We start from the raw sequence: 55,011 nt of genomic DNA, 5'->3' as shown, positions 1-55,011 counted from the left end.
AGTCAATCGTGCGCGGAACGGCTAAAGTTCCGTTCGATTCGATAGCGATAAAAAAACCTTCAGCGTGCAGCGCGTCGATCAGCGCCTGATCGACCTGCAACATCGGTTCGCCACCGGTCAGGACAACGAAGCGTGATTCACTATCGCCTGCCCATGTTTCCGCCGCTGCCTTGGCGAGATTTTCAGCCGTATCAAACCGACCGCCGCCTTCGCCATCCAGCCCGACAAAATCGGTGTCGCAAAACTGGCAGATTGCCGTGGCCCGATCCCGTTCCAGTCCGGACCAGAGATTACAGCCGGCGAAACGGACAAAGACCGCCCGGCGTCCGGCATGGACACCTTCGCCCTGAAGGGTCAGAAACCGCTCTTTTACCGCATAGCTCATGATGAGGCATATTCGGTCGGGTCGACGATTCCGGCTTCTTCGAAACCCTTTTGCCGCAAACGACAGCTGTCACAGAGACCACAAGGCAGGTTTTCCGCTGTGGGGTCATAACAGGACCAGCTCCAGGAGGGATCAAGATTGAGCCGGATTGCTTCCCGGGCGATGTCCGCCTTTGTCATATGCTGCAGCGGTGTCCGGATGTTGAAGCCGCTCCCCTGATCGCCAGCCTTGGTCGCCAGATCGGCCAGTCTCTCGAAACCCTGGATAAATTCTGGTCGGCAGTCGGGATAGCCGGAATAATCCAGCGCGTTGACGCCGATGAAAATATCCCGAGCGTTTCTCGCCTCGGCCAGTCCAAGGGTTAGCGACAGAAAAATGAGATTGCGGGCGGGGACGTAAGTCACCGGGATATCATCGGCGACGCCTGTCTTCGGGACATCGATATCGGCGGTCAGCGCCGATCCGCCAAAGCGGCTCAGATCCAGCGGCAATATGATATGTTCATCGACACCAAGCCTGGCCGCAATTTTTTCTGCGGATTGCAATTCGATTTTATGGCGCTGGTTATAGTCGACCGTCAGGGCAATAAGCCGGTACCCCTGCTCTGCAGCAATTGCTGCAGAAACCATCGAGTCCAGCCCGCCGGACAATAATATAATCGCTGTCTTTGATTCGGATGTCATGGTGCGCTCCGCTAATCGCCTTGCCGGCGCGGCGCAAGTTTTGAACGCGAATTGCGTTTAGCAACGGCCCGTGCGGCGACCCTCGACAGCGACGGAAAAGGGCGCATTATTGCGAATGCCCTGTGTGTTTATCTGCACCAACGTACTGGATTCCTGCTTGATTTCAGTAACGCCATGACCGGCAGCACCACATTTGTAGCTCACGCGCAGTTTCTTCGGGCTATTTTCGATGACGTAGCGCGTACAGGGCATATAGCTATGCTGGATTTGCAGCAGCAATTCGGGATTTCCGAGGCAGACTTTTTGTCCGGCTTCGCTCGCACCACGTTCCTTCAGTGTCCATTCGCCCTGCATCAGCCCCTCAAGCAAAACCAATTTGGGTGTTTGCGCCGGCGCAGCCATCGCAAAGCCGGACAGAATAGCGGCTGTTACGCTGATGATCTTGATCAGTTTCATGCCTTTCATTGATATTCTCCTGTCCTGCTGGTTGCGTGAATGATTGCGGTGAATCGTCTATTAAACTGTAAATACGGCGAATATTGTCACGAATTATGTCATTCGATAGGAAATTTTCGACATATCGGGCGCGATGCCACATTTGCCGTCGCGTTCAGTTATTCAGGCTAGCGCCCGTAATGATGAATTTTTTGCTGCAAAATGCGCAATCAATTGCGATATTTCCCTCGTCGTCGACCATATCTGCCTTATCTTCTTTCGGGAAGCGTGCGATCACGTCCCGGATATGATCCTCATTACAACGGCATCCCTTAACGCACGGTTTACCGCTCAAAAGCCTCACTTCATCGCTCTCGCTGAACAGGCGCCACAAAATCTCCTGCAGGGCAAGCGCGGGATCGGTCAGTTCAACAGCCTTCACGCTGCTGCCCATGATCTCGACATGTTCCCATTCCGGATGGTCAAGCTGTGCATGAAGCCGTTCGCGGCCCTCCTCGCCCTCGGGCAGGTGCTGCACCAGCAATCCGCCGGCCACAATCTTGCCATCGGTCTCGTCAATCGCGACCCGTATCAGGGTCGGGATCTGTTCGGACTGGAAGAAATAATTCTGCACCGCTTCGGCAAGGCTGCCGCCTTCGAGCGGCACGATGCCCTGGTTGCGCCCGCGGGGTTCCGGCTGGTCAAAGGTGATTGCAAGATAGCCTTTGCCGAACAGAGCCATCAAGCTCGGCTCTACCGGTTGGGAGGCAAGCCGTTCCCGGTCAAATTCGACATAGCCGCGCAAAGCACCGTCTCTATAATCGCAGGCCAGCAAGCTGATAACACCCGCTTCTGTCTGCGCCTGCAGCGTCAATTGGGAATTCTCGTCTTTTAACAACGCGCCCAGCATGGCGGTCAGACAAACGGCTTCCGCCAATATATCACGGATCACCGGCGGATAATCATGGGCCGCGAGAATATCATCCAGCGCCGGGCCAAGCCGGACAACCCGCCCGCGACAATTTTTTGCCGGGATCGCAAAGGACAAGATGCTGTCAATGAGAGCGATTTCGATCATCAAATCTGGCCGAAACACCAGCGCAACACGGATTTTTGCGCATGGATCCGGTTTTCCGCTTCGTCCCAGATGACCGACTGCGGGCCGTCGATGACCGAAGGCATGACTTCCTCGCCGCGGTGTGCGGGCAGACAGTGCAGGAACAGGGCATCAGGCTTGGCCTGCTCCATCAGCACGTCGTTGACCTGATAGGGCATCATCGCGGCCAGCTTGTCCTCCGCATGTTCCTGTCCCATCGATATCCATGTATCGGCGACAACGACATCCGCGCCGGCCACCGCTTCGTTCTCGTTCCGGTGAATCGAAATGTTGGCGCCTGCTGCCCGGGCATTTTTGATAAATTCCGGGTCTGAATCATAGCCTTCGGGGCAACCGATCCGGACATTGAACTTCATCAGGCCGGCGGCCTCGACGATGCTGTTGAGGACATTATTGCCATCACCCAGCCACGCAACTTCCAGACCGGGCAAGGATTTTCCGTGTTCCACCAGAGTCAGAAGATCAGCAACGATCTGGCAGGGATGCGAAAGGTCGGTCAGGCCGTTTATAACCGGTACCGTGGCATTGGCGGCCATTTCCTCGATTTTGCCATGATCGTCGGTGCGGATCATGATCGCGTCGCACATGCGGGACAGGACCTTGGCGGTATCCGCCACGCTCTCCCCGCGTCCGAGCTGCATCGAGCCGCTGTCCATGACGATACTGCTGCCACCAAGCTGACGAATGCCGATGTCGAAAGACACCCGGGTCCGGGTGCTGCTCTTTTCAAAGATCATCGCCAGCGCATGATCGGCCAGCGGCTTGTCCGCATCCGGCTTGCCTTTGGGAAAGCCTGCGCGCGCCGCTTTGCGATCGATCGCATCGCTGATCATGACTGCAATCGCGTCTCCGCCTGCATCGGAGAGATTGAGAAAATGCCGGCTCATGATTCAGGTGCCTGATAATCGGCCGCGCCGGCAGACAGTTTCTCGATGAAGGTCGCGATATGGCTGTCTTCAATATTCAGTGGCGGCAATATGCGGAGCGTATTGTCTCCTGCAGCCACAGTCAGCAGACCATGATTGTCGCGGAGATGGGCGACGAAGCTGCGCGCTTCCTGCGTCATCATGATACCGAGCATCAGGCCCTTGCCCCGGACGCCGAGAAACAGATCGGGATAATTCCCGATAAATTGCTCGATTGCCGCGCGTAGTTTTTCGCCGGTCGACCGGACATTCTCCAGAAATTCGTCATTGGCAACGACGTCCCAGACGGCATTGCCTGCGGCCATCGCCAATGGATTGCCGCCATAGGTAGAGCCGTGAGTGCCCGGGACCATACCGCGTGCGGCGTCTTCGGTCGCCAGGCAGGCGCCCAGCGGGAAACCACCGCCGATTCCCTTGGCGCTTGCAACGATGTCCGGCTTGATGCCGTAGAGTTCGTAAGCATAAAGCGCGCCGGTCCGCGCGACACCGCATTGCACCTCGTCCAGTGCCAGCAGGATGCCGTGCTTGTCAGCAAGATCGCGCAGGCCCTTCATGAACGCGTCCGAAGCAGGACGGACACCGCCCTCGCCCTGGATGGGTTCGACCAGAAAAGCAGCGGTCTTGTCGGTTATGGCAGCTTCAGCGCCAGCCAGATCGTCAAAATCGACATATTTGAATCCGGCGAGCAGCGGCGAGAAACCGTGATGCATCTTTTCCTGATTGGAAGCCGAGATGGTCGCCATCGTCCGGCCATGAAAGGCATTTTTGAATGTGATGATCTCGAACCGGTCGCTGCCCGCCGACTGATGGTAGGCGCGTGCGGTCTTGATCGCGCATTCCACCGCTTCCGCACCGCTGTTGGTGAAGAATACCGTGTCGGCAAAAGTGGTGTCGACCAACCGCTGCGCGAATTTTTCACCTTGCGGACTGCCGTAAAGATTCGAGACGTGCATCAGCGTTGCTGCCTGATCCTGGATCGCTTTGGTCAGATGCGGATGGCCGTGGCCAAGCAGATTGACCGCAATACCGCTGGCAAAGTCCAGAGCCCGCGAACCATCTTCGGAAATAAGCCAGGCACCCTCGCCTCGGACAGGACGAAAACCACACCGGGGATATACGGGCATGAGCGGGGTAATCGTCATCTTACTTTCCTTCCAGCAATTGGACGCAAACAAAATAGAAAAGGCGACCCGATTGGCCGCCTCTCGAATATAGTTTGCTCCTATATGCCGCTTCGCGAAGGCGGTCAATCGTGGTACAAGATAGCAGCTGCCGTGCGCCGGATGACCGGTCTAAGTGACAATTGTGATCACTCAGATAGGGACAATTCGTTTAACGAGCCGAGCGCCATAATATAAGCAATGGCATCGGCGAAATGCGCCAGAGAAGCAGCACCACAGAAGCAGCAGCAACAAAGGAGATGTTCAAATGGATATGAAAACAACCGGTTCCCCCGAAGGTTGTCCGATGAGTTTCGAAGGCGGAGTGCGCAGCCTGCTCGGACGAACCAACCGCGACTGGTGGCCAGATTCCCTGCAACTCGAAATCCTCACCCAAAGCGGAACGTCCCCCGATCCGATGGGTCCCGATTTTGACTATATCAAGGCGTTCAATTCGCTGGATTATTTCGCACTGAAAGAGGATCTTAAAGCCTTGATGACCGATAGCCAGCCCTGGTGGCCGGCGGACTACGGTCATTATGGTCCCTTCTTCATCCGCATGGCCTGGCACGCAGCCGGCACCTATCGCACAGGCGACGGCCGCGGCGGCGCATCCAGCGGGCAGCAACGCTTCGCTCCGCTCAACAGCTGGCCGGACAACGGCAATCTCGACAAGGCGCGGCGCCTGCTCTGGCCGATCAAGAAGAAATATGGCGAGCATATCAGCTGGGCCGACCTGTTCGTCCTGACCGGCAATGTCGCGATCGAATCCATGGGCGGCCCCGTGTTCGGCTTTGGCGGCGGTCGCAAGGATGTCTACGAACCCGAGAAAGATGTCTATTGGGGTTCGGAAGAGCAATGGGTCAACGAAGGCGTACCGACCCGGATCAATCCCGACGAGGGCAAGGCGATGGAAAACCCGCTCGCCGCGATCCAGATGGGCCTGATCTACGTCAATCCTGAAGGTCCGGGCGGTAATCCGCACGATGCCGAGGGCATGGCGCGCGACATGAAGGAAACCTTCGCCCGCATGGCGATGAACGACGAGGAAACCGTTGCCCTGACCGCCGGTGGCCACGCATTCGGCAAATGCCACGGCGCGGTTGCGCCTGACCAACTCAGCGGTGATCCGGAGTCGGGCGACTTGCAACTGATGGGATTTGGCTGGGCCACCGACCCCGAACAGATCGGAGAGGGACATATTACCACTTCCGGCCTCGAGGGCGCGTGGACACCCAATCCGACGCAATGGGGCGGCGACTATTTCAGGCTGTTGTTCAAATATGACTATGAACTGGTCGAGAGCCCTGCAGGTGCCAAGCAATGGCAGCCGGTCAATCCTGACCCCGAGGACATGGCTCCCGATGCCCGCGATCCTTCCAAAAAAGTCCCGACGATGATGACCACTGCCGACATGGCGCTGAAGCGCGATCCGGACTATCGCAAGATTTCCGAGCGTTTCCGCGACGATCAGGCTGCGCTGGACGATGCCTTCGCCCGCGCATGGTTCAAACTGACCCATCGCGACATGGGACCCAAGGTCCGCTATCTCGGCCCCGAAGTGCCCGCCGAAGACCTGATCTGGCAGGACCCCGTTCCTGCTGGAAAACAGGCATCGGAAAGCGAGGTTTCCACTTTCAAGGCCAAGATACTCGATAGTGGCCTGTCGGTTTCCGAGCTGGTCAAGGCGGCCTGGGCGTCGGCCTCCACCTATCGCAAGAGCGATCATCGCGGCGGAGCCAATGGCGCCCGGGTTCGGCTGGCCCCGCAAAAGGACTGGAAAGCCAATGATCCCGACGAACTGGCGAAAACATTGTCGAAGATCGACGAACTGCGCGGCTCGCTCTCGATGGCCGATGCGATCGTGATTGCCGGTAGCGCTGCTGTTGAAAAGGCCGCGCAGGACGCCGGTTTCGATATCAACGTTCCGGTTACCACCGGTCGCGGCGATGCGATGGACGAGCAGACCGATGCCGAAAGCTTCGAACCGCTCGAGCCTTTTGCCGATGGTTTCCGCAATTATCTCAAGACCAAGGCGAGCGTGAAGACCGAGGAAATGCTGGTCGATCGTGCCAATCTGCTCGATCTTTCCATCCCCGAAATGACGGTTCTGATCGGTGGATTGCGCGTACTCGGGGCCAATCACTCGAGCGCGCCGACCGAAGGCGTTCTCACCGATCGCCCCGGCCAGCTGACCAACGACTTTTTCGTCAATCTGCTCGAAATGGGTACGGTCTGGGAAGTCGTGGACGAGTCGGGCGACGAGCTGTTTATCGGAAAATGCCGCCTGAAGGGCGACGAGAAATGGCGGGCGACGCGAACCGATCTGGTATTCGGATCGAATTCGCAACTGCGGTCCGTTGCCGAAGTCTATGCCGAGGACGGCCATGAACGGAAATTCGTGGATGATTTCGTAGCCGCATGGGCGAAGGTGATGGACGCCGGTCGCTTCGACCTCGCGTAGATTGGCCTAAATCAACGAACAGAGGGCCCGCTGGAACATACCAGTGGGCCCTTTTCGTTCCGGCTATATTGCTACAACCCTGCCCTGGATCTTTCCCAGTTGCGGCCATCAAATTTTCGGACCGTCGGCTGCAGAGCATGACCATCATCAACACAGTGGTAATTCACGCTCCAGCCATCGGGATGCGAGCGCGGCTGATAGAAGCTTTTGACGCCGCAATGCTTGCAAAACAAATGTTCCGCCTGCCCGCTGCCAAACCTGTAGCTGGACAGATCGTCCTCGCCTTTCAGCAGGGTAAAATCCTGGTGCCGCACGATCAGATGGAGGAAGCCGGTGCGGGCGCAAATCGAGCAATTGCAGTCGAGAAGCTCCGGCGCATTTTCGACCGTTCCTTCGAAACGCACAGCGCCGCAATGACAACCGCCGCGAATGTTTGGCACCGTCACGGCGTTTCTCCCAATCGGCAAATATAGCGAGTTCCATATTCGCCCGATTCTGAATCCAGTTCACCCTTGGCCATCTGGGCAAAAGCGCTTAAAAACTGGGTACCCTGTGCGCCATCCCGAATGATATCCGGCAGACCGACGCCGTCGTCGCTCACCTCCAGCACTGCGCCATCTGATAAGACACGTAACTCCACTTTGATGGTCCCCTTGTCGCGGTCAACAAATGCGTGTTTTACGGCGTTTGTGACCAGTTCGTTGACCAACAGCCCGACCGCACCGGCACGATCACGGGAGAGCTGGCACGGTTCGGCTGCAACGATCAGCTCAATTCGGCCGTCAAGCGTGAGAGCCTCCCTGAGCGAACCACAGAGCCTGTTCAAAAAGTCCCGCATGTCGACGATCGCAATATTATCGAGATTGTCATATCGCAAGCTTTCATAGGCTTTCGAAAGGCTGTGAACGCGGCCAGCTGCCCTGCCAAGCGCAGCTATCACTTCAGCGTTTTCGCTTTTTCGCTGTTGCAATGCGAGCAGGCTCGACAGGATCGCCAGATTGTTTTTCACGCGATGGTCGACCTCGGCCAGCAGCATGTCCCGTTCCGCAATATGCTGTTCTTTTTCGAGAAGAAGCCAACGACCCGTCGTCCGCGCCGCATCACCAAGACATACGATTATCAGACCGATTGCTGCATTTACCAGCGTTCTGGCCTGGTCGCCGGGGTCTTCGAATGAAAAACTGCCGGTAACGGGCAACACATAATACCATGAATAAACAGTCGTCAAAAGCAGCGCCAGAAACCCCGCACGGAACCTGCCGAAAAGCGTTGCGAGCAAAATAAACGGAACATTGACGGCAAAGGGCCCCGCACCATGGGCCCAGTTATCGATGATTTCTCGCGCGGCTATGGCGACGCCGGTAAACGTAACAGCAACGATGATCTGCACAATTAACGGAGGAAAACGCGGCGTAAGATCGACCAGATCGAGCCGGTTAATGCGCGCCAGAGAATCGGTATTGATATAGCCAAACATTTGCGTCGCCTTCGTAAGGAGAGAAACGTTTACATTCGCTTGCAACGCCTGAATATAACATAGATCAACATTAGTTTGTTATCCCGATGCAAGAACCCGGGCCACGCGCAGGCAGAAAGCGCCGCGAACATTGGGCGTGACGTCTTAATACGGCCTGCAGCGGAAAGCGCTACAATTGCAGCCCCCCCATGGTACCGATCATTCGCGGACTTCCAGCGTGTGAATGTCGATCCGGTTTTCGAGCGTGCGGTGAACCGGGCATTTTTCAGCGATTTCAAGCAGCTTGACCCGTTGCTCGTCGGTCAGATCGCCGCGAAGGACGATCGAACGGTCGATCACATCAATCCGGTTGTCATCATTGTTGCAACTTTCGCAATCTTCGACATGTTCGCGGCTATGCTCAAGCACGATATGCACGCCTTCGAGCGGGATGCCCTTGCGATCGGCGTACATCTTCATCGTCATCGATGTGCAGCTTCCGAGCGCCGCTAGCAGCAGGTCATAAGGCGACGGCCCGCTGTCGGTGCCGCCGAATGACTCAGGCTCATCGGCTAGGAACACATGTTTTCCGACCGTTACCGTCTGCTGGAACTTGCCGCTGGCGGTCTCGACCGAGACGAGGGAGGGATTGGTTGCCATGATTATTCCACCGTTACCGATTTTGCGAGATTGCGCGGTTGATCGACATCGGTGCCCTTGGCGACTGCAACATGATAGGCGAGCAACTGCACCGGCACGGCATATACCAGCGGCGCGATTAGCGGATGGACTTTCGGCATTTCAATGGTTGCCATGCAGCCATCCCCGGCTTCCGTTATGCCTTCGGCATCGGAGATCAGTACGACCTTTCCGCCCCGAGCCATGACTTCCTGCATGTTGGACACGGTTTTTTCAAACAAAGGCCCGGATGGCGCCAGCACGATGACCGGCACAGCTTCGTCAATCAGTGCAATCGGGCCGTGCTTCATCTCGCCGGACGCATAGCCCTCGGCATGGATATAGCTGATTTCCTTGAGCTTGAGCGCCCCTTCCAGAGCCAGCGGGTAATCCGGACCACGACCCAGATAGAGGACGTCGCGCGCCGGAGCGATGAGATGCGCCATTTCGGCAATATCATCATCATGAGCGAGCGCGGCGTTGAGTGCCGCCGGGGCCTCGGTCAGATGCTTGACCACTTCGCGCTCTTCGTCGCGGGTCATTTTTCCTTTTACGACAGCGAGATGAGCGGCGAGCGCTGCCAGAACAGCGAGTTGGCAGGAGAATGCCTTGGTCGAGGCGACACCGATTTCCGGTCCCGCATGGGTTGGAAGCAGAAGATCCGCCTCGCGCGCCATGCTGCTGGTCGGAACGTTGACTACAACTGCAATTTTCTGGCCCTCTGCCTTGGCGTGGCGCAGTGCCGCCAATGTATCGGCCGTTTCGCCAGACTGGCTGATAAACAGCGCCAATCCGCCCGCCTCCAGAACCGGATCGCGATAGCGGAATTCCGACGCGAAATCGAGATCGACAGGTACGCGGGCAAAAGTCTCGAACCAATATTTTGCCACCATCCCGGCATAAAAACTGGTCCCGCAGGCGACGATGGTAACCCGCTTGATATCGCGCAAATCAAAATTCATTTGCGGCAATGCCACTTGCTGTTCCAGCGGACGGATATAGCTTTGCAGCGTCTGGGCCACCACGGTCGGTTGCTCGAAAATCTCCTTCTGCATGAAATGGCGGTAATTGCCTTTTTCAATCGCGGCAGCGGAGACCCCCGATGTCGTGATTTCACGCTCGACCGGCTTATCATCTTTATCGTAAATAGCCGCTCCTTCACGGGTGATGACGACCCAGTCGCCTTCTTCGAGATAAGCAATTTTCTGGGTCAGGGGAGCCAGAGCCAAAGCATCGGAGCCCAGATAGGTCTCGCCTTCGCCGTAGCCGACCACCAAGGGCGAGCCCAGACGCGCGCCGATCAACAGGTCGGGATGAGAACGGAACGCAATCGCCAGCGCAAAGGCCCCGCGCAACTGCGGCAAGACGGCTTTAACAGCCTCTTCGGGTGACTTGCCGGATTCTACCTGCTCGCTGACCAGATGGGCGACCACCTCGGTATCGGTCTCGCTTTCGAACGAACGACCACGCGCGGTCAGTTGTTCGCGCAAGCTTTTGAAATTCTCGATAATGCCATTGTGAACCAGGGCCAGTTCGTCCGTCGCGTGAGGATGAGCATTGCTGGTGGTCGGCGCGCCGTGCGTCGCCCAGCGGGTGTGCGCGATGCCGATATTGCCGGCGGCGTCATCGGTTTTAAGGACGTTTACCAGATTGGCGAGCTTGCCCTCCGCGCGGCGGCGGATAAGCTGGCCATCATGCACCGTGCAGATGCCGGCGCTGTCATAGCCGCGATATTCCATACGCTTCAGGCCGTCGACGAGACGGTCCGAGACGGCTTCTTTGCCAACGATTCCAATGATTCCGCACATGGCTTTTCGGACTTTCTTGTTAGAGTGTGTAAGGTATCCGGATGCCCGGCATTGCCGCCGGAAAATCCTTTGTATTACGTGTGATGAGAATGCGACCAGATAATTGCGCGGACGCGAGAATTATCGCATCAACCGTCTTCAAGCGCTTTCGATCGGATCTCAACAACGCTGCCCGCCGCCCGATTTCCTCATTCACCTCGATTATGGTAAAATAGGACAGAAACCCTTCGGCGCGATCGCCATCACCTGGCAGCGCGCCGGTTACGACCTCGACCCAGGTCAGGCGACTGATATAACGGCGATCGTAACGCTTCAGTTCAGCATGAGCCGAGCCGACGTCATTCAGCGCGTCGATCAATATATTGGAATCAAAGACTGCTTCGCTCACTTAAGATATCGCTTTGCTTCGCGATCATCATCTTCATCGAACAGGTCGGGAAATTCTTTCCGTACTTCCCAATAGTCGGAATCCCACGGCCGCGTCCAGGACGCCCGCTCCCTGCGCTGCCAATCAACGGCGTCCCCAATATCCGTGCGGTCTTTCCAGATACCGAAATATTTTTCGATACCTTGCTTGGATTCCTCCGCCCGATAACCCGCTACCGCCTCCCGCAGCAACTGCGCGCGCGATTTACCCTGCTCCGCCGCTTGCGCGTCGAGCCATTTCACATCGTCTTCGGGTAGGTCAGCGAGGATTCGGGTCATGATGATATACTGATATCATATCGTGATATCATGTCAAGTCGCCGGTCGTCACTTCAATCAGAATCACAATAGCGTGCTCCAAAAAGAAGGTCTTATCAGTCCAATTACTTGGATACGGACTATTTGCCTGCCTTCTTCTTCAGCATGGCATTCCGAAATTTCGTCGCCCATCCTGCTTTCGCCGTCTGTTCCGCCCGAACCAATGCCAGATCGCCTGCTGCCACATCCTTGGTAATCGTCGCCCCTGCCCCGACAATTGCACCATCGCCAATGGTCACCGGCGCCACCAGCGCGCTGTTCGATCCGATAAACGCGCCCTTGCCGATGATCGTCTTATATTTGAAATAGCCGTCATAATTGCAGGTAATCGTGCCGGCCCCGATATTGGCGCCCTCGCCCACTTCGGCGTCTCCGAGATAGGTCAGGTGGTTGGCTTTGGCACCTTTGCCCAGCGTGGCCTTCTTCATTTCGACAAAGTTGCCGACCTTGGAGCCTTCCTCCATCACCGCGCCGGGGCGCAGACGGGCGAAGGGGCCGACATTGGTGTTCGGCCCGATGCTCGCGCCTTCTATATGGCTGTGGCCATATATTTTCGCGCCACTGGCAATAGAAACACCGGGACCAAATATGACGTTAGGTTCTATCACTACATCTGAAGAAACTTCCGTATCATGCGAGAACCAGACGGTTTCCGGTGCGATCAGGCTGACACCATCCGCCATCGCCTGTTCGCGGCGACGGGCCTGCCACTCACCTTCGACCGCCGCTAGTTCGGCGCGGCTGTTCACACCGGCGACCTCGGCCGGATCATCGACCTCGATCACCGCGCTTTTCTGGCCCGGCAGCATGACAATATCAGGCAGATAATATTCGCCCGCGGCGTTGTCGTTGCTGATCTGGTCGAGCAGGATGAACAAGTCGGTCGAGCGCGCCGCCATCAGGCCGCTGTTGCACAGGCTTACCCCGCGCTCGGCATCACTGGCGTCCTTATACTCGATCATCTTCTCGATTTCGCCCTGATCATCGGCGATGATCCGGCCATAAGCGCCTGCTTCATCGGGACGAAAGCCGAGCACGACCGCGCGTGGTTCAGAGCCGTTGTTCAGTCGGTAGATCATGTCGCGCATGGTATCGGCGCTGACCATCGGGACGTCCCCGTAGAGGATCAGCACATCGCCCGCGAAGCCTTTGAGCGCGTCATGGGCTTGCGCCACCGCATGGCCGGTACCGAGCTGGTCTTCCTGCACCGCAATCGCGACATTGCGGCCCTCGACGCTGGCTTCAATCTGCTCACGCCGCGCGCCGATGACGATCACCGTGCGCTCGACGCCAATGGAATCGACGGTATCGAGCAGATGGTGGAGCATCGGCTTGCCGGCAATCGGGTGCAGCACCTTGTGCTTTTCCGATTTCATGCGCGTGCCTTGTCCGGCGGCCAGAATGATTGCGGCTAGCGGGCGATCGGTCATCACGTTACTCCGGAGAAGATTTGTTGGTGGCGGCCTTATCCGGCCCATTTGCAGCGGCTAATGCCATGCAAGGCGCGCATAATCCAGCATGTTTATAGCTATTCGGGCGGGGTCATTTCGGTTGCTGTCCGCCTTTGCGCCATTTGGTCCACAAATGGCGGGCGAGCATCAGCGGCGGCATCCGCAGCCAGTGCGAGCGGACGTAGAAAGCGAAACGGGTGAGCTTGCGGGTTTTGCGGCCATATCCGTCGCGAGCGAGCAGACGCCGAACGTATAGATTATCGGAAAGTGCCGTTTCGCCTGAGCGCATATTATCGAGCGATGCTCCATATATCCGGGCTGCCAAACGTAACGCCCTTGCCAGCTCAACGCGCAGTCCGTGCGTTTGCGCACGACTTTCCAATTCGGCCCAGAAATTCTCATCCGCTTCAGAAAAATGCCGCAGCAACAGGTTGATATCCCACAGGTTCCTTAGCCCGCCCGCAAGATCACCGTCGGCAAATAAATGGGTAATGGAATGCAGCACCATGTCGACGGGCGCCATGACATAGAGCCCATTGTCCAGACGGACCGCATTGTCGAGAATCGCTTTTGCATCCGGCTTCGGCGTCGCGGTCAGCGGCAATATCGTGTGGTGGACATCGATCATCCGGTCGCGCTCGCGGTGGATCAGCGGCGGCAGTTCGTGCATATGCTCGCGGTAATATTGATCGTCATAGGGATCGGGTTTGACCCATTCCCATCCCGCATCGAGCAGGGCAGTCTCGACCACCGGAAGATCTTCGCCGGCCACCATGATGTCGAGGTCACCGATACTGCGGCCTATCCCAGCAGCCAGATTGGCCGCGACATAGGCGGTGCCTTTCATCAGCACGATCTTGCCGGGATATCCAGCCAGCGCTCTTCGCGCGCAATCGGCTTCCCACAAAGCCTGCTGGCGCGCGAGATCATGCGCCTCAATGGCGTCTTGCAGAACAGCGCGCACCCGATCCGGCACGGCAACATCCTTCACCCGGTGGGCAAGCGAACCAATCAGCGATTCCGCCCGGGCGATGCTGATCAATTCGGTCCACTGGCTGCTGTCGAGCGTCTGGACACTGGCCGGATCGCGCAGGGCATTTATCAAGGTCCGGGCATCGCGCATCATGGCAATAGGCTCCACAGCGTCTCGATCATCTCTTCTGCCTGATCGGTCGATTGATAGTCCATTGCCTTGACCGGGACCTGATCGACAAAACGGGTGAGCGCATTAAATCCCCCCTCGCCCAAAGCGACATAATTGGTCGAAGCCTGGGTCAGCCGAACGAAAACTTCCGATTTACCCATTTCCCGCAATTCCGGCGCATGGCCAAAGCGGGGAAAGAGCAGCAGCGCCGGCTTGGCCGGCTCGTCCATCCGTTCAATCGCCGCCTCGGGCGGGACCAGATGGCGAATATCGCCTTTCGGCGTGGCCTTCATTTCCGGACCGAAACGGGTGTCGGCGACAACCTTCTGCATCGCGGCAATAGCCTCGTTTTTGAGACTGATCAGGCGCGGAAACGGGAAGATTTGTCCAGAATCGAGCGACAACAGAGCAAATTCATCACCCATGAAACGCCAGCCTCTTTCGGCCAGCATCGCCGATAATGTCGATTTGCCCGATCCCGACAGACCGGTCATGATCAGCGCCTTGCCGTCCTTTTCGACGCTGCTGGCATGCAGCAGCAAATGCCGCCGCCAGCCCAGCGCCATTTGCAGGTTCATCCCCATTTCGGCGGCCAGCAATCCCTGCGCGAGCGGTAAAGGCGCGGCGTCGGGCAACCAGAAGTCTCCGCCAATATGGACCGATGGCCGGATGAAGCGTCGCCACGGCTTTTCAGGTTCAAGACGGACGGTGAAATCAGCGCTTTGGCCGGTCGGAGTGGGATAGTCGCTATATAAAGCAGCCAATTGATCCAGCGGTTGCTTCCATGCCGAAGCGATCCGGAACGCGGCCGGTCCGATTTTGAGCAAGATCTGATGCATCTCGCCCATCAGCCCGCAACCCGCGCGACCAGGCCCAGTCCGGACAGTTCTTCCAGTCGGGCAATAACAATATTCTCCGCATCAATGTCGGATTCAACATCGAATCTGGCGATCAATTGCGCCGCTATTTCAGCAGCGGTCAGCGAAAGTCCTTCCATGACTTCCAGTATCGCCGGAGCGGGATCGGCCAGCATATGGGTAATGCCGGACGTTCGATGATAGAGCAAAGTCATGCTGTCCAGCTCATGCCAGATCAGATCATCTTGCGCCGCAGCCCGATATTTCTGGGTCATGATGATTTACCTGCGGTTCCGGGACGACATGTCGGCCCCATAGCAGGCAAATGTTAAAATTGGGAATATCAGCGCGGCATTTGCAGAGAAGCATAGCAGGTAAATCCGCTTTGGCCGGATTGCAGCCTGCGGATGTAATTTACATAAGCTTCCGATTGGTCGCGCGACGTGCCGGGAAGCGCCCGTCCGTTCATCGCCCGGCGCACTTCTTCACCGGTAAAATTGCGGCCTGCTGGCGGAAAAGCACCCGGTGTATCAGCCGTAACAATCTTGCCGTCTGCTGCGATATAGCCACCTGCGGCGTGATTCCCGGGGACAGGGATTTCACAATTGAGCACGGAGCCAGCGGTTTGTGCCAATGCAGGCTTGATGCTGACGACGGCGGAAGCCGTCACCGCACCCATCATCAAGGCGCGACGGCGGGTTACGATACCCTTGTTCAGATCGCTATTTTCTGACGGTCCAGATGGAAAGTCTTCATTCATCGAATTTCTGTCCATGGTTGCTCTTGCTCCAGATTTCCGCCCAATATCAGAAATAGCGTAAAAAGCGAGTAAACAGTCCCCCGCCGCGATCCGCGTCCATAATCGGGACATAGGCGCGGAAATCGTTAATGTGATCGATAGGTGGTCGCAACCCGACCATCACTTTCGAAACATTGTCGTTGCCGTGCAGGCGATGCACGGCTTAAATGGGCGACATGACCATGCCAGGACACGTCCGATGACCTCTATTACCCCCGCCAGACTGCTGGTTGCATTGCTGTTCATTTTCGGCGGCGCGATATTGGCGAGCCAGTTGTCGCAATCCGGGCCTCAGATCATTGTGGTCATCTGTTCGAGCGTGATTGCCCTGTTCACGGTTTTGCAAAACCCGCCGCCACCACCTCCACCGGACCTCGCCGCGCAGGAACGCCAGCGCAAGCGCATCCTCTATCAAGGCCGCTCGGAAGCCTATCAGGATATAATCGACCCGATCACCGATCCGATTTTGCTGGTGCGCAACGCGAGGGTCGCAGCGGCGAATCCGGCGGCGGCCAAGGTTCTCGGAAACCATATTGTCGGCGAAGACGTGCGCATCGCCATTCGCCATCCCGCGGCTGCCGACCGGCTCGCCAACCCGGAGGCAAAACACACGGGAGAGCCGATTCTCCTGGTCGGAGTCGGCAGCACCGACCAGAGATGGGAATTGCGGATTCACACGCTGGAAGACGGTCTGAAGCTGGTCCAGCTTTCGGATCAAAGCAGTCGTTATGCGGCGGAGAGGATGCGCACCGACTTTGTCGCCAACGCCAGCCACGAACTGCGTACGCCGCTCGCCGCGATCAAAGGGTTTCTGGAAACTCTCGAAGACCCGAAAGCGGGCAAGGATGACGCGACACGCGCTCGATTCCTGAAGATCATGTATGACGAAGCCGACCGGATGCAGCGCCTGATCGAAGATCTGATGTCGCTTTCACGGATCGAGGCGGAAAAGTTCCAGCTACCGTCCGACGTGATTGACCTGAGCGATCTGGTCGAAGAAGCGCGCGATTTCTACGTCAACAGTCGCGGCAAGAATGAAAAGGAAATCCAGGTCAATCTTCCTGCCGACATCCCCCTGATCCACGGCGACCGGGCGCAATTGTCCCAGGTCATCTACAATCTGCTTAGCAACGCGTTCAAATATGGGAAAAAAGGGGCGCCGGTCCGAATAGATGTGACACCCAATAAAAGCGGGACGATGTTGTCGCTGGCGATAAGCGATCAGGGAGACGGCATTGCGCCAGAACATATCCCGAGGCTTACCGAGCGTTTTTATCGCGTGGACAAGGGACGCAGCAAATCGATCGGGGGAACTGGTCTGGGACTTGCGATTGTCAAGCATATTTCGGAACGGCACGGCGGGCGAATGGAAATCACCAGCAAACTGGGCATCGGCACGACGGTATCCGTTTTGCTGCCCATCGCCAAAAATGGCACTGCTCCCGGCGATGCAGAGACTCGGTCAACATAGAATGACCGTTGCAAGATCCTGCGGTTGCATGGTTTTTGAAGACGCCGATTATGGGCTGTTGTCACATTTCTGTAACATAATTGTAATGCTCCAGACTTTGCGTCTCCCTAAAAGCCAGCCCAACAACTCTGTGGTTCTGGTTATCGGCGGTTTTTCCGAAGATTATGGACGAATGAATTGAGGAATATTCCATGTTAAGAAAACTCGCTTTCCTGACCATCGCTTCTCTTGCTGCCGCTGGCTGTCAGGATCAGGCTTCGGGCGGCCAAAGCGGGACCCGGACCGAAATCCGGATTGTCGGTTCTTCCACGGTTTTTCCCTTTGCCAAGGCGGTAGCCGAGCAATTCAGCATCAGCGGAGAAAATCCGTCTCCTATTCTTGAATCGACCGGTACCGGTGGTGGTATGAACCTGTTCTGCGCCGGCGTCGGTGCGGGCACTCCGGATATCGAGAATGCGTCGCGGCGGATCAAAGCGTCCGAGCTGGAACTTTGCCATAGCAACGGCGTCAACGATGTCGTCGAAGTGCAAATCGGTATCGATGGCATTGCAATCGCTCAGGCGAATAACGGCGCTGCCTTTTCTCTGACCCCGGTGCAGATTTACAAGGCCATTGCGGAACGTCCGTTCGGCAAGGAAAATACCGCAAAAAATTGGTCGGACATCGACCCTTCCCTGCCAAAATTTGCGATCAGCGTTTATGGTCCGCCATCAACCTCCGGTACGAGAGATGCGCTCACCGAACTGATCATGGAAGTGGGCTGTGTCACCGATCCGGCGACCAAGGCGCTCAAGGATAGTAACAAGGCTGAATTTGAAGCTATCTGTCACGAAGTCAGAGCCGATGGCGCCTATGTCGATGCGGGCGAGAATGACAATCTCATCGTCCAGAAGTTGAAAGCCAATCCGAATAGCGTCGGCATTTTTGGTTATAGTTTTCTCGAAGAAAATCTGGACAGCGTGCGCGGCATTGCGGTGTCAGGGGTCAACCCGACCTATGATGCCATTGCTTCGGGAGAATATCCCGGTGCCAGACCGCTGTATGTTTACGTAAAGAAGCAGCATGTCGGTGTGATACCGGGACTGAAAGATTATATGCTGGAATTTATCAACGCCGGTGGCCGGGACGGCTATCTGGTGAAAGCCGGACTGATTGCTTCGCCTGATGATACCAGAGCCAAGATGATCGAAGTCGTCCGCGACATGACGCCACTTGACCTTAGCGAACTTAAATAGACGCTCGGTAACGAGCGTTCCTTTCCAGATGTTTTTGAACCAGGGGCGGAACCAGATATTGTGACTAGCACTACGCTCCTTTTTCTCGTGATCGGCCTGGGCCTCGTCGCGTGGTTTTTCGGCCGCTTGAAAGCGACCGGCCTGCAGGCCAATGGCAAAAGCTCCCGTTCTGCTCTGCATTCCCTGCCCAGCTATCACGGTTGGTATGTTGCCTTGTGGGCCATTGTTCCGGCAACAATCTTCATGATGGTGTGGAGCTTTGTCAGCCCCGCTCTGATAACCGATGCCGCGCTGAACAGCCCCGCTGCGGCGCAATTGCCGGAAGGTGGCTTTGCCCGCGCCGCTATTCTGTCCGAAGCCCGCTCCATTGCTTACGGATATCAGGTCAACGCATTCAATCCGCTATCCCAGTCGATGGTAAATCCCTATCGCGATGCGATCTCCTATTACCAGATGATCGGGGCTGTCTCGGCGTTGCTCATGGTCTTCGCTTTCGGTGCTTATGCCTGGCTGAAGATCAAGCCGGATCTGAGAGCGCGTACGAAAATCGAACGGGTGACGATGCTGGTGCTGCTGCTTGCATCGCTGATCGCAATCATCACCACCGTCGGCATCTTTCTCTCGCTGGTTTTTGAATCCGCCCGCTTCTTCTCCATGGTATCGCCAATCGATTTTCTGTTTGGAACCGAATGGAACCCGAAGGCGGTGGCAGGCCCCAGAGGCGAGACCGGGTTCGGCGCTATTCCGCTGTTCTGGGGCACGGTGTTTATCGGCGCGATTATCGCGATGATCGTCGCCATTCCGCTCGGACTGATGAGCGCCATCTATCTCACCCAATATGCGCCGGCAAAATTCCGGGCCTGGATGAAGCCCATTCTGGAGGTGCTCGCCGGCGTACCGACAGTTGTCTACGGCTATTTTGCCGCTCTGACAGTGGCTCCCGCGCTGCGCGATTTTGCGGTCTCGATCGGCATCACCAGCGCCTCTTCGGAATCCGCCCTGGCCGCTGGTGTGGTCATGGGCATCATGATCATTCCCTTCGTTTCCTCCATGGCCGATGACAGTATTGCCGCCGTGCCCAGCGCGATGCGCGACGGTTCGCTGGCAATGGGCGCAACCCAGAGCGAAACCATCAAGAAGGTCCTTATCCCCGCTGCCCTCCCCGGTGTCGTCGGCGGCGTCCTGCTGGCCGTCAGCCGCGCGATCGGCGAGACAATGATCGTCGTCATGGCTGCCGGTCTTGCTGCCAATATGACGGCCAATCCATTTTCCAGCGTCACCACCGTCACTACGCAGATCGTGCAGTTGCTGACCGGCGATCAGGAATTTGACAGTCCCAAGACCCTGGCGGCCTTCGCCCTCGGACTGGTTCTCTTCATCGTAACTTTGCTGCTCAACCTCATCGCCTTGCGCGTGGTCAAAAAATACCGGGAAGCTTATGAATAGTCTCACCGAAATGAAGCGTCGGCCAACCGACTGGCAGGGTGCCGCGATGCAAAAGCGGATTGCCGGGCGCTATGCCGCCGAACGCCGGTTCAAGGCAATCGGCATGGGCGCAATAATGCTGTCTGCAGGTTTCCTTGCATTCCTGCTGATTGTCATGGTGGGCAACGGATTCCGTGGCTTCACCCAGACGGAACTGCCGCTCGAGATCGATTTTCCGGCAGCCACCGGCGGTGTTTCTTCGAGCCAGTTTGAAGGTCCCGACGCGAACAGCAATTTGCAGTCCATGGGACTAAGGGAGATTGTCGATAGCAGTATCGATCTCCAATATGGAGAGGCCGGCAACGATCTGTTCTCGCCCGGCGGATGGACGACGGTCAGCGCGATGATCCTCGCCGACCCGAAAATCGTCGAACAGAAAACGACGATATATCTGCCGGTTATCTCGGAAATAGATGTTGCTTATAAAGACGACGGCAACCCCGAAGCAGAAAAGAAGGTCAGCGAATTTTCCGGCCAGTTCTCGACCGGGTTCAACTGGAATTTCCTCAGCAATTCGGATGCAACGGACCCGATGCAAGTGGGCATCTGGGGCGCGTTCAAGGGTTCGCTGATCACCATGATCGTGACGCTGCTGCTCGCCTTTCCGGTTGGTGTATTCGCCGCGCTATATCTTGAGGAATATGCGCCGAAAAACCGTCTGACCGATCTCATCGAGGTTTCGATCAACAATCTGGCAGCCGTGCCGTCGATTATCTTCGGCTTGCTCGGTCTCGCCGTGTTCCTAAACTTTTTCGGCATGCCGCGTTCCGGCGCATTGGTCGGCGGTCTGACACTGGCCCTGATGACCATGCCGGTGATTGTCATTTCCGGACGCAACGCGGTCAAGGCAGTCCCCCCGTCAATCCGCGAAGCCGCGCTGGGTATCGGCGCAAGCCCGCTGCAAGTGGTGTTCCACCATGTCCTGCCGCTCGCTCTGCCCGGCATATTGACCGGCACGATCATCGGAATGGCACGGGCCTTGGGCGAAACCGCTCCATTGCTGATGATCGGCATGCGCGCCTTCATCGCGACCCCGCCAAGCGGCATTACCGATCCGGCGACCGTATTACCGGTGCAGATATTCCTCTGGTCGGACGAAGTCGACCGCGGCTTTGTCGAGAAAACATCGGCAGCGATCATTGTGCTATTATTGTTCCTGCTGACGATGAACGCGCTGGCCATCTATTTGCGCAACCGCTTTGAAACGCGCTGGTAGGTACCGACCATGAAACATGACGAAAAAATGCAAGAATCGAGCGAAAGCGTAAATATGACAGACTCGACCACAACAGAGACGACCGGCGAAACCAGCACGCCGAAAATGACGGCTCGCAATGTCGACGTTTTCTATGGCGACAAACAAGCCATCAAGGACGTGTCGATCGACGTGAACATGGATAGTGTTACCGCGTTTATCGGACCGTCCGGCTGCGGCAAGTCCACCTTTCTGCGCTGCATGAACCGGATGAACGACACCATTCCAATTGCCCGCGTCACCGGCGATATCATGCTGGAAGGCGAAGATATTTATGCGGCGAACATGGACGTTGTGCAATTGCGCGCGCGGGTCGGCATGGTTTTCCAGAAACCCAATCCCTTCCCCAAGTCCATTTATGACAATATTGCTTACGGCCCGCGCATTCACGGGTTGGCGACCGGCAAGGAAGAACTGGACAATATTGTCGAATCCTCGTTGCACCGCGCCGGTCTGTGGGGCGAGGTCAAAGACCGGCTGCAGGATAGCGGCACCGCCTTATCGGGCGGGCAGCAACAGCGCCTGTGTATCGCCCGCGCGATTGCGGTTGATCCCGAAGTCATCCTGATGGACGAGCCTTGCTCGGCGCTCGATCCCATTGCCACGGCGAAGATCGAAGAACTGATCCACGAATTGCGCGGCAAATATGCAATTGTCATTGTCACCCACAATATGCAGCAAGCGGCGCGTGTCTCGCAGAAAACCGCCTTTTTCCACCTCGGAACCCTGGTAGAATATGGCGAGACGACAGATATTTTCACCAACCCGCGCGAAGAAAAAACCCGGGATTATATTACCGGTCGTTACGGTTGACCGACAGAAGATTAGGAAAAAGACATGGCAAATAGTGGTACAGAACATACCGTCAAAGCGTTTGATTCCGATATCAACCAGTTGCGGGGCATGGTTGCGGAGATCGGCGGCCGCAGCGAACAGGCAATTGACAAGGCTATGCGGGCGCTGGAAAACAGCGATCTGGAACTGGCGGCGGAAGTCGTCAGGGAAGACAAACTGATCGACGATCTCGAAAAGCGGATCGACGAACTGACCTTTCAGACGATCGCGCTGCGCGCGCCGATGGCCGATGATCTGAGAGAATTGATCGCCACGTTCAAAATATCCGGCGTCGTAGAGCGCATCGGGGACTATGCAAAAAATATCGCCAAACGGGTCCCGTTGGTAACAAAAACCCGGCGATTAACACCGATTTCCCTGCTTCCGTCGATGTCAAAAATCGCCAGTGAGCTGGTTCGCGATTCGCTCGACGCCTTTGCCCGTCGCGATGCGGAACTGGCGATGGAAGTGAACCGGCGCGATCAAATCGTCGATGATTTCTACAATAGTATTTTTCGTGCCGTGATCACCCATATGATCGAAAACCCCAAGGATATCAGCGAGGCTGCCCATTTGCTGTTCATCGCCAAAAATCTGGAACGGATCGGCGACCACGCAACCAATGTCGCCGAGATGGTCTATTTTGCCGCGACCGGCGAGCCGATGCCGGAACGCACCCGTGGTGAAGACCCGACGGATTTGCTGGACGATGCGCTGAGTGACGAGGCAGACTGATGGTGAACGCAAAATTATTGCTCGTCGAAGATGACGCTGCCCTGGCGGAACTTCTTTCGTGGAATTTCAAGAAAGAAGAATATGACGTCATCCACACCAGTGACGGCGAGGAAGCGCTGTTGCTGGTGCAGGAACATCGTCCGGACGTAATTTTGCTCGACTGGATGCTGGAAAGCCTGTCCGGCATCGAGGTCTGCAGAAGACTTCGCCGATCCTCGGAAACCGCCAATATTCCGATCATCATGCTGACCGCCCGCGGCGAGGAAGAAGACAAGATCCGTGGACTGGAAACCGGTGCCGACGACTATATCACCAAACCGTTCAGCCCGCGGGAACTGGTCGCGCGGGTCAAAGCCGTGTTGCGCCGTGTCCGCCCCGCTCTGGCGGGCGAAAAGCTGACCTTTGGCGACCTGGAAATGGATACGGTCGGTCACAGGGTCAAACGCGGCGGTGATACGGTCGCGCTTGGTCCAACCGAATTCCGGCTGTTGCGCCATTTTCTGGAACATCCCAACTGGGTTTTTTCCCGCGAGCGGCTGCTCGACAGCGTCTGGGGTCAGGATAGCGATATCGAACTGCGCACCGTCGATGTGCATATCCGGCGGCTCCGCAAGGCGCTCAACGCCAATGGCAGAGCCGACATCATCCGCACGGTCCGGTCGGCCGGCTATGCTCTCGATACCGATGCCGTACAGGCATAATTGCCCGCGCGGTCTATCGTAAAGTGGTGCCTATTTTCTAGTCGGTGACAAGCTTCACAAGCTTGCGCTCGACCGGTGCCAATATGCCCGCAAGATCATGGCCACGTTTCAGGATCTGGCCCTGCTCTCCATGTAATGACCACATGCCCTGACGGTTACGGTCTGCAGGCCGTTTCTCGATCCGTATTTGCGGACGCTCCGATGCCCGGCGAAAGGCCGCGAAAATCGCGACATCGGGCCCCATGTCCATGGCATAATCTTTCCAGTGGCCGGCGGCGACCATCCGGCCATATAGGCCGAGGATCCGTTCCATTTCCGTGCGTTCAAATCCGACCTGAGAAGGGCCGCCACGCTGCGGAAATGCCGAGATATTGGACCCGGAAAAACGCATCAAGCGCGATCACGTCCCTTGGTCTCTACACTTTTGCCGCTTTTGTTCCGCTCCTCCGCGAAGGCCGCGATACGCTTTTGCAATTGCTCCATTTCGCACTGCAGGATTTCCAGCTTTTGCGTCGATGGGTCGAATGTCTCGCTGCAAGGTGTTCCGTAGGGAACAAAATCTTTCTGATATTCTTTTGCCTCGACCAAGGTCGGGCGGGCGCGAACACCGACCATAGTCGCGCCTTCGGGTACATCCTGCGTCACAACCGCATTGGCGCCGACGCGTGCCCGCTTGCCGACCGTTATCGGGCCCAGCACCTGGGCTCCCGAACCCAAGATCACATCATCTTCAATCGAGGGGTGGCGCTTGCCGCCAACACCATTGGTCGGGTTGGTTCCACCCAATGTCACACATTGATAGATCGTCACATTGTCACCAATGTCAGCGGTCTCGCCAATCACGGTAAAGCCGTGATCGATAAACAGATGTCTGCCGATTTTTGCGCCCGGATGGATATCGATTGCAGTGAAGAAGCGCGAGATATGATTGATCAGCCGGGCAAAGAAATAGAGCTCGCCCTTGAACAGCCAGTGCGCCAGCCGGTGCAGGCCGATAGCCAGCACGCCAGGGTATAACAGCACTTCCCAGCGCGACCGCGGGGCCGGGTCGCGAGCCTTGATGGAATCCAGATAAGCGCCCAGTTCCCGAAACATATTCATATTCTCCGGATGTTGCGAAGATTTTCAAAATAGGCACGACAATCCACTATTTCCAGTCTTTTCTTGAAACGCATATCTGACGGCACTTTTCAAAGTCGCAATGATCACTATATTAGATCAAAGAATAAGCACTGATCGAAAGTCTCGATGATGTCGACCTACCTACCGACGCTCAAGCAATTGCAATATCTGGTTGCACTGAAGGAACATGGCCATTTCGGCAAAGCGGCGGAATCCTGCTTCGTCACCCAGTCGACCTTGTCGGCGGGCATAAAGGAACTGGAAGCCCTGCTCGACATCGTGCTGGTCGAGCGCACCCGCCGGGTTGTCCGTTTTACCGAGCTGGGCAACCAGATGGTGGAGAAATCCTACCGCATCTTGCGCGAAGCAGAAGAATTGTCCGAAATGGCGCGATCCGCGGGCAAGCCGTTATCTGGCGATGTCCGGATGAGTGTCATTCCGACAATCGCGCCCTTTCTGTTGCCCCGCTTGTTGCCGCAACTGCGCAAGGAACGGCCGGAGCTCAAACTCTATCTGAAAGAGGAAACCAGCCAGGCCGCCTGCGATTCACTGCATCACGGCCATGCCGATTGCGTTTTGCTGGCACTGCCCTTCCCCTGCGGCGACGTGGAATCCGAAGTCCTGTTCAGCGACGAGATATTTGTCGCTTTTCCGAAAGACGATCCGCGCGATCCGCCAGCACAGGTTGATCCGGCGACGCTGGACGAAACCCGGCTGTTGCTGCTCGAGGACGGGCATTGTCTCAAAGACCACGCGTTGGCCGCATGCAACCGTCCGGAGCTGAGAGCCTCTGCGCGGATGATGGGGACTTCGCTGCACACGCTGGTCCAGATGGTAGACAATGGCCTCGGCCTTACCCTGCTTCCGAAAATGGCGATAGACAGCGGGATATTGAATCACACGAACATAGTCGCCCGCCCGCTACAGTCGGAAAACGCCACGCGGGACATTGCGCTGGTATGGCGCACCAACAGCCCGCGGCGCAGCGAATTCCAGCTATTGGCGGAGATCATGAAAGGGGCACAGAACTGGGTTTCCAAAGCCGGTTCATAGGTAAGCCCACAAATAGGCCGGCCTAGCCTATACTATTTTTGCCATTTTTCCGATGCTTTGAGATCCGATTCACGCTCTTCGATCCATTTGGTGGATCCGTCAGAGCCGGTTTCCTTCTTCCAGAACGGCGCCACCGTCTTCAACCGGTCCATGATGAAGGAGCAGGATTCGATAGCCGCCTCGCGATGGTCGGATCCGGTCACCACCAGGACGATATTCTCGCCAACCGACAGTTTGCCGACCCGGTGAATAATCGTGATCGCATGGAGCGGCCAGTCGGCTTGCGCTGTTTCGGCAATCTTGCGAAGCGCCTTGTCGGTCATCGCCGGATAATGTTCGAGCTCGAGTGTATCCAAATTCCCGTCATCGCGGACCTGCCCGACGAAACTGGCAATCGCGCCGCCACCCTGCTCGGCAACCTTCGCTGTCTCCGCGCCAATATCAAAATCAGCGGTACCGACTTCAACCCTGATCATCCGCCGGTTACCGGTGGAAAAATGGCCAGTTCCCGAGCCGAGCCTATCGGAGAATCAAGCGTTCCATAATCCTGATCGAGAGCGAAGCGCAATTTTGCAACGTCGGAGAAAACGTCCGGATATGCCCCGCCGCGCTCGACCAGCATATTCACGACATCATCGATTGTCTCGGTCTCTGCTCCGAGAGAAATTTCTTCTCCGTCAATACCAAGCCGTTCCCGGACCCAGGCGAAATATAGCAGGTTGATCGAACGGCCCATCAGTCCATGTGCTTCAGACCGACGCGGAGATAGTCCCAACCGGTAATCAGGGTCAGAATCGCGGCAGCCCAGAGCGTCCAAAGGCCGACCGTTTGAACGATCGGAAATTGCGGCAGGCCGCCGGCGAGGATGAGAGCGCCCAGGGAGATCATCTGGAATCCGGTCTTCCACTTGGCCAGTTGGGAAACAGGAACGCTGACCTGCAAGCCGGCCAGAAATTCGCGCAGACCGGACACCGTGATTTCCCGCAACAATATGACGATGGCAGCTATGGCATGCCAGCCTTGGATATCCCGCGTGAATATCAGCATCATGACCACCGCGGCGACCATGATTTTATCGGCGATGGGATCCAGGAATATCCCGAGCTTGGAGACGGTGCCTTGCGAACGCGCAAGATAGCCGTCGAAATAATCGGTGATTGCCATCAGACAATATAGTCCGAAGGTCAGCAAATAATCGATCGGCAGCGGCTGCGGTCTGACCACAGCAAAATTCGGCCAGAGCAGAAAAACCAAAATCGGCACGGCGAATATTCGCGAGAGTGTTAATATGTTTGGCAAATTCAGCATCGCGGCTCTCGCATAAACAGATTCTGCCGAAATGAAAATTGATTCAATCAACTCATCTGCAAATTGACGGGCTTCGCCGCTGTCATTCGATTTGACGCGGGGGCTCAGAGGGTTAAAGATGGACTGACATTCAAAACATCCCTCGAAAAGAGATTTTCCCTTGATGCAAAATACTGCGCATTTGCTGCGGACAAAAAGATTTTTGCCGCTGTTCCTCACGCAGCTGCTCGGGGCGTTTAACGACAATCTGTTCAAATTTTCGATGGTCATTTTGGTGACTTACGGAATTTACGACAGTGAATCCGAGGATTTTGCGTTTAACGCCCTCGCCTCCGGTCTCTTCATTCTGCCATTTTTTCTGTTTTCGTCTCTGGCTGGACAGTTGGCAGACAATTACGACAAGGCGCGGATCACGCGACTGGTCAAAACTCTGGAGATATTCATCGCCGTTATCGGAGGGATCGGGCTTTGGCTGCATTCGATTCCCATCATGCTGACCGCATTATTCCTCCTGGGACTGCAATCGACATTTTTTGGTCCGATCAAATATGCCGTGCTCCCGCAACATTTACAGAAAGACGAAGTTCTGGGCGGCACCGGTCTGGTTGAAGCGGGCACCTATATTGCCATTCTTGCCGGCACGATACTTGGCGGCATCATAATCGACCGCGACGGCAACGGGGTCGAAATTGCCATCGTTACGGTTTTTCTGGTGGCGCTTCTGGGCCGGGTTGCAGCCCAGTTCATGCCGCCCGCTCCTGCGCAAAAGGAAGTGGAAAAAATCGATTATAACTTCATTCGCTCTTCCATCCAGCTGATTTCGGCGACGTTGCATGTCCGCAAACTATATCTGGCGATTATCGCGATCAGCTTTTTCTGGACGATCGGATCGGTTCTTATCATCCAGTTTCCACCGCTTGTGGAGAATGTCCTGACCGCGACACCGCAGGTAGCAAGCCTCTTTCTGGGCGTATTCTCGATCGGGATCGCGATTGGCTCGGTTCTGGTCAACCGGCTATTGAAAAGCGAAGTTTCTGCGCGTTTTGCTCCGGTAAGCGTTATCCTGATGGGCGTATTTGTGGTCATTCTCTACTTCATAGCACGGAGCTGGGAGGGCCTGCCCAATGGCGATCTGTACACGTTCAAGACGTTCATCGTCCATGATGGCGCATGGTCTCTGCTCGCCACTTTGGGCGGAGTTTCCATATTTGGCGGCATGTTCGTCGTACCGCTATATGCCTTTCTGACTACGACCGTCGATATCAGCCAGACCGCCCGCACGATTGCCGCCAATAATGTGGTCAATTCAGGTTGCATGGTATTAGGCGCGCTCGCGGCGATCGGCCTCAGCATGCTGGGTGTTTCGACGACCGAACAGCTATTGCTGGTAGCGGCCATGTGTCTGGTGGCTGCGTGGCTCGGCCAGCAGCTTCACCGGGCTTGCGACTGATCTACCTCTTTCGGCCGATCAGAAAATCCCGGGTCAGAAAATGAACGTATAAAAGGCGGTAAAGAAGGCGAGGAAGCTTAGGATGAACAGGCTCACATCTTCGCCTAGCCATTTTCCTTCAGTTGTGCCGGCGGTTTCCAAAGCATGTTCCGCTTTGGCGATTTGCGCCATCTCGAACGGCAGATTTTGACGAAAGGGATGTCCTATGCCGTCTTTTCGCAACGCCAATGATCGTAAATTTTCTCTGTCCATGTCGAGCAGTTAACAATTTGTTATCCACATTTTCCAGCACAGATTTTAGAACTATGGTTAATGTCTTTAATTGGAACAGGCTTCCGAATCCGCTGTTTTCGCACGCGGCATGGATATCAAATTGGTTAACAGGCAATCGACATATTCAAATGATCGGTTTCTCAGCCGAATTCTGACCTGTGTGATCTTTACCACTACTCCGGAAAATCACCATTTCGAACAACAACATCGTTGATTTGACCCGCCTGTTATGCCAATGACCATTTCGTATTGAATGTAATGCGAAACCCTGAAGGAGCAAATTATGCGTTTCGGTAAAATTGGAATGGCTGCAGTAGCAGCTGCGTCGCTTGTAAGCACGCCCGTCTTGGCACAGGCTGTTCAGCCTGTTTCTTCTGTTGCACGTACCGGTGCAACCGTTGAAAAAGCAAACAATGTTGAAGGCGGATCGGGCATCATCATTGCAATCCTCGCAGCAGCAGCAGTGATTGCAGGCATCATCATCGCCGCCGACGGCAGCGAAGATGCGCCAACCAGCCCCTGAATTCATTCAGGCATAGAAATTTAAAGATGGCGGCCAGTTGGTCGCCATTTTTTTTGAGGTTTAAATAACTCTGAACCGGAAAATCACTGGGCTACGTCGACATCAACATGTCTAGAGGCAACGCCTTTGGTTGCACATCCGGACCGGATTACCCATATCCGGTTTCATGACAGAAAATCAGCAACATGGCCTGCAGCAATGGCATGGCACAACAATCCTATCGGTACGGAAAAATGGCAAAGTTGTCGTGGTTGGCGACGGCCAGGTATCCATGGGAAATACCGTGATGAAGCCGAACGCCCGCAAGGTACGGCAATTGCACGACGGATCGGTGATTGGCGGCTTCGCAGGCGCGACTGCCGATGCTTTCACTTTATTCGAACGGCTTGAAGCAAAACTCGAACGCCACAACGGCCAGTTGATGCGCGCAGCGGTCGAACTGGCAAAGGATTGGCGGACCGATAAATATCTCCGCAATCTGGAAGCATTGATGATTGTTGCCGACAAGGATGTGACGCTGATCCTTACCGGCAATGGCGACGTGCTCGAACCGATAGAAGGTATTGCAGCGATCGGTTCCGGCGGGAATTTCGCTCTCTCCGCCGCGCGCGCTTTGAAAGACTATGAAAAGGATGCCGAGAAGCTGGCCCGGAAATCGATGCAGATTGCGGCGGACCTTTGCGTATTCACCAACGACCAGGTCACGATTGAAACGCTCGATAGCGACACCTAGATATTGTCGGATCCGTTACACCACATAACAAAGAGATAATTAGCATGCAGGCGAACCTGACCCCCAAAGCTATCGTCAACGCTCTCGATGAACATATCATCGGTCAGCAGGACGCGAAACGCGCCGTTGCTGTCGCTTTGCGCAACCGCTGGCGCCGGCAAAGATTGCCCGCCGAGCTCCGCGAAGAGGTGACTCCTAAGAATATCCTCATGATCGGCCCCACAGGTTGCGGCAAAACCGAAATCTCCCGGCGTCTGGCAAAACTCGCTGACGCGCCGTTTATCAAGGTGGAAGCCACAAAATTCACCGAAGTCGGCTATGTCGGTCGCGACGTAGAGCAAATTGCCCGCGACCTTGCCGAGGAAGCCGTACGACTGGAGCGTGAACGCCGGCGTCTGGCCGTGCACGAAGCAGCAGCAGAAGCCGCCATGAAACGATTGCTCGACGTATTATGCGGAGAAAGCGCCAGCGAAGCGACGCGCGAGAGTTTCCGGCAGCGGGTTGTCGACAATCACATGAACGACACCGAGATCGAGATTGAGGTCGAAGACACGCCGAACACGCCGATGGACATCCCCGGCATGGGTGGTCAGGTTGGCATGATCAACCTGTCCGACATGATGGGCAAGGCCTTCAACCAGAACCGTTTGAAGCGGCGTAAAATGCGCGTAGCCGATGCATGGGACAAGCTCGTCGAAGAAGAATCGGACAAGCGTCTCGATGATGATGATATTTCGCGCGCGGCGATCACCGATGCAGAATCCAACGGCATCGTCTTCCTTGACGAAATCGACAAGATTGCGGTGAGCGATGTCCGCGGCGGATCGGTTAGCCGCGAAGGCGTCCAGCGTGACCTGCTGCCACTGATCGAAGGTACGACCGTCGCGACCAAATATGGTCCGATGAAAACAGACCATATCCTGTTCATCGCGTCGGGTGCGTTTTCCATATCCAAGCCCAGCGATATGCTGCCCGAATTGCAGGGCCGCTTACCGATCCGGGTGGAATTGCGAGCGTTGACCGAGGAAGATTTCGTGAGGATATTGACGGAAACTCGAGCCAATTTGACCGAGCAATATATCGCTCTTCTCGGCACCGAAGATGTCACCATCAACATCACCGAAGACGCGATCAGGAAGCTGGCCGAAATAGCGGCAAATGTGAACGAGACCGTTGAAAATATCGGTGCCCGACGTCTGCAGACGGTTATGGAAAAACTGCTCGAAGACATCAGCTTCAATGCGGAAGACCGCAGTGGCGAAGAAATTACCATCGACGCGGCCTATGTTGACAAGCAGCTTTCCGACGTTGCCAAGGACACCGACCTGTCAAAATATATATTATGATGGTATCGAAATTCCGTCGTTAGCGAAGATAATGAGATGGAGTCCTTCATGAAACGAACGATATTGTTATTGTCTTCCGCTGCTGCGGTAGCCCTGACTGGCTGTTCTGACCCTGCTCCCGAGGCCGACTCCGCCTTTACCGAACAGGTTGAAGAGAAACCGGAAACGATCGTGTCGCCGATCAGCGCTGCGGAAAGCATTGATGCCGGGCTGGCGGTTGGAGACCAGACGCCGCTTGCTGCCGGCCTGCTAGCCGAAGGGGGCGAGACCACTCTCGGTAATATTCTCGAGAAAGGCCCTGCCCTCATCGTCTTTACCCGGTCGGTCGAATGGTGCCCGTATTGCCAGACCCAATTGAAATCGATCAATGCCATTGTCGATGACCTGAAGGATCGCGGCTATAATCTTTACGGGCTCTCCTATGACAGCCCCGACAAGCAGGATCGCTTCTCGAAAAACCAGATGTTGCGATATCAGATGCTCTCCGACCAGCCATCCACAGTGATTGACGGCTTCGGATTGCGCGACCCGCAATATACCGACGGTCGCGCCGTTGGCGTGCCTTATGCTTCGGTTTTTGTGATCGACAAAGACGGCAAGATCATCGCGAAATCGGTATCAGGCGATTTCAAAAAGCGCCCGAGCAACGAGCAGATATTGGCGCTGGTCGACTCGATCTAGTTGCTGACAGCGCTATCTTCCGATGTCGCCACTGAACCGTTGTCATTCGCAGCAAGCCGGCTGCCCTCTGGCAGAACCACCAGCTTCCATTTCTTGCGTTCATCCAGATATTTGACCGCCAGAGTCTGCACCTCTTCGGGGGTTATGACAGTGTAATCGCTGAGCAGAGTCTGCAGCGCGACAAATTTCTGCGGATTGAAACTCGCGCCCTCCAACTGGCTCATCCAGAAACTGTTGCCGCTGGAGGCACGGGCGATAAGCTGACGCAAGGGTTCGACGACCCGCTGTAACTCATCGGCACTCACCGGATTTTCCCGCAGGTCTTTGGCGATCAATTCGACGACGTTGTAAAAGCGGTCGATATTGTCCGGGGTCAACTGGCTTTGCGCACCGATATAACCGCCGGAATCGAACTCGACCGGCCAGCTGTTTACCACTTGCGGACTATAGCTGGCCCCTTGTTGGGAACGAAGAATTTCGAACAACCGGTCATTGAAAATAGACACAAGCACTTCCAGTTTCCGGCTCTCGCGTATATTTTCCAGCCCGCCGCCGGTGGGCCAGGCCAACATTGCAGCGGCACGATCCTGATCCCCTTTATGGAAAAGAATTTCCGGGCCAGCCTGCGGAGCAGGAAATTGCGGTGATATAGCTTCGGGCCGCACAGCGACCGGCTTGCGCTTTTCCAACGCGCCGAAGGTCTTGAGGATCGACTCTACCGCCTGGTCACGATCAAAATCGCCAAACAGCATAAGCTCGACCGGACCGCTCGCAAGAATGGGTTTCCAGAATTGTTTGAAATTCTTCGCGTCGAGTTTTTCGAAATCTTCCTTGTCCGGAGTTTTCCACCGAGAGTCCTTTCCATGGACAAGCCATTCAAGGTCCCGTTCCATAACGGACTGCGGAGACGCTGAAAAGCTGTCGTAGCTGATAAGCGATGCAGCTCTGCTGCGGATGACCGGTGCAGCATCCCAACGCGGATTGTCCAATTTCGCTGCGATCAGATGCAGCTGGTCTTCGAGATCAGCCGGTCTTGTATCGGCACCTATTTCGAAGGCGTCATTGTCTATGCTGAATTGCAGTCCAATCCGGCGCCCGGTAGTAATCTTGTCGAGCTCCTCCTGCCCGAGATTACCGACCCCGCTGGCAATCAACGCCAGCTTGCCGGACCAGGCGAGTGATTCCTGATGGGGAGACAGACCACTAAATCCGGTCCCAAACCGAGCATTGACCATGATCTTATTGCGCTCCGACGTGTTCGGAAATAGCAAGACCCTGACCCCGTTTGAGAGTTCCAGCTGTTCAATATCGAAACGGCCGATTTTCCGGGCTGCCTTGATCGAGCCTTTTTTCCCTATCTTTTTAAGGGCTTCGAAACCAAGATCGGATTGTGAGACGCGAACGTCGCTTGAGGCATTGACAGTCCTTCGCAACGCCTTGGCCAGTTTGACCTTCCCGTCATCAATAACGTCGGGGGATGTCAGCAAGGCTCGCGTGGATACTCCGGTAAATAATTTGCGCGTGGACTCGAGCAGCCTTTCCGGCGTGTAAAGGTCCCGCATCGCGCGAAATACATCCAGCGCTACCTGCGGCGTCGCGACCGTTTCACGGATATCGACGGCATTGACGATATCATCGGCCTGTTTTCGAGCCGCCTCGGTCTGGTAGCTTTCGACACCGATCGCGAGCGCGGCATCAAATTCGGTAATTTCCCGGGCAATATCTGCCTCGGAAGGCGCAACACTTGTGGCGTCTGCGATAACGCCGCGAACATCAGCCAGAGCGGCCTCCCAATCGTCCCCGAGTGGAATGATACTGATAAATGTTCCGTCAATCGAGCGGCTGACATCATCCTGTCCGACGCTTGCCTGGAGATAGCTGCCCCCCGCTCTCGCCCTTGCTTCCAGACGGCGGTTGATCATCTGCAGCGCCAGCAGATCAATCAAAATCTGCTGGTTATAGACGATCGTATCCTCAACCTGTTCCCAGGGCCGGGCGATGACCATCGAAATGAACTGCGGCAACGTGGGCTCGATAACGATGCGGCTGATATCCTCGATATCTCGCGGTTGTCCGAAATCGGGAATAGTCCCGGCTTCGCCTTTTCCGCGCCATTGGGAAAAATGCGCTTTCAACAATTCCTCGAACAGTGCCGGATCACCGTCTCCGGCGATTACAATGACCGCTTGCTCGGGCCGATACCAGCGTTGATGGAATAGCTGCAGCATTTGCGGCGTTGCTGCGCCCAGGGTTTCCGGCGTTCCGATCGGCGCGCGGTTCGCCAATAGTTGTCCGGCAAAGAATAGTTCGCGCGTCGCATTTTGCACTATGGTCTGGGGACCGGCGCGTTCGCGCAATTCAGCCAGCACCACCGGACGCTCTGCATTGATTGCGGTTATGTTCAGTCCGGGAGAACTTACCATTCCCGACAATATTTTCAGACTCTCGTCGAGACTGGCACGGTTGGCATTGGGCAGGTCCAGCTTGTAAACGGTTTGGGTCGGCGTGGTTTCGGCATTGCTGTCGCTTCCGAACGTCGCGCCCAGTCGCTGCCAGACGCGTTTCGCCTCGCCGTCGGGCACATGGGTCGAACCGCGAAAGGTCAGATGCTCCATGAAATGGGCAAATCCCTGTTCTTGTTCGGTCTCCATCAGTGAACCGACATCCAGCCTTAACCGGATCGAAACCTGCCCCGGCGGTACACTATTATGTTTGATCGCATAGCGCAGTCCATTGTCCAGCTCGCCGAAGGTCCAGCTCTTGTCGACCGGAACATCGCTATTCTTGTAGAGCCATGGCTGTGCTTCGGCGCTCTCGGCCGGTTGTCCAGCAGCCAAGTTCGGCATTGCCAACAGGCCAAAGGCAAAGCAGATGATTGACATATATCGGGCGAGACGGGGGAATGTTGCTTTCATGCGAGCGATATAAGCAGGCCCAATCTTACTGGCCAGTGAATATTCCCCGGATCCATAGCAATTGCTGCGACGGCAAAAGCGTTTACCCCTTGATAGCGCCACCAATAATCGCCAGATACGACTCATGCTTATTGAAACAGAAAAAACCCCGAACCCCTCGACCCTCAAATTTCTGGTCGGGCAGCCCGTCATGACTGACGGGACCCGTGATTTCGCGTCTCCGGAAGATGCCGAAATATCGCCGCTGGCCGAAGCGCTGTTCACGCTCGGCGATGTCACCGGCGTTTTCTTCGGTTCGGATTTTGTCTCGGTAACCTGTGGACCGGGCTCCGATTGGAGTGATCAGAAACCTCAGGTGCTCAGCATTTTGCTTGATCATTTTTCGGCCGGACTACCCTTGTTCAAGCCGGGTAGCGCGGGAGAAATTGCCGTTCCCCCGGAAGAGGAAGTGCATGACGATCCGGAAGATGCCGATATCGTAGCGCAGATCAAGGAATTGATCGAAACCCGGGTCCGCCCTGCGGTTGCCAATGATGGCGGCGACATCATCTATCGTGGCTTCAACAAAGGCACGGTATTCCTGAAAATGCAGGGTGCCTGCGCAGGATGCCCGTCGTCGTCAGCCACTCTGAAACACGGGATCGAATCCTTGCTGAAACATTATGTTCCTGAGGTTACTGACGTCCAGGCCGCATAAATCCCCTTTTACACAAAGGCATAACAATGAATTCTCCATTGGATCAAGCGGCGCTGAACCAACTGTTTCTCGAAGCGCGCACCTATAACGGCTATCAGGATAAACCTGTATCGGTAGAGCAACTGCACGCTATCTGGAACCTGATGAAAATGGGGCCAACCAGCGCGAACATGCTGCCGTCACGGCTCATTTGGTGCCATAGCCAAGAGTCACGTGACCGGCTCGCTGCCCTGACGTCGGCAGCGAACCAGGACAAGGTCCGCAAAGCTCCGGTCGCGGTCATTATTGGCCTGGACGAGGATTTTCACGAATATCTGCCCGAGCTGTTCCCCCATGCCGACGCAAAAAGCTGGTTTGCCGGAGATCCTGAAGCGCGCAAGGTCCACGCGTTGCGCAACAGCTCTTTACAGGGGGCCTATTTAATAATGGCCGCCCGTGCGCTCGGCCTCGATACTGGCCCTATGTCGGGTTTTGATCAGGATGCGGTCGACAAGGAATTTTTCGGCGACCAGCCTAGTGTCAAATCCAATTTCATCTCGACTCTGGGCTATGGTGATCCCTCTACTATTTTTGATCGCAGCCCACGCCCGGAATTCGACAAATTCAACAGCTTGATCTGACCGTTTGATGGGCGACCGCCTGCTTGCGATCGACACGGCCACCATCGCATGTTCCGTTGCGCTATTCGAAGATGATGTCCTGTTTGCTTCGGATTATGCCGAAATCGGACGCGGGCATGCGGAAAAGCTGATACCGGCGATCGCGCAACTTCCCGACCACGGCAAAGCGGATAGAATATTGGTAAATTGCGGCCCTGGCAGCTTTACCGGCGTTCGCATCGGCATTTCCGCGGCGAAAGCCCTGGCACTCGCATGGGGCGCCGAAATCCACGGTTACTCATGCCTCGCGCTCGTAGCAGCGCAGGCCCTGAAGCAGCTTGAAACACCACGCCCGGTCTGCGTGGCAATGCTTGCGGGCCATGGCGAATATTTTCTGCAGAATTTCTCCAGCGAGGGCGAACCCTTGGCACCGTTTGCCTCACTCACCCCGGAGCAAGCGGCGATCGAGGTGAAATCCGACATCATTGCCGGATCCGCAGCGACAGAACTTGCCAAGATAGTCGGCGATATTGATCACTTTCCAATATTGCCAAATGCTTCACAAATCGCTTTAGTGGCCAGCGATATGAAAAAAATGTCATCCAAACCCGTTTATGGACGCAAGCCGGACGCCCAGCCAGCGAAAGCCTTCTGACCGATGGCCAGTCGCCACAAGTCGCGGGAAGATCGTGATCTTGCCCCGATCGACGTCCAGCCCGGTGATTTCAGCAATCTGACTGACGTTATGCGGATCATGGAAGGCGCATTTCCCAAAACCTATGGCGAAGGCTGGAATCATCACCAATGCCGGTCGATGCTGTCACTGCCCAGCGCCAAGCTTTTGATCGCACGAAGAAAAGGCTCGGTCTGTGGCTTCGTGATCAGCCGTCAGGCAGCCGATGAGGAAGAGCTCCTGATGATTGCGGTAGATCCGGAATGCCAAAATAGCGGCGTCGGTCATCTGCTGCTCGAACAAATGTTCCTGATCGCTCAAGAGGATCAGGTTTCTGCTATTTTTCTTGAAATGCGGGCCAATAATCCTGCGGTAAAACTCTATGCCCGATTTGGCTTCCGCGAGATCGGGTTACGCAAGGCTTATTATACTGGTCCGAACATGGAAAAATTCGATGCCATAACCTATAAGGCTGCCGTCTCCGACCAAGCAAAATAGAACTGAGAAGATCGGTTTGACTATTGCAGCTTGCGTTCGTTCGTGTAAATAATGCCCCGCAATAATTGCAATATAATAATAATGGTCGCAAAAGGGTACAATATTATGACTGAGGAAGAAATTGCTCTGAATGAGACGCTGATTACACTCACTTCAGACATTGTTGCTGCACATGTCAGCAACAACAGCGTAGCGGTATCGGATTTACCGCTTATTATCAGCAGTGTTCATGGAGCCCTCGCCGGTCTTTCCGGTAAAGCCGCGGAACAGGCCCGCCCTGACCCTGCAGTTCCCATCAAATCATCTATCAAGCCGGATTATGTTGTCTGCCTGGAAGATGGCAAAAAGCTGAAGATGCTGAAACGCCATCTGATGACCCATTATGGCATGACGCCGGAAGATTATCGCGCAAAATGGGGTCTGCCCAACGATTATCCGATGGTCGCTCCCAATTATGCAGAGAAGCGCCGCCAGCTTGCCAAGGCTATCGGCCTCGGCAAGAAAAAAGGTCCGAAGAAGTAAATAGCTTTACGCTTGTATGGAAATTAGAAAATTGCGGCAATATTGCCGCAATTTTCGCTTTGCAATATCCTGCGCCCCGCATAGAGTCTTCCCGAAGATAGCGAAAAGGGTTTATGCCACAAAAAATTGATCTTGAAGCACTATGTGCAGAAAAAGGGTTGCGGATCACTGACCAGCGTCGTGTAATCGCGCGTGTCATTTCCGATGCCGAGGATCATCCTGACGTCGAAACCCTGCATGAACGTGCCTCCGCGGTAGACTCCCGCATTTCCATCGCAACCGTATACCGGACGGTTCGCCTGTTTGAAGAAGCGGGCATATTGGACCGTCACGATTTTGGCGATGGTCGCGCCCGCTATGAAGCCGTTCCTGAATCGCACCATGATCATCTGATTGATGTAGAAACCGGAAAAGTCATCGAATTCGTCGATCCTGAGCTGGAAGCGCTGCAGAAGCAAATAGCTGAAAAGCTGGGCTATCGCCTGGTTGATCACCGCATGGAGCTATATGGCGTATCTCTCGCCAGAAAAAAATAAGGTGCCTGATCCCGATCCTGAGGCTCGACCTTGTGATACCCAGCCCATGGCCTACCGGCTGTGGGACGGAGCCACACCGATGGGCTATTTGAGATTTTCACTGCGGATCGTCCTGCTGTTCACCGCCTTGTTCCTCTGCGTACCATTTTACTATATTTGGCGGCTTTTGCGCCTCCCCAATCCCTGGCCACGAACCTTCCTGAAGATTGCTGCCTTCGCTTGCGGTGCGCGGGTCAAGATCAAGGGCACACCGATAAGACGGGATGTCTTTTTCATATCCAATCATCTGTCATGGGTGGATATTGCGATTCTCGGCGGACATAGCGGTACCGCCTTTGTTTCGAAGGAAGAGATAGGCAACTGGCCTATCATCGGCTGGCTCTGCCGGCTCAATGACACCGTCTTCGTTTCCCGGTCGGACCGAATGGGCATCGCACAGCAAATTAACCAGTTGCGGGACGCTCTGGAGGAAACCTGGGCAATTACCATCTTTCCCGAAGGCACAACCACCGACGGCTCGATGCTGCTCCCGTTCAAGGCACCGCTGCTAAAAGTCCTGGAGCCACCTCCGCCGGGCATATTGGTACAACCGATATTTCTCAACTACGGAGAATATGCGCATGAAGTCAGCTGGACAGGCGAAGAAAGCGCGCCGTCCAATGCGTGGCGATTGCTGACGCGGCGCAGAAGTTTCCTGGTTGAAGTCAATTTTCTCGAGCCCTTCGATCCCGATCATTATTCCTCCCGGAAAGATATTGCGGCCGAGGCCAGGCGACGGATTGCCGAACCGCTTTCGGCTTCCCTGGGGGGCAAACCCATTGTATAGGCGCTTGCTATGACTCAAGCGGATCTTAAAAAATTCCACATCAAATCCTTTGGCTGCCAAATGAACGTCTATGATGGCGAGCGCATGTCCGAACTGCTCGTCGATCAGGGCATGAGCGCCGCCGAAAATGGCGAAGAAGCGGATCTGGTGGTTTTGAATACCTGCCATATTCGGGAGAAGGCAGTCGACAAGGTCTATTCCGATATCGGGCGGTTGCGCAGAAAAGACGGCAGCAGCCCGATGATCGCGGTCGCCGGCTGCGTCGCGCAGGCCGAGGGGAAAGAAATCTCCCGCCGCGCACCCAGTGTCGATATCGTCGTCGGACCCCAAGCCTATCACCGGCTGCCCGAACTTATGGCAACCGCAAGATCGGGCAAGAAAGCGCTCGACACCGACATGCCGGCCATATCGAAATTCGATGTCCTGCCGTCGCGCGGGAAACAGGCACGGCCCACTGCCTTCCTGACGGTGCAGGAAGGTTGCGACAAATTCTGCACCTATTGCGTGGTCCCCTATACTCGTGGCGCAGAAATCTCCCGTCCCTGGGCAGATTTGGTCGATGAGGCAAAGGCTCTGGTCGACGGCGGCGCGCGCGAAATCACTTTGCTCGGACAGAATGTCAATGCGTGGACTGGCGACGACGACAAGGGCAATCATCAGGGCCTCGACGGCCTGATCCGGGCGCTCGACCAGATTTCCGGTCTGAAGCGTATTCGTTACATGACCAGCCATCCCAACGACATGACCGAAGGACTGGTGGCCGCGCATGGCGAAGTCGCCAAGCTGATGCCCTTCCTCCACCTACCCGTCCAGTCCGGCAGTGACCGTATTCTGAAAGCGATGAACCGTTCGCACAGCGTGCAGAGCTATCTCACAATCCTCGAGCAGATGCGCGCCGTTCGGCCCGATGTCGCGCTTTCTGGCGATTTCATCGTCGGATTTCCAGGCGAAACCGATCAGGATTTCGAAGAGACATTGCAGATCGTCCGCGACGCGCAATATTCTCAGGCATTCTCGTTCAAATATTCCCCTCGCCCGGGCACGCCCGCGGCGGGAATGGACGACCAGATCGCACCGGAAGTCATGGATGAACGCTTGCAGAGATTGCAGGCGTTGCTGAACGAACAGCAATATGCATTCAACCAGCAAACCGTGGGTCGCACGACCGACATATTGCTCGAACGGCAGGGCAAGCTGGATGGCCAGTTAATCGGCAAGACGCCATGGCTGCAGTCCCTGCATATTGTTTCGCCCGATCTGAAGATTGGCGATCTGGTTGAAGTCGAGGTTACCCGTGCCGGCCCGAACAGCCTGACCGGCGAAATCAGAGAAAGAATGGCCGCCTGATGGTCCAGAAAACAAAGGCCGGAACCGCCGGAAATATCGTCAAACTCGATCTCGAGTTCGAAGACCCGCAGATATTGGGCGATCTGTTCGGCGAATATGACCGGAATATCGTCGCGATTGAAAACCGTCTCGGTGTCTATATCGCTGCTCGCGGAACGAAGCTGAAAATCGAGGGCGAGCCGGACGCCGTCGCGCAAGCGCGGGATGTTCTCACCGGAATCTACAATCGCCTGGAACAGGGCCAGGAAATCGACAATGGCGCGGTCGAAGCGATCATCGCCATGGCGGCCGATCCGCGCGTCGCCAAGGTAGCGAAACAATCTTCTGGCAGCGACAAGAGCACGAAAAACGACGTTTCCGATGCACCGAAGGTGATGATCCGGACACGCAAGAAAACCATTTTCCCGCGTTCCGTCCGGCAGGCCCACTATATGGAAGCCCTCGCCCGCGACGATATGATTTTTGCTCTCGGCCCTGCGGGGACCGGAAAGACCTATCTGGCGGTGGCGCAAGCCGTTTCCCAGCTAGTGAGCGGTTCCGTCGACCGGCTCATTCTTTCGCGCCCTGCCGTAGAAGCCGGCGAGAAGATCGGCTTCCTTCCCGGCGATCTGAAAGAAAAGGTCGATCCGTTTCTGCGCCCCCTTTACGACGCGCTATATGATACGCTTCCCGCAGAGCAGGTGGAAAGACGGATCGAGAGCGGCGAAATCGAGATCGCTCCGATCGCGTTCATGCGCGGACGGACGCTAGCCGATGCCTTTGTCATTCTCGACGAAGCGCAAAATACAACAGCGGCGCAGATGAAAATGTTTCTGACCCGTTTTGGCATGAACAGCCGGATGGTCATCTGCGGCGATCCCAAGCAGGTCGATCTGCCGAAAGAAGCCGTGTCCGGGCTTGCCGATGCCGTGTCCAAACTGAAGGATATCGAGCGGGTCAGCGTGGTCGAATTTGGCGCCAGCGACGTCGTCCGCCATCCGCTGGTCGGAAAAATAGTCGAAGCCTATGAAGGCAAAGATGCTGCAGACTGAACTGATTGCGTCTTCCGAATGGGGAAATGAGCAGGACTGGACGGAACTGGCCGCGCGCGCGGCCAAGGCCGGGATCGCCGCATCTGTTCACGCAGACCTCTTGGCCCGGAATTTTGAAATGGAGCTGAGCGTCAAGCTCTCGGACAATGCCGATGTTCAATCACTGAACAAGGCCTATCGCGGCAAGGACAAGCCGACCAATGTCCTGTCCTTTCCGCAGATCCAGCCAGACCTGCTCGAGGCGCTGGCCAACACCGACGACGGAGAGGCCTTGCTCGGAGATATAATCCTGGCTTACGAGACCTGTCGCGACGAGGCCGCCGCCAAGGAGATTCCCTTTTCCGACCATATTGCACATTTGATTGTGCACGGGTCGCTGCATTTGCTAGGATATGATCACGAGAACGAAATAGATGCAGGGATGATGGAAAATTGCGAAATCAATGCCTTGGCGACATTGGGCATTGCCAATCCCTATGCAGAACAGACGTAAAGCGGGTAATCAAGAAATACTATGAGTGACGTAGAAAAGGAAAATGGCACGGGCGTGGTCCGCAGCAGTGGCCAATCCAAGGAAGATGACGAGCCCGGGCGAATATGGCGGAGCCTGAAGGCTCTGCTATTCGGCAATACCGAAGATAATAGTCTGCGCGCGCAGATCGAAGAAGTCATCGACGACCATGAAAGTGATGCCGAAGCCGATCCCAACGGACGGCAGGACGTATCATCACTGGAACTCGAAATGCTGCGCAATATGCTGCATTTCAGCGAGAATAGGGTGGACGATATTGCGGTCCCGCGGGCCGACATGATCGCGATCGAGGAAAGCTCGCCATTCAGCGACTTTGTCGATATTTTCTCCGAACACGGACATAGCCGCATTCCGGTTTATCGGGACAATCTCGACAATATTATCGGCATGATCCACATCAAGGATATCTTCGCGATCGTCGCCAAGGGCGGCAAGCATCCGGAAGACATAACCCCGTTTCTCCGCCAGCCTCGCTTTGTTCCGGAATCCATGGGCGTACTGGATTTGCTGGCAGAGATGCGCGCCACCCGTACCCATCTGGCGATCATCTTTGACGAATATAACGGCACCGAAGGTCTCGTTACGATCGAGGATATTGTCGAGGAAATCACCGGCGAGATTGAAGACGAGCATGACGAAGAACCGGTGCCGATGCTGGTCAAGCTGGAGGATGGTATCTGGGAGGCAGATGCCCGCGCAGAGCTGGATAATGTCGGCGCAGCCATCGATCCCGCGCTGGAAGAGATTGACGAGGATGTCGATACGATCGGCGGGCTTTGCTTCGTCCTTGCAGGACATATCCCTGCGGTTGGCGAAAGACTGGAACATCCCAGCGGCTGGATATTGGAAATTACCGAGGCCGACGATCGCCGCGTGACCAAATTGCGCCTGCATCCGCCAGAACAGGTTCACGAATAGCGGGTTCAGTTCCCCGCCAGCTGTTCGGCACGAATGCGCCAGGTTTTACCGAGCGCCGGATTATTCGACAGTTCGACAAGCGCACCCGCCTGTCCCTTGTGCTGGCCACCGACCAGCATCGCGAACAGCCGTTCCAGCGGCCATTCCGGATAGGGTCGCGCCTGTTGGACCATTTGATCTCCGGCCTGCACCAGACCATCTTCCAGCACGCGGAAATAGCTGCCCGACTTTGCAGTCTTCACGACGGTTTTCAGCACATCCGCTTTGCCGAACCGGTGGTTGAGCTTCCAGCACGGCTGCCGGGCATGGCTGCATTCGATCAGCGCCTTTCCGACCCGGAAAATATCACCCAGACAAAGCTGCTGCTCTATCAATCCGGTGCAACTGAAATTCTCGCCAAAGGCACCCGGTCGCTCCAACGCTTCCACGTCCGGGTATTTTTCCCGCCAGAAGGCATAATGTTCTTTGGGGTAGAGATGAACCGCCTTGTCACGCCCTCCGTGATGCAAGGGATCACCGACCTGATCTCCCGCCAAGCCTTCAAAACCCAGCATTAACGGGCGATCAATCACATTTTTGGCGATAGCGCTCATCTCGCCGTCATCGCCAAATTTTTTAGGCGTGCCGATCAACAGATGGTCAAGCTGGGTCCGGATCATCACAGCTTGCTAGCCGAGCAAGTTCATATTGGCAATTCCCTCCTGACTATGCTTGAAGGCGGCTATGGAAATCAGTGACCTTCGGATTGCTCTTTATAGCGGCAATTATAATTTCGTACGTGACGGCGCCAATCAGGCACTCAACCGGCTGGTGGATTATCTGCTGCGTCAGGGAGCGGCCGTTCGGGTCTATTCGCCGACCACCGACACGCCGGCGTTTGAACCCACCGGCGATCTGATCAGCGTGCCCTCCGTTGCCTTTCCCGGACGCGGCGAATATCGCTTCCCGACCCGCATTTCCAGCGATGTGCGCAAGGATCTCGAGCAATTCAGACCCAATATCATGCAGATATCGAGTCCTGACCGCGTCGGTCACAAGATGGTGTCCTGGGCGCGCCGTCAGAATATTCCCGTCCTCGCTTCGGTGCACACGCGGTTCGAGACCTATCCCCGCTATTATAATCTCGCCTTTCTGGAACCGGTGATCGAGGCAATTTTACGGCGACTCTATCGGCGATGCGATGCGCTGGTGGCACCGTCCGAGTCGATGGCCCAGGTCCTCCGTGACCAGCGGATGAACTATGACGTAGGCATCTGGTCGCGGGGTGTCGACCGCGAGATATTCAATTCCAGTCACCGGGATATGGCATGGCGTCGTTCCCTGGGCATCGCGGACGATGAACCGGTCATCGGATTCCTCGGACGGCTGGTGATGGAAAAGGGTCTCGATGTCTTTTCCGATACCATTGACGAGCTCAAACGCCGCAAAGTGACGCATAAGATAGTCGTCATCGGCGAAGGACCGGCCCAGCAGTGGTTTGAAGAAAGAATTCCCGGCGCCATTTTTGCCGGGTTCCAGCAAGGCAGCGATCTTGGCCGTGCGGTTGCCAGTATGGATATGTTGTTCAATCCCTCGGTTACCGAGACTTTTGGCAATGTCACACTCGAAGCGATGGCCTGCGGGCTACCGGTCGTCGCCGCAAAGGCAACCGGCAGCCAGAGCCTGGTCAAACATAACGATTCCGGCAAGCTAATCAGACCAGGCGCAATTCGTGAATTTGCAGATGCACTGCAGCTCTATTGCGAGAATATTGACCTGCGCAACGCCCATGGATCGGCCGGAGAAAAACGGGCGGAAGAATATAGCTGGGACCAGATCAACAACGCCGTCGCGCAAACCTATGTCCGGCTGGTGCGTCAGCGGCAGGCTGGTCATGGTCCGATCAAGCAGGCTGCCGTCCGCTGACCATGCAAGGCTTGTTTGACGATAAAAAAGACCAGCAAAGCGAAACGGATAGCACACCCGGTGCGCCTCTGGCCGACCGGTTGCGCCCCCGCCAGCTTAGCGACATCGTCGGGCAGGATCATCTCGTCGGGGAAGAAGGCACGATCGGACGAATGATCGCCGCAGGAAGACTATCCTCTATCGTCCTGTGGGGTCCACCGGGCACCGGAAAGACCAGTCTCGCGCGATTATTGGCCGATCAGACGGAATTGCATTTCAAGGCCATCTCGGCGGTCTTTTCCGGGGTTGCTGAACTGAAGAAAGTCTTTGCCGAGGCCGAGATGCGGTTCCAGTCGGGCAAGGCGACCTTGTTGTTTGTCGACGAGATCCACCGCTTCAATCGGTCGCAGCAGGACAGTTTCCTGCCATATGTCGAGCGAGGTACCGTGGTACTGGTCGGAGCGACGACCGAAAACCCGTCCTTTGAATTGAATGCTGCTCTGCTCAGCCGCGCTGCGGTGCTCATTCTCAATCGACTGGATACAGCCGCCCTTGGCCAGCTTTTGGAAAAAGCCGAAACAATCGAAGACAAAGCACTCCCGCTCACAGGCAACGCGCGAGAAGCGCTGATCGCCAGCGCAGACGGAGACGGCCGGTTTCTGCTTAATCAGGCGGAGACGCTGTTTTCTCTGGATATCGAAGACCCGCTCGACCCTCCGCAGCTGGCAAAAATCCTGCATCGCCGGATGGCGGTCTATGACAAGGATCGCGAGGGTCATTATAATCTGATCTCGGCGCTGCACAAAGCGTTGCGGGGATCGGACCCTCAGGCCTCGCTTTATTATCTGGCACGAATGCTTGTGGCGGGCGAACAGCCGCTGTTCCTGTTGCGCCGGATCGTCCGTTTCGCCGTCGAGGATATCGGCATGGCCGACCCGCAGGCGCTGGTGCAGGCGCTGGCGGCAAAACAGGCCTATGAATTTCTCGGCAGCCCCGAAGGCGAACTGGCGATCGTCCAGGCCTGCCTCTATTGCGCGACAGCACCCAAATCCAACGCAGCCTACAAGGCGCAGAAAGCCGCCTGGAGGTCAGCCAAAGATACCGGCTCGCTTATGCCCCCGCAAAATATATTGAATGCACCGACCAAATTGATGAAGGATATCGGATATGGTGCAGGCTATAGCTATGATCATGAAAGCGATGATGGTTTCTCGGGGGACAATTACTGGCCGGAAGAAATGCAGGCGCAGAAATTTTATCAACCCGTGGATCGCGGATTCGAGCATAAGATCAGGGAAAGACTGGATTACTGGGAGAAGCTTCGTGCACAAAAAACTCGCTAGCATCGGGATGATAGGTGCCCTGTTTTGCACCAGTGCCTTTGCGCAGGATGTCGAAGGACCCCGTTATGACCGGGCGCTGGCAGCCGGATATAAGGCTCAGTTTCTTTGTTCTGGTCTGTGGAATGGCGGCAAATCGCTCGAGGATATTGAGGCTGACGAACTTACCGGCAGTTACGAGCGGGTTGAAACCGTCATTTCGGAGCTTACCGCAGACATTGACAATGTCGCGCGCGAGGTGCGCGTTCCCTTCGCCGACGATCTGCCGCCGCGCGTTGCCATCTGGAATAGCCGAAGTGGCTGCACCGCCATGCCCATCGGTTATGAACCAACAAAAAGAGTTGAGTCGACAGAGCGCCGCGCGTTTTTCGATGATCGGTCTTGGCCAATGGGCGACCGGGGTGCGCTGATCAAGCCATTGCAGCGGTCCCGGGCACTGCAATCCGTTGCCAGACGCGCCTTTCAACCGGAAGTCTATGGCGGCAAGACAAGCGCCGCGCTGGTCGTGAAGAATGGCCGGATCTATGCCGAGCATTACAAGCAGGGGCATGATCTCCACACCGCCCAGCGATCATGGTCGGTCGCCAAGTCGGTATCGGGTACGCTGATCGGCCATTCGGTACTGCAGAATGTGGTCGATGTCACCGCATCGGCCGGTCTACCGCCCTGGCAGCACGCCGACGATCCCCGCAATGCCATTACGATCGAGCACCTGCTGCGGATGGCCAGCGGGTTGACCAGCGATACCAGCGGCGCCCGCACCGACGCAATTTATCTGGGCGGCAGCAGTGTTGCAGAAAAAGCTGCCAGTTGGCCCTTGCTCCATCGGCCAGACACCAGCTTCCGCTATGCCAATAATGACACGTTGCTGGCTGTCCTCGCCACACGCCTGCAACATCTTCGCAAACAGAGGGACGAATCCGGCACTCCCGGGTTCGATCCTTACGGCTTCTTTCAGAAACTGGGCATGACCCGCACCTACGCCGAACGGGACTGGCAGGGCAATTACATCCTCTCCAGCCAGCTATGGTCCACCGCCCGCGATTTTGGTCGGCTGGGAATGCTGTATCTCAACAATGGCATGTGGAACGGCGAGCGCCTGCTGCCAGAGGATTGGCGAAAATTTGTTACCACCGCTTCCGGCCCGCAACCGTCCCGGGGCTTTGGCTATGGCGCAACCTTCTGGCTGTTGAACAAATCGGAGGGCATTCCGGAAGATGCTTTCGCGGCCATCGGAAACCGGGGGCAATATCTGGTGATCATACCTTCGCTGGATCTTGTAATCGTCCGGCGGGGCTATGATAGCGGGGACAGCCGTTTCAAAATCGAGGATTTTGTCAGGGACGTGATCGGCGCCCTCGCCCCATGACCACCAGCTATTTGGCGGCGGTTTGCACCGATCTGACCGGCCCCTCGTCTGTCGAGATACTAGAGCAGCAGACAGTGCCTCTGCGAAGCGGAGAGGTCCGGATCCAGATTCATGCGGCGGGTCTTAACTTCCCCGACCTGCTGATGACCCAGGGCAAATATCAATTCCGTCCTGATCCCCCCTTCGTCCCCGGAATGGAAGCAGCCGGCGAGGTGATCGAAGTCGCTCCCGATGTGGAGAGTTTCAGGCCGGGCGACCGCGTCATGGCGGGTGGCAAGGGCGGCGCTCTGGCCGAGCAGTGGATTGTCAAAGAAGCCGCCGTCTCTCCCCTGCCCGCAGCGCTTTCCTTCCGCGAAGGCGCCTGCTGGCAAACCGCGGCATCGACCGCATGGCATGCTCTGGTCGAACGCGGGCATCTGCAACCGGCGGAGAGCGTCCTCATTCTCGGCGCTAGCGGCGGTGTCGGTATGGCGGCCGTCAAAATGGCAAGGCATATCGGCGCGACGGTCATCGGCACCGGCTCCAATGAAGAAAAACGAGACGCCATCCGCCAGGCAGGCGCCGATCATGTGCTGGATCCCGCCGACAAGGACCTGGCCGCCAAGATAAAGGCACTGACCGACGGAAAAGGCGTTGACGTCGTCTTTGATCCCGTGGGTGGCGATCTTGCCTTGACCGGAACCCGCGCGATTGTCTGGAACGGCAGATATCTCATCGTCGGCTTTGCCAGCGGCGCTATTCCGTCCTTTCCGGCGAATCACGTCATGATCAAGACCTACAGCCTGATCGGCGTCCGCGCTGGCGAAAGCCCCCGTCGCGATCCGGAATTGGCCAGACGCCAGAGCGCGGCGCTAAGAGAATTGGCGGCAGCGGGGGTAATGCAACCATATATTTCTCATTCCATCCCCCTCAATGAAACAATAAAAGCTCTTACCGTTCTCGAACAGCGCAAAGCAATCGGACGGGTCGTCATTGAGATGAAGACAAGTTCTTGATCTTTACGAGTTTTTACGCCCCCAAATTTCACAGCGTTTATTGATTCCTGTCCATTTGTTAAGAAATGTGCTATTCACAATCCTGCGAATTAACAGAAAGATAGGGGAAGCTACATGGATGGGATGCGAATAGGCAATTATGCTCTGGACACGGAGTTGATGATGATATGGGGTGAAAAGCTGGGCTTGGCCCTGATCATTCTCGTCGGCACATGGATTTTGGGGAAAGCGGCCAAATGGACCTTCGCCAAGCTGGTCGACAATGTAAAATTCCTGCAGCGTGACACGTCAGCCGGCACGTCAGTCGGTGAGTCACTCGGCAAGATCGTATCTCTGCTGATCTGGCTGTTCGGTTTACTCATCATCCTGCGCGTTCTCGGACTGGGCGGCGTCGACGCACCCATCCAGACCCTGCTCAACAGCATCATGGGCTTTGTTCCCAACCTGCTGGGCGCCGCGATCATATTCTTCATCGGCATGGTGGTCGCACGGATCGTTCGCGACCTTGTCGTGACCGCTTTGCAGACGGTGGATTTTGATAAATGGGCCAATCGTGGCGGTATCGATGCGGTTACCGGCAATTCGACGATCAGCAAGACGATCGGAACCATCATTTATGTTCTGATCATCATCCCGATCGCGATACTGGCTCTGGAAGCGCTCAATCTGGAATCGGTTTCAGGACCGGCCAGCGACATGCTCCGCATGATCCTTGAGGCAATTCCGAATATCATTGGCGCTGCTATCATCCTCGGTATCGGCTATTTGATCAGCAAGTTCGTGGTTCAGATCATCACGGAAATACTGCCCGGTCTCGGTGTGGATCAATCCGTTGCTGCTCTCGATATCCTGCCGGCGAAAACATCGCTGACGGCGGTACTGGCAAGAATTGCGCAGGTAGCGATCATGCTGTTCTTCGCTATTGCAGCGATGCGCTTGCTCGGATTTGCAGAACTGACGTCAATTCTTGACCAGGTTCTCGAACTCGGCGGAAGGGTCATTTTTGGCTCGATCGTGATCGCAGTCGGCTTCCTGATCGCCAACCTGCTGTCCCGGATTGTCGGCGGCACGGATGAAGGCAGTCTGGCTTCGACCATCGTGCGCTATGCGACGATCATATTGTTCACCTTCATGGGCCTTCAGTTCATGGGTGTCGGACAGGAAATCGTACAGACAGCGTTCACGGCTTTGGTCATCGGCGGCGCTGCGGCGGCGGCACTGGCCTTTGGCTGGGGTGGACGCCACGTTGCTGGCAAATTGTTGGAAAATCTCTACGCCAACCCGCCCAAACCGAAAGCACCTGCTGCGAAGAAACCAGCGGCACGGAAAGCTCCGGTACGGAAAACAGCCGTCAAAAAATAGACTCCGGTCTATTCGAATAAGAACAAGGGCGGGTCCGGTGGGCCTGCCCTTTTCTTTTGCCCCCATGTTCCGCTAGACGGTGGCGGTGCGAAGCTTCTCCCATTTTGCCTGCGTCGACTGGTCGGGCGCCAAGACCGAGCGTCCGGACGGGATCGCGGTGGCGGTGATCGGTCCCGATGGTCCGCCTGCCCTGTTATCGCCAAAACCCCGCTGGTCGCGGGCGGATATTCTAGACTGGCTGTTCCGCCTCGCAGAAAGCCGCCAGGACATATTGATCGGCTTTGATCTCTCCATGGCACTCCCCTTTGTCGACAAGCAGGCCTATTTTCCGGAATGGAGCCACAGCCCGGACAATGCGAAAGATCTGTGGAGCCAGGTGGACTCGATATGCAGCGATGATCCCCATTTGAGCGTCGCCAGCTTTCTTGCCCACGAGCATCCCGGTCGCCATTTCCGTCACAGCCGGGATCATGTCGGTGATCTGTTCGAACACGGTGTCGGACGCCTGCGCGAAGTCGAGCGCTATCAGCGCGCAACCAAACAAGCCAATAGCGCCAGCTGCTTCAATCTGGTCGGCGCCGCACAGGTCGGGAAATCCAGCCTGACCGGCATGCGGATGCTGCATCGGCTTGGTAGCGCCGTTCCGGTGTGGCCATTTGATCCGGTCCCCGATCGCGGACCGGTCATCGTCGAAATCTACACAACAGTAGCGGCCCTGGCAGCGGGCCTGCCGAAGGGCCGCAGCAAGGTCCGGGATCGCACCGGCCTGACAAGCGCTCTGACCAAGCTGAACACAGCTCCGCCAGCCAGATTAAGGCGCTATGACGACCACAGCACAGATGCGCTGATTACCGCAGCCTGGATGAAGCAGGTTGCCGGCAATCCGGCGCTTTGGGCCCCGCCCGCGATGGCCGAAGAGATTGCGCAAAAAGAGGGCTGGACCTTTGGCGTGGTTTGACGCTAATAGCGCCCAGCAAATCCAGTGCATGCCGAATTAGCTCAGCTGGTAGAGCAACCGCCTTGTAAGCGGTAGGTCATCCGTTCGAGTCGGATATTCGGCACCACACAGTCCCCCAATTTTGGGTTCTCCAGTTTCTCCGAGACAATGACGCCCAGCCCCGCGCAGTTCGGGGGCTTTTGCGGTGGATGATTGTCGGGCGAAGCGCGAGAGACCATTGCGGTACGGAGATATACGCAGATTTGGGGTATTTTCTCTGCGTGACCAAAACTGTCCTAAAAGTGTATTCTAGACCAGCCCTGACAGAAGCCGCAGAAGCCAGTCCGTCACTCGAATCCAAAAAAGTTGCGCTGCTCTTTCCAGCAAAGCGGGATCCTGGTGGCACGGAGCATCTTGCGCGCAGTCAGCAATGGCGGCTGCTTGCCTTCGAGTATGGCCGTAACGATGTCGGGCGCTAAAAACTTAAGCCGTGCGAGTCGAACAAGATGCGGCTTTTCTGAACGCGTCATGGCAGTGCCGCTTGCAAGCTTGCTGTAAGCATCTTCCGCTTTTGCAATTAATCCGACCAGCTTACTGTCAACGCGCACCGGAGCGATATTTTCGGACTTGGCAAAGATCAATCTGAGTTCCTGACCCCGCCGGGCGATACGCATCGGTATGGATATAGAAACAGGAGAGCTTTCACAGCTAATTCCGGTGTTAGCATCATGTTTCCCATTAGTGTCAAAATAGTCAGCCAGCTTGCGGCTGCTGAAGGTTATCGTGATTGCTTCGTCTGATAAAACGATCTGCATGTCAATCGTGAGTAGGACCTCCCGCAGCTGAGCCGGTACGATCTTGTCAATCCGTTCCGCCAGTTGACTGCAATCGGCTGTAATCGTTTGAAGCGACATGTTCGGCTTCGCTGATCCGATCTCCTTCACAGTAGCAGCTTCATCTCTCAACCATCTCGCAAAAATTTCTTTTATCACCGGCTCAATTTCTCCAGCAGGTACGCGCCATGTATCTACTGAAGCCTTACCGTCAATTCCAGCTGGCCGCGTAATATAATAGCGATAGCGTTTTGAACCGCGCTTGGCATGACTAGGGGTCATCGCCCTGCCCTGACCATCTAATAGTATTCCCGCCAGCGGACTAGGTTGGTCAGCGCGAGTTTGATGTTTATGATTGTTGCGGTTGGCGTTGAGCAGAGCTTGGACATCATTCCAAAACGACGGATCAACAATAGCATCATGTTCTCCCGGATAGCTGGCCCCCTTATGCGTGATCTCTCCTAAAAATATCCGGTTCTGCAACAAATGTGCGAGCGCGCCTTTGCCAAAAACCTTATCGCCGCCAGTTCTTCCGTCACTATATATGCGCTTTTTGCTTCGGATATCATCGCGTTCAAGTTCGCTGGCAAGTGCACCCACCGATCCCAGAGCCAGATAGCGGCGATAGATATGCCGAACACGGTCAGCTTCATCAGCATTAATGATTAGCTTGCGCTCGATGACATCATAACCCAGCGACACCACCCCTCCCATCCACATACCCTTCTTCTTGGATGCCGCGATCTTGTCACGAATACGCTCTCCGGTGACCTCGCGCTCGAACTGCGCGAACGACAGCAGGACGTTCAGCGTCAGCCGTCCCATGCTGGTTGTGGTATTGAATGACTGGGTCACAGACACGAATGATGCTTCTGCTTTATCCAGTATGTCGACGATCTTGGCAAAGTCCGACAATGCCCTCGTTAACCGGTCAACCTTGTAGACGACGATAATATCGACCTTGCCGGATGCAATATCGGCCAACAACCTTCGTAAACCCGGACGCTCCATGCTGCCTCCAGAATAGCCGCCATCATCATATGGCTCCGGTACCAGTTTCCAGCCTTCGTGACGCTGACTAGTTATATAGGCTTCACAGGCTTCGCGCTGGGCATCAAGACTGTTAAACTCCTGCTCCAGCCCCTCTTCAGTGGATTTGCGGGTGTAGATGGCGCAGCGTTTGGAAGGCACCGCCTGTCCGCGTCCAGCACATTTTTGATCATCCATCTTCGGTTACCGCTTGCACAGATCTTGCAGTCTTGCGTTTGACCAGACCGAAGAAGCGGGGTCCTGACCATCGGGTTGCTGTAATTACATTAGCAATCTGACTGAGCGAGCCATATTTGCGGTCATCGTAGAGAAAGCCTTCGTCCAGCACGAGCACATGATGCGTCTTGCCGTGCCAGTCACGGGCTAGCCGTGTTCCAGGCTTCAAGTCAGCACCAGCTTCCACCGTTGCAGCTCCTGACGAATCGAGCTGGCCCGCAATCCGTTTTATCTGCCTTCGTACTACCGCCGTTAGGCTGCCGAGCGCACGCTCTTGGAGTTGATAGGCAATGCTGCGCGCCAATATGTCTGCGCTGACATCGGGAGGGTTTTTGCGGAAAACTCTCGTCCATTCCGCGCGCAACTGCGAAACCGACATTGTACCTAGTGCGGCCAGTCTTTCCTGCAATTGGCTCATACCTGTTTGACCTTTTGCGGCGCCGATGCTTTGCCGGTAATCCGGTAGATGCTGTCACCTGCATCCATCTTGTCGCGGACGATGGTAAAACCTTTCTTTCTTAGACCTGTCATAAATGCACGTGCGCTATGCGGTTGCCACTCTGTATCCGAGCAAATCTCCTCCAGTGACGCACCTTTAGGTTTCTTCAGCCGGGCTATGACCCGGGCAGATTTAGTAGATGGGGCAAGGTTAGTATCGGGCATTTTATGACCTCCGGTTTCGACGCCGGGCTATCCAGCGCTTCCACTGGAGCGAGCCGCAGGCCCGATATAAACCTTGCAGCACCGCCGCAGTTACTGGCTGCGGCAACAACACCAATGCTCGAACTGGAACGAAAGTCCAGTCAGTGAGGCAAATGTCGCAAGAATTATGAATCAGACGCTGACACACGGTCGGGAACATGATCGGTCGCGTTAGTGTCACCAGCGCAACCCGCTACTCGCTTCAGTTCTAGCTATCGGTGCAATTCAAAGCGGACGATCAGGAAACGCCCCAATAGCAGTCATTCCCACTGGGCAAATCCTATGTCCGCTTCGCGCCCCAACTTCCGACATAACAGTTCGATTTTTTAGCCCCTAATAGCTGACGTTCTTCATGGCCATTCCGGCCAAGGAGAAAAACAATGGGAATTTCACAATTCGACCCGGCAGCAAAAAACCGGGTGCCATGGAACTTTGGTGTCAACGTCGGACCGAAAAGGCCTTTCACACAGAAGCAAATCTGGGCGATCCGGTTCTTTCTCGATCGCGAACAGAGACTGCGAGACAGAGCGCTGTTCGACCTGGCGATCGACAGTAAGCTGAGAGGTTGCGACTTGGTCCAGCTCCAAATCGGCGATTTGGTCTCAGGGCCGAATATTAGAAAACGAGCGGCAATCACACAGCAAAAAACTGGGCGACCGGTCCAGTTCGAAATTGCTGCAGATGCCCGGGGAAGCTTGTTTGCTTGGCTAGAAAGGCGTGGCGGCTCAGTCGCTAATTATGTCTTTCCAAGTCGGGTAGATCACACACGACACCTGAGTACTCGGCAATATGCAAGGCTCGTTGATGAATGGGTTGAAGCCATCGGACTGCGAATGGAGGAGTATGGGACTCACTCGCTGAGGCGTAAGCGTGAGCTGTGGGCCGCGTATTATGCGGCTTGACGTGTCCGTTTATTA

Annotated in this window: 59 protein-coding genes, 1 tRNA gene and 1 pseudogene (1 of these 61 only partly in view); 33 read left to right on the top strand and 28 right to left on the bottom strand. The window is 55.9% G+C overall.

The annotated features are described in order from the left end of the window. The 6 genes from queE to AACZ86_RS13890 all read right to left on the bottom strand — a co-directional run. A protein-coding gene (gene queE, locus AACZ86_RS13915) for a 7-carboxy-7-deazaguanine synthase (protein WP_339693515.1) crosses the window boundary here: on the bottom strand, positions 1-385 show its 5' portion. 260 nt of this gene lie to the left of the window's left edge; the window shows 385 of its 645 coding nt (coding positions 1-385); the start codon lies at positions 383-385; its stop codon lies beyond the left edge, outside the window. Further along, a complete protein-coding gene (queC, locus tag AACZ86_RS13910; protein ID WP_339693513.1) occupies positions 382-1,068 on the bottom strand; it encodes a 7-cyano-7-deazaguanine synthase QueC in 687 nt (228 codons plus the stop codon). Before queC ends, queE begins: the two co-directional genes overlap by 4 nt. Before the next feature lie 57 nt (positions 1,069-1,125). After that, positions 1,126-1,533 (bottom strand): hypothetical protein, encoded by a 408-nt coding sequence (locus AACZ86_RS13905; protein WP_339693511.1) that lies wholly within the window; start codon positions 1,531-1,533, stop codon positions 1,126-1,128. Positions 1,534-1,678: 145 nt separating this feature from the next. Further along, a complete protein-coding gene (locus AACZ86_RS13900) occupies positions 1,679-2,581 on the bottom strand; it encodes an Hsp33 family molecular chaperone HslO (protein ID WP_339693509.1) in 903 nt (300 codons plus the stop codon). Continuing rightward, positions 2,581-3,507, bottom strand: a complete 927-nt coding sequence (gene argF, locus AACZ86_RS13895) for an ornithine carbamoyltransferase (protein ID WP_339693508.1) — start codon at positions 3,505-3,507, stop codon at positions 2,581-2,583. The genes AACZ86_RS13900 and argF overlap by 1 nt, the downstream gene beginning before the upstream one ends. Further along, positions 3,504-4,688 carry an aspartate aminotransferase family protein gene (locus AACZ86_RS13890; RefSeq protein WP_339693506.1) on the bottom strand — a complete coding sequence of 395 codons (1,185 nt, stop codon included), beginning with the start codon at positions 4,686-4,688 and terminating at the stop codon, positions 3,504-3,506. Before AACZ86_RS13890 ends, argF begins: the two co-directional genes overlap by 4 nt. Positions 4,689-4,974: 286 nt before the next feature. On the opposite strand from AACZ86_RS13890, the gene katG reads away from it, so the two are divergent. Then, positions 4,975-7,170 carry a catalase/peroxidase HPI gene (katG, locus tag AACZ86_RS13885; protein WP_339693504.1) on the top strand — a complete coding sequence of 732 codons (2,196 nt, stop codon included), beginning with the start codon at positions 4,975-4,977 and terminating at the stop codon, positions 7,168-7,170. Between the two features lie 71 nt (positions 7,171-7,241). Here katG and AACZ86_RS13880 read toward each other — a convergent pair whose 3' ends face one another. The 11 genes from AACZ86_RS13880 to AACZ86_RS13830 all read right to left on the bottom strand — a co-directional run bounded on the left by AACZ86_RS13880 (position 7,242) and on the right by AACZ86_RS13830 (position 16,068). Then, positions 7,242-7,484 (bottom strand): GFA family protein, encoded by a 243-nt coding sequence (locus AACZ86_RS13880; protein ID WP_339693544.1) that lies wholly within the window; start codon positions 7,482-7,484, stop codon positions 7,242-7,244. 128 nt (positions 7,485-7,612) lie between these two features. Further along, a complete protein-coding gene (locus AACZ86_RS13875) occupies positions 7,613-8,647 on the bottom strand; it encodes a histidine kinase dimerization/phosphoacceptor domain -containing protein (RefSeq protein WP_339693502.1) in 1,035 nt (344 codons plus the stop codon). A gap of 198 nt (positions 8,648-8,845) precedes the next feature. Further along, positions 8,846-9,286 (bottom strand): OsmC family protein, encoded by a 441-nt coding sequence (locus AACZ86_RS13870; RefSeq protein WP_339693500.1) that lies wholly within the window; start codon positions 9,284-9,286, stop codon positions 8,846-8,848. Positions 9,287-9,288: 2 nt separating this feature from the next. Further along, positions 9,289-11,112, bottom strand: a complete 1,824-nt coding sequence (gene glmS, locus AACZ86_RS13865) for a glutamine--fructose-6-phosphate transaminase (isomerizing) (protein WP_339693498.1) — start codon at positions 11,110-11,112, stop codon at positions 9,289-9,291. Positions 11,113-11,131: 19 nt separating this feature from the next. Beyond that, positions 11,132-11,500, bottom strand: a complete 369-nt coding sequence (locus AACZ86_RS13860) for a type II toxin-antitoxin system VapC family toxin (protein WP_339693496.1) — start codon at positions 11,498-11,500, stop codon at positions 11,132-11,134. Further along, positions 11,497-11,817, bottom strand: a complete 321-nt coding sequence (locus AACZ86_RS13855) for a ribbon-helix-helix protein, CopG family (RefSeq protein WP_339693494.1) — start codon at positions 11,815-11,817, stop codon at positions 11,497-11,499. The genes AACZ86_RS13860 and AACZ86_RS13855 overlap by 4 nt, the downstream gene beginning before the upstream one ends. Positions 11,818-11,936: 119 nt before the next feature. Further along, positions 11,937-13,286 carry a bifunctional UDP-N-acetylglucosamine diphosphorylase/glucosamine-1-phosphate N-acetyltransferase GlmU gene (glmU, locus tag AACZ86_RS13850; protein WP_339693492.1) on the bottom strand — a complete coding sequence of 450 codons (1,350 nt, stop codon included), beginning with the start codon at positions 13,284-13,286 and terminating at the stop codon, positions 11,937-11,939. 112 nt (positions 13,287-13,398) lie between these two features. Next, on the bottom strand, positions 13,399-14,433 hold the full coding sequence (locus AACZ86_RS13845) for a nucleotidyltransferase family protein (RefSeq protein ID WP_339693490.1): 1,035 nt from the start codon (positions 14,431-14,433) through the stop codon (positions 13,399-13,401). Next, positions 14,430-15,299, bottom strand: a complete 870-nt coding sequence (locus tag AACZ86_RS13840; protein ID WP_339693488.1) for an HprK-related kinase A — start codon at positions 15,297-15,299, stop codon at positions 14,430-14,432. Before AACZ86_RS13840 ends, AACZ86_RS13845 begins: the two co-directional genes overlap by 4 nt. Next, on the bottom strand, positions 15,299-15,583 hold the full coding sequence (locus tag AACZ86_RS13835; protein WP_339693486.1) for an HPr-rel-A system PqqD family peptide chaperone: 285 nt from the start codon (positions 15,581-15,583) through the stop codon (positions 15,299-15,301). The genes AACZ86_RS13840 and AACZ86_RS13835 overlap by 1 nt, the downstream gene beginning before the upstream one ends. Before the next feature lie 68 nt (positions 15,584-15,651). After that, entirely contained in the window at positions 15,652-16,068 is a 417-nt protein-coding gene (locus AACZ86_RS13830; RefSeq protein ID WP_339693485.1) for a hypothetical protein, read from the bottom strand. 238 nt (positions 16,069-16,306) lie between these two features. Between AACZ86_RS13830 and AACZ86_RS13825 the strand changes: the two genes are divergently transcribed. The 7 genes from AACZ86_RS13825 to phoB all read left to right on the top strand — a co-directional run bounded on the left by AACZ86_RS13825 (position 16,307) and on the right by phoB (position 23,823). Beyond that, entirely contained in the window at positions 16,307-17,578 is a 1,272-nt protein-coding gene (locus tag AACZ86_RS13825) for an ATP-binding protein (protein ID WP_339693483.1), read from the top strand. A gap of 191 nt (positions 17,579-17,769) precedes the next feature. Further along, positions 17,770-18,813: a substrate-binding domain-containing protein gene (locus AACZ86_RS13820; protein WP_339693481.1), complete on the top strand. Its 1,044-nt coding sequence runs from the start codon at positions 17,770-17,772 to the stop codon at positions 18,811-18,813. A gap of 60 nt (positions 18,814-18,873) precedes the next feature. Then, on the top strand, positions 18,874-20,259 hold the full coding sequence (gene pstC / locus AACZ86_RS13815) for a phosphate ABC transporter permease subunit PstC (RefSeq protein ID WP_339693479.1): 1,386 nt from the start codon (positions 18,874-18,876) through the stop codon (positions 20,257-20,259). Next, on the top strand, positions 20,252-21,514 hold the full coding sequence (gene pstA / locus AACZ86_RS13810) for a phosphate ABC transporter permease PstA (protein ID WP_339693478.1): 1,263 nt from the start codon (positions 20,252-20,254) through the stop codon (positions 21,512-21,514). The genes pstC and pstA overlap by 8 nt, the downstream gene beginning before the upstream one ends. 54 nt (positions 21,515-21,568) lie before the next feature. After that, positions 21,569-22,366, top strand: a complete 798-nt coding sequence (pstB, locus tag AACZ86_RS13805; RefSeq protein WP_339693476.1) for a phosphate ABC transporter ATP-binding protein PstB — start codon at positions 21,569-21,571, stop codon at positions 22,364-22,366. A gap of 24 nt (positions 22,367-22,390) precedes the next feature. Beyond that, the gene (phoU, locus tag AACZ86_RS13800) at positions 22,391-23,122 is read left to right on the top strand and encodes a phosphate signaling complex protein PhoU (protein ID WP_339693474.1); all 732 of its coding nucleotides are present in this window, start codon (positions 22,391-22,393) and stop codon (positions 23,120-23,122) included. Further along, complete coding sequence (gene phoB, locus AACZ86_RS13795; RefSeq protein ID WP_339693472.1) at positions 23,122-23,823, top strand: phosphate regulon transcriptional regulator PhoB; 702 nt, start codon at positions 23,122-23,124, stop codon at positions 23,821-23,823. The genes phoU and phoB overlap by 1 nt, the downstream gene beginning before the upstream one ends. A 37-nt stretch (positions 23,824-23,860) precedes the next feature. Here the strand turns inward: phoB and AACZ86_RS13790 are convergent, their stop codons facing one another. Continuing rightward, the gene (locus tag AACZ86_RS13790; RefSeq protein WP_339693542.1) at positions 23,861-24,214 is read right to left on the bottom strand and encodes a DUF2794 domain-containing protein; all 354 of its coding nucleotides are present in this window, start codon (positions 24,212-24,214) and stop codon (positions 23,861-23,863) included. Next, positions 24,214-24,918, bottom strand: coding sequence for a serine O-acetyltransferase EpsC (gene epsC, locus AACZ86_RS13785; protein ID WP_339693470.1), 705 nt, complete (start codon positions 24,916-24,918; stop codon positions 24,214-24,216). The genes AACZ86_RS13790 and epsC overlap by 1 nt, the downstream gene beginning before the upstream one ends. Before the next feature lie 156 nt (positions 24,919-25,074). Here epsC and AACZ86_RS13780 point away from each other — a divergent pair, with 156 nt between their 5' ends. After that, positions 25,075-25,998 (top strand): hydrogen peroxide-inducible genes activator, encoded by a 924-nt coding sequence (locus tag AACZ86_RS13780; RefSeq protein WP_339693540.1) that lies wholly within the window; start codon positions 25,075-25,077, stop codon positions 25,996-25,998. A 32-nt stretch (positions 25,999-26,030) separates the two neighbouring features. On the opposite strand, the gene AACZ86_RS13775 is transcribed toward AACZ86_RS13780, so the two are convergent. Genes AACZ86_RS13775 through pgsA form a run of 3 tightly spaced genes read right to left on the bottom strand, consistent with a single transcriptional unit; the run spans position 26,031 to position 27,306 of the window. Next, a complete protein-coding gene (locus tag AACZ86_RS13775; RefSeq protein ID WP_339693468.1) occupies positions 26,031-26,474 on the bottom strand; it encodes a molybdenum cofactor biosynthesis protein MoaE in 444 nt (147 codons plus the stop codon). After that, entirely contained in the window at positions 26,471-26,734 is a 264-nt protein-coding gene (gene moaD / locus AACZ86_RS13770; protein ID WP_339693467.1) for a molybdopterin converting factor subunit 1, read from the bottom strand. Before moaD ends, AACZ86_RS13775 begins: the two co-directional genes overlap by 4 nt. Then, positions 26,734-27,306, bottom strand: coding sequence for a CDP-diacylglycerol--glycerol-3-phosphate 3-phosphatidyltransferase (gene pgsA, locus AACZ86_RS13765; RefSeq protein WP_339693465.1), 573 nt, complete (start codon positions 27,304-27,306; stop codon positions 26,734-26,736). The genes moaD and pgsA overlap by 1 nt, the downstream gene beginning before the upstream one ends. Positions 27,307-27,469: 163 nt before the next feature. Between pgsA and AACZ86_RS13760 the strand changes: the two genes are divergently transcribed. Next, complete coding sequence (locus AACZ86_RS13760) at positions 27,470-28,756, top strand: MFS transporter (protein WP_339693538.1); 1,287 nt, start codon at positions 27,470-27,472, stop codon at positions 28,754-28,756. A gap of 33 nt (positions 28,757-28,789) precedes the next feature. Here AACZ86_RS13760 and AACZ86_RS13755 read toward each other — a convergent pair whose 3' ends face one another. Next, positions 28,790-29,008: a hypothetical protein gene (locus AACZ86_RS13755; RefSeq protein WP_339693464.1), complete on the bottom strand. Its 219-nt coding sequence runs from the start codon at positions 29,006-29,008 to the stop codon at positions 28,790-28,792. Between the two features lie 304 nt (positions 29,009-29,312). Between AACZ86_RS13755 and AACZ86_RS13750 the strand changes: the two genes are divergently transcribed. The 4 genes from AACZ86_RS13750 (at position 29,313) to AACZ86_RS13735 (ending at position 32,312) form a co-directional block, all read left to right on the top strand. Then, on the top strand, positions 29,313-29,552 hold the full coding sequence (locus AACZ86_RS13750; protein WP_339693462.1) for a hypothetical protein: 240 nt from the start codon (positions 29,313-29,315) through the stop codon (positions 29,550-29,552). Between the two features lie 166 nt (positions 29,553-29,718). Further along, positions 29,719-30,285 (top strand): ATP-dependent protease subunit HslV, encoded by a 567-nt coding sequence (hslV, locus tag AACZ86_RS13745; RefSeq protein WP_339693460.1) that lies wholly within the window; start codon positions 29,719-29,721, stop codon positions 30,283-30,285. Positions 30,286-30,329: 44 nt separating this feature from the next. Beyond that, positions 30,330-31,631 carry an ATP-dependent protease ATPase subunit HslU gene (hslU, locus tag AACZ86_RS13740; protein ID WP_339693458.1) on the top strand — a complete coding sequence of 434 codons (1,302 nt, stop codon included), beginning with the start codon at positions 30,330-30,332 and terminating at the stop codon, positions 31,629-31,631. 48 nt (positions 31,632-31,679) lie between these two features. After that, positions 31,680-32,312: a peroxiredoxin family protein gene (locus AACZ86_RS13735; protein WP_339693456.1), complete on the top strand. Its 633-nt coding sequence runs from the start codon at positions 31,680-31,682 to the stop codon at positions 32,310-32,312. On the opposite strand, the gene AACZ86_RS13730 is transcribed toward AACZ86_RS13735, so the two are convergent. Continuing rightward, the gene (locus AACZ86_RS13730; protein ID WP_339693454.1) at positions 32,309-35,227 is read right to left on the bottom strand and encodes an insulinase family protein; all 2,919 of its coding nucleotides are present in this window, start codon (positions 35,225-35,227) and stop codon (positions 32,309-32,311) included. The two genes, AACZ86_RS13735 and AACZ86_RS13730, sit on opposite strands and share 4 nt — an antisense overlap. Positions 35,228-35,351: 124 nt before the next feature. Here AACZ86_RS13730 and AACZ86_RS13725 point away from each other — a divergent pair, with 124 nt between their 5' ends. From AACZ86_RS13725 to AACZ86_RS13675, 11 genes are all read left to right on the top strand, one after another. Further along, positions 35,352-35,924 carry a NifU family protein gene (locus AACZ86_RS13725; protein ID WP_339693452.1) on the top strand — a complete coding sequence of 191 codons (573 nt, stop codon included), beginning with the start codon at positions 35,352-35,354 and terminating at the stop codon, positions 35,922-35,924. 26 nt (positions 35,925-35,950) lie between these two features. Beyond that, positions 35,951-36,544 (top strand): malonic semialdehyde reductase, encoded by a 594-nt coding sequence (locus AACZ86_RS13720; RefSeq protein WP_339693451.1) that lies wholly within the window; start codon positions 35,951-35,953, stop codon positions 36,542-36,544. A gap of 7 nt (positions 36,545-36,551) precedes the next feature. Further along, the gene (gene tsaB / locus AACZ86_RS13715; RefSeq protein WP_339693449.1) at positions 36,552-37,178 is read left to right on the top strand and encodes a tRNA (adenosine(37)-N6)-threonylcarbamoyltransferase complex dimerization subunit type 1 TsaB; all 627 of its coding nucleotides are present in this window, start codon (positions 36,552-36,554) and stop codon (positions 37,176-37,178) included. 3 nt (positions 37,179-37,181) lie between these two features. Next, the gene (gene rimI / locus AACZ86_RS13710; protein WP_339693448.1) at positions 37,182-37,694 is read left to right on the top strand and encodes a ribosomal protein S18-alanine N-acetyltransferase; all 513 of its coding nucleotides are present in this window, start codon (positions 37,182-37,184) and stop codon (positions 37,692-37,694) included. Positions 37,695-37,799: 105 nt separating this feature from the next. Then, entirely contained in the window at positions 37,800-38,216 is a 417-nt protein-coding gene (locus AACZ86_RS13705) for a MucR family transcriptional regulator (RefSeq protein WP_339693537.1), read from the top strand. A gap of 113 nt (positions 38,217-38,329) precedes the next feature. Then, positions 38,330-38,752: a Fur family transcriptional regulator gene (locus tag AACZ86_RS13700; protein ID WP_339693446.1), complete on the top strand. Its 423-nt coding sequence runs from the start codon at positions 38,330-38,332 to the stop codon at positions 38,750-38,752. 79 nt (positions 38,753-38,831) lie between these two features. Further along, positions 38,832-39,578 carry a 1-acyl-sn-glycerol-3-phosphate acyltransferase gene (locus tag AACZ86_RS13695; RefSeq protein ID WP_339693444.1) on the top strand — a complete coding sequence of 249 codons (747 nt, stop codon included), beginning with the start codon at positions 38,832-38,834 and terminating at the stop codon, positions 39,576-39,578. A 9-nt stretch (positions 39,579-39,587) separates the two neighbouring features. Beyond that, complete coding sequence (gene miaB, locus AACZ86_RS13690; protein ID WP_339693443.1) at positions 39,588-40,925, top strand: tRNA (N6-isopentenyl adenosine(37)-C2)-methylthiotransferase MiaB; 1,338 nt, start codon at positions 39,588-39,590, stop codon at positions 40,923-40,925. Then, positions 40,925-41,956, top strand: a complete 1,032-nt coding sequence (locus AACZ86_RS13685) for a PhoH family protein (RefSeq protein ID WP_339693440.1) — start codon at positions 40,925-40,927, stop codon at positions 41,954-41,956. The genes miaB and AACZ86_RS13685 overlap by 1 nt, the downstream gene beginning before the upstream one ends. Further along, entirely contained in the window at positions 41,943-42,449 is a 507-nt protein-coding gene (gene ybeY, locus AACZ86_RS13680) for an rRNA maturation RNase YbeY (RefSeq protein ID WP_339693438.1), read from the top strand. The genes AACZ86_RS13685 and ybeY overlap by 14 nt, the downstream gene beginning before the upstream one ends. Before the next feature lie 21 nt (positions 42,450-42,470). After that, positions 42,471-43,406, top strand: coding sequence for a hemolysin family protein (locus AACZ86_RS13675; RefSeq protein WP_339693436.1), 936 nt, complete (start codon positions 42,471-42,473; stop codon positions 43,404-43,406). Positions 43,407-43,411: 5 nt separating this feature from the next. On the opposite strand, the gene AACZ86_RS13670 is transcribed toward AACZ86_RS13675, so the two are convergent. Further along, on the bottom strand, positions 43,412-44,065 hold the full coding sequence (locus AACZ86_RS13670) for an MOSC domain-containing protein (protein WP_339693435.1): 654 nt from the start codon (positions 44,063-44,065) through the stop codon (positions 43,412-43,414). 64 nt (positions 44,066-44,129) lie between these two features. Here AACZ86_RS13670 and AACZ86_RS13665 point away from each other — a divergent pair, with 64 nt between their 5' ends. The 7 genes from AACZ86_RS13665 to AACZ86_RS13635 all read left to right on the top strand — a co-directional run bounded on the left by AACZ86_RS13665 (position 44,130) and on the right by AACZ86_RS13635 (position 51,420). Beyond that, the gene (locus AACZ86_RS13665; protein ID WP_339693433.1) at positions 44,130-45,311 is read left to right on the top strand and encodes a glycosyltransferase family 1 protein; all 1,182 of its coding nucleotides are present in this window, start codon (positions 44,130-44,132) and stop codon (positions 45,309-45,311) included. A 2-nt stretch (positions 45,312-45,313) separates the two neighbouring features. Continuing rightward, on the top strand, positions 45,314-46,633 hold the full coding sequence (locus tag AACZ86_RS13660) for a replication-associated recombination protein A (RefSeq protein WP_339693431.1): 1,320 nt from the start codon (positions 45,314-45,316) through the stop codon (positions 46,631-46,633). After that, positions 46,614-47,999: a serine hydrolase gene (locus tag AACZ86_RS13655; protein WP_339693429.1), complete on the top strand. Its 1,386-nt coding sequence runs from the start codon at positions 46,614-46,616 to the stop codon at positions 47,997-47,999. The genes AACZ86_RS13660 and AACZ86_RS13655 overlap by 20 nt, the downstream gene beginning before the upstream one ends. Continuing rightward, positions 47,996-48,994 carry an NADPH:quinone oxidoreductase family protein gene (locus AACZ86_RS13650; RefSeq protein WP_339693427.1) on the top strand — a complete coding sequence of 333 codons (999 nt, stop codon included), beginning with the start codon at positions 47,996-47,998 and terminating at the stop codon, positions 48,992-48,994. The genes AACZ86_RS13655 and AACZ86_RS13650 overlap by 4 nt, the downstream gene beginning before the upstream one ends. A gap of 114 nt (positions 48,995-49,108) precedes the next feature. Next, positions 49,109-50,356: a mechanosensitive ion channel gene (locus tag AACZ86_RS13645; RefSeq protein ID WP_339693425.1), complete on the top strand. Its 1,248-nt coding sequence runs from the start codon at positions 49,109-49,111 to the stop codon at positions 50,354-50,356. A gap of 79 nt (positions 50,357-50,435) precedes the next feature. After that, positions 50,436-51,314, top strand: a complete 879-nt coding sequence (locus tag AACZ86_RS13640) for a hypothetical protein (protein ID WP_339693424.1) — start codon at positions 50,436-50,438, stop codon at positions 51,312-51,314. A gap of 30 nt (positions 51,315-51,344) precedes the next feature. Beyond that, positions 51,345-51,420, top strand: a tRNA-Thr gene (locus AACZ86_RS13635). A 220-nt stretch (positions 51,421-51,640) separates the two neighbouring features. Here AACZ86_RS13635 and AACZ86_RS13630 read toward each other — a convergent pair. From AACZ86_RS13630 to AACZ86_RS13620, 3 genes are read right to left on the bottom strand one after another with little or no spacing between them, the layout of a single operon-like run. After that, positions 51,641-53,353, bottom strand: coding sequence for a recombinase family protein (locus tag AACZ86_RS13630; RefSeq protein WP_339693423.1), 1,713 nt, complete (start codon positions 53,351-53,353; stop codon positions 51,641-51,643). Next, positions 53,346-53,810, bottom strand: coding sequence for a DUF2924 domain-containing protein (locus tag AACZ86_RS13625; protein WP_339693422.1), 465 nt, complete (start codon positions 53,808-53,810; stop codon positions 53,346-53,348). Before AACZ86_RS13625 ends, AACZ86_RS13630 begins: the two co-directional genes overlap by 8 nt. Then, a complete protein-coding gene (locus AACZ86_RS13620; protein WP_339693421.1) occupies positions 53,807-54,055 on the bottom strand; it encodes a DUF3489 domain-containing protein in 249 nt (82 codons plus the stop codon). Before AACZ86_RS13620 ends, AACZ86_RS13625 begins: the two co-directional genes overlap by 4 nt. Before the next feature lie 419 nt (positions 54,056-54,474). Here AACZ86_RS13620 and AACZ86_RS13615 point away from each other — a divergent pair. Further along, positions 54,475-54,966, top strand: a pseudogene (locus tag AACZ86_RS13615) (tyrosine-type recombinase/integrase); the annotation flags it as partial. Positions 54,967-55,011 lie beyond the last annotated feature (45 nt).

Origin of the sequence: uncultured Parasphingorhabdus sp. (assembly GCF_963975735.1) — a bacterium.
Lineage (GTDB): Bacteria > Pseudomonadota > Alphaproteobacteria > Sphingomonadales > Sphingomonadaceae > Parasphingorhabdus.
This window is presented reverse-complemented; position numbering and strand designations above follow the sequence as displayed.

What these genes read in the sequence shown, in the direction of transcription:
- queC (WP_339693513.1), bottom strand. Translation starts at nt 1,068, where the DNA reads ATGACATCCGAATCAAAGACAGCGATTATATTATTGTCCGGCGGGCTG.
- AACZ86_RS13905 (WP_339693511.1), bottom strand. Translation starts at nt 1,533, where the DNA reads ATGAAAGGCATGAAACTGATCAAGATCATCAGCGTAACAGCCGCTATT.
- AACZ86_RS13900 (WP_339693509.1), bottom strand. Translation starts at nt 2,581, where the DNA reads ATGATCGAAATCGCTCTCATTGACAGCATCTTGTCCTTTGCGATCCCG.
- argF (WP_339693508.1), bottom strand. Translation starts at nt 3,507, where the DNA reads ATGAGCCGGCATTTTCTCAATCTCTCCGATGCAGGCGGAGACGCGATT.
- AACZ86_RS13890 (WP_339693506.1), bottom strand. Translation starts at nt 4,688, where the DNA reads ATGACGATTACCCCGCTCATGCCCGTATATCCCCGGTGTGGTTTTCGT.
- katG (WP_339693504.1), top strand. Translation starts at nt 4,975, where the DNA reads ATGGATATGAAAACAACCGGTTCCCCCGAAGGTTGTCCGATGAGTTTC.
- AACZ86_RS13875 (WP_339693502.1), bottom strand. Translation starts at nt 8,647, where the DNA reads ATGTTTGGCTATATCAATACCGATTCTCTGGCGCGCATTAACCGGCTC.
- AACZ86_RS13870 (WP_339693500.1), bottom strand. Translation starts at nt 9,286, where the DNA reads ATGGCAACCAATCCCTCCCTCGTCTCGGTCGAGACCGCCAGCGGCAAG.
- glmS (WP_339693498.1), bottom strand. Translation starts at nt 11,112, where the DNA reads ATGTGCGGAATCATTGGAATCGTTGGCAAAGAAGCCGTCTCGGACCGT.
- AACZ86_RS13855 (WP_339693494.1), bottom strand. Translation starts at nt 11,817, where the DNA reads ATGACCCGAATCCTCGCTGACCTACCCGAAGACGATGTGAAATGGCTC.
- glmU (WP_339693492.1), bottom strand. Translation starts at nt 13,286, where the DNA reads ATGACCGATCGCCCGCTAGCCGCAATCATTCTGGCCGCCGGACAAGGC.
- AACZ86_RS13845 (WP_339693490.1), bottom strand. Translation starts at nt 14,433, where the DNA reads ATGATGCGCGATGCCCGGACCTTGATAAATGCCCTGCGCGATCCGGCC.
- AACZ86_RS13840 (WP_339693488.1), bottom strand. Translation starts at nt 15,299, where the DNA reads ATGGGCGAGATGCATCAGATCTTGCTCAAAATCGGACCGGCCGCGTTC.
- AACZ86_RS13835 (WP_339693486.1), bottom strand. Translation starts at nt 15,583, where the DNA reads ATGACCCAGAAATATCGGGCTGCGGCGCAAGATGATCTGATCTGGCAT.
- AACZ86_RS13830 (WP_339693485.1), bottom strand. Translation starts at nt 16,068, where the DNA reads ATGAATGAAGACTTTCCATCTGGACCGTCAGAAAATAGCGATCTGAAC.
- AACZ86_RS13825 (WP_339693483.1), top strand. Translation starts at nt 16,307, where the DNA reads ATGACCTCTATTACCCCCGCCAGACTGCTGGTTGCATTGCTGTTCATT.
- AACZ86_RS13820 (WP_339693481.1), top strand. Translation starts at nt 17,770, where the DNA reads ATGTTAAGAAAACTCGCTTTCCTGACCATCGCTTCTCTTGCTGCCGCT.
- pstA (WP_339693478.1), top strand. Translation starts at nt 20,252, where the DNA reads ATGAATAGTCTCACCGAAATGAAGCGTCGGCCAACCGACTGGCAGGGT.
- pstB (WP_339693476.1), top strand. Translation starts at nt 21,569, where the DNA reads ATGACAGACTCGACCACAACAGAGACGACCGGCGAAACCAGCACGCCG.
- phoU (WP_339693474.1), top strand. Translation starts at nt 22,391, where the DNA reads ATGGCAAATAGTGGTACAGAACATACCGTCAAAGCGTTTGATTCCGAT.
- phoB (WP_339693472.1), top strand. Translation starts at nt 23,122, where the DNA reads ATGGTGAACGCAAAATTATTGCTCGTCGAAGATGACGCTGCCCTGGCG.
- AACZ86_RS13790 (WP_339693542.1), bottom strand. Translation starts at nt 24,214, where the DNA reads ATGCGTTTTTCCGGGTCCAATATCTCGGCATTTCCGCAGCGTGGCGGC.
- epsC (WP_339693470.1), bottom strand. Translation starts at nt 24,918, where the DNA reads ATGTTTCGGGAACTGGGCGCTTATCTGGATTCCATCAAGGCTCGCGAC.
- AACZ86_RS13780 (WP_339693540.1), top strand. Translation starts at nt 25,075, where the DNA reads ATGTCGACCTACCTACCGACGCTCAAGCAATTGCAATATCTGGTTGCA.
- AACZ86_RS13775 (WP_339693468.1), bottom strand. Translation starts at nt 26,474, where the DNA reads ATGATCAGGGTTGAAGTCGGTACCGCTGATTTTGATATTGGCGCGGAG.
- moaD (WP_339693467.1), bottom strand. Translation starts at nt 26,734, where the DNA reads ATGGGCCGTTCGATCAACCTGCTATATTTCGCCTGGGTCCGGGAACGG.
- pgsA (WP_339693465.1), bottom strand. Translation starts at nt 27,306, where the DNA reads ATGCTGAATTTGCCAAACATATTAACACTCTCGCGAATATTCGCCGTG.
- AACZ86_RS13760 (WP_339693538.1), top strand. Translation starts at nt 27,470, where the DNA reads ATGCAAAATACTGCGCATTTGCTGCGGACAAAAAGATTTTTGCCGCTG.
- AACZ86_RS13755 (WP_339693464.1), bottom strand. Translation starts at nt 29,008, where the DNA reads ATGGACAGAGAAAATTTACGATCATTGGCGTTGCGAAAAGACGGCATA.
- AACZ86_RS13750 (WP_339693462.1), top strand. Translation starts at nt 29,313, where the DNA reads ATGCGTTTCGGTAAAATTGGAATGGCTGCAGTAGCAGCTGCGTCGCTT.
- hslV (WP_339693460.1), top strand. Translation starts at nt 29,719, where the DNA reads ATGACAGAAAATCAGCAACATGGCCTGCAGCAATGGCATGGCACAACA.
- hslU (WP_339693458.1), top strand. Translation starts at nt 30,330, where the DNA reads ATGCAGGCGAACCTGACCCCCAAAGCTATCGTCAACGCTCTCGATGAA.
- AACZ86_RS13735 (WP_339693456.1), top strand. Translation starts at nt 31,680, where the DNA reads ATGAAACGAACGATATTGTTATTGTCTTCCGCTGCTGCGGTAGCCCTG.
- AACZ86_RS13730 (WP_339693454.1), bottom strand. Translation starts at nt 35,227, where the DNA reads ATGAAAGCAACATTCCCCCGTCTCGCCCGATATATGTCAATCATCTGC.
- AACZ86_RS13725 (WP_339693452.1), top strand. Translation starts at nt 35,352, where the DNA reads ATGCTTATTGAAACAGAAAAAACCCCGAACCCCTCGACCCTCAAATTT.
- AACZ86_RS13720 (WP_339693451.1), top strand. Translation starts at nt 35,951, where the DNA reads ATGAATTCTCCATTGGATCAAGCGGCGCTGAACCAACTGTTTCTCGAA.
- tsaB (WP_339693449.1), top strand. Translation starts at nt 36,552, where the DNA reads ATGGGCGACCGCCTGCTTGCGATCGACACGGCCACCATCGCATGTTCC.
- rimI (WP_339693448.1), top strand. Translation starts at nt 37,182, where the DNA reads ATGGCCAGTCGCCACAAGTCGCGGGAAGATCGTGATCTTGCCCCGATC.
- AACZ86_RS13705 (WP_339693537.1), top strand. Translation starts at nt 37,800, where the DNA reads ATGACTGAGGAAGAAATTGCTCTGAATGAGACGCTGATTACACTCACT.
- AACZ86_RS13700 (WP_339693446.1), top strand. Translation starts at nt 38,330, where the DNA reads ATGCCACAAAAAATTGATCTTGAAGCACTATGTGCAGAAAAAGGGTTG.
- AACZ86_RS13695 (WP_339693444.1), top strand. Translation starts at nt 38,832, where the DNA reads ATGGGCTATTTGAGATTTTCACTGCGGATCGTCCTGCTGTTCACCGCC.
- miaB (WP_339693443.1), top strand. Translation starts at nt 39,588, where the DNA reads ATGACTCAAGCGGATCTTAAAAAATTCCACATCAAATCCTTTGGCTGC.
- AACZ86_RS13685 (WP_339693440.1), top strand. Translation starts at nt 40,925, where the DNA reads ATGGTCCAGAAAACAAAGGCCGGAACCGCCGGAAATATCGTCAAACTC.
- ybeY (WP_339693438.1), top strand. Translation starts at nt 41,943, where the DNA reads ATGCTGCAGACTGAACTGATTGCGTCTTCCGAATGGGGAAATGAGCAG.
- AACZ86_RS13675 (WP_339693436.1), top strand. Translation starts at nt 42,471, where the DNA reads ATGAGTGACGTAGAAAAGGAAAATGGCACGGGCGTGGTCCGCAGCAGT.
- AACZ86_RS13670 (WP_339693435.1), bottom strand. Translation starts at nt 44,065, where the DNA reads ATGATCCGGACCCAGCTTGACCATCTGTTGATCGGCACGCCTAAAAAA.
- AACZ86_RS13665 (WP_339693433.1), top strand. Translation starts at nt 44,130, where the DNA reads ATGGAAATCAGTGACCTTCGGATTGCTCTTTATAGCGGCAATTATAAT.
- AACZ86_RS13660 (WP_339693431.1), top strand. Translation starts at nt 45,314, where the DNA reads ATGCAAGGCTTGTTTGACGATAAAAAAGACCAGCAAAGCGAAACGGAT.
- AACZ86_RS13650 (WP_339693427.1), top strand. Translation starts at nt 47,996, where the DNA reads ATGACCACCAGCTATTTGGCGGCGGTTTGCACCGATCTGACCGGCCCC.
- AACZ86_RS13645 (WP_339693425.1), top strand. Translation starts at nt 49,109, where the DNA reads ATGGATGGGATGCGAATAGGCAATTATGCTCTGGACACGGAGTTGATG.
- AACZ86_RS13630 (WP_339693423.1), bottom strand. Translation starts at nt 53,353, where the DNA reads ATGGATGATCAAAAATGTGCTGGACGCGGACAGGCGGTGCCTTCCAAA.
- AACZ86_RS13625 (WP_339693422.1), bottom strand. Translation starts at nt 53,810, where the DNA reads ATGAGCCAATTGCAGGAAAGACTGGCCGCACTAGGTACAATGTCGGTT.
- AACZ86_RS13620 (WP_339693421.1), bottom strand. Translation starts at nt 54,055, where the DNA reads ATGCCCGATACTAACCTTGCCCCATCTACTAAATCTGCCCGGGTCATA.